Origin of the sequence: Streptomyces sp. NPDC048636, assembly GCF_040650655.1 — a bacterium.
Taxonomy (GTDB): Bacteria; Actinomycetota; Actinomycetes; order Streptomycetales; family Streptomycetaceae; genus Streptomyces.
This window is the reverse complement of the sequence record NZ_JBEZHR010000011.1, coordinates 1-54,109: the sequence shown is the minus strand read 5'-3', so window position 1 is coordinate 54,109 and position 54,109 is coordinate 1. Positions and strand designations below refer to the sequence as shown.

At 71.6% G+C, this 54,109-nt stretch carries 58 protein-coding genes (1 of these 58 cut by a window edge); 22 read left to right on the top strand and 36 right to left on the bottom strand.

Annotated elements, in window-relative coordinates:
- A protein-coding gene (gene purB, locus AB0C66_RS26480; protein ID WP_362443514.1) for an adenylosuccinate lyase crosses the window boundary here: on the bottom strand, positions 1-1,071 show its 5' portion. It extends 372 nt beyond the left edge of the window; 1,071 of the gene's 1,443 nt are visible here — the first part of the coding sequence; it begins with the start codon at positions 1,069-1,071; its stop codon lies off the left edge, out of view.
- Between the two features lie 60 nt (positions 1,072-1,131).
- The gene (locus tag AB0C66_RS26475) at positions 1,132-1,914 is read right to left on the bottom strand and encodes an SGNH/GDSL hydrolase family protein (protein ID WP_362443511.1); all 783 of its coding nucleotides are present in this window, start codon (positions 1,912-1,914) and stop codon (positions 1,132-1,134) included.
- Positions 1,915-2,027: 113 nt separating this feature from the next.
- On the opposite strand from AB0C66_RS26475, the gene AB0C66_RS26470 reads away from it, so the two are divergent.
- Positions 2,028-2,246 (top strand): hypothetical protein, encoded by a 219-nt coding sequence (locus tag AB0C66_RS26470; protein ID WP_362443508.1) that lies wholly within the window; start codon positions 2,028-2,030, stop codon positions 2,244-2,246.
- A 15-nt stretch (positions 2,247-2,261) separates the two neighbouring features.
- On the top strand, positions 2,262-2,558 hold the full coding sequence (locus AB0C66_RS26465) for a hypothetical protein (RefSeq protein ID WP_362443505.1): 297 nt from the start codon (positions 2,262-2,264) through the stop codon (positions 2,556-2,558).
- A gap of 56 nt (positions 2,559-2,614) precedes the next feature.
- Here AB0C66_RS26465 and AB0C66_RS26460 read toward each other — a convergent pair whose 3' ends face one another.
- The 4 genes from AB0C66_RS26460 to AB0C66_RS26445 all read right to left on the bottom strand — a co-directional run bounded on the left by AB0C66_RS26460 (position 2,615) and on the right by AB0C66_RS26445 (position 6,531).
- Positions 2,615-3,619, bottom strand: coding sequence for a hemolysin family protein (locus tag AB0C66_RS26460; protein ID WP_362443502.1), 1,005 nt, complete (start codon positions 3,617-3,619; stop codon positions 2,615-2,617).
- Positions 3,616-5,061 (bottom strand): hemolysin family protein, encoded by a 1,446-nt coding sequence (locus AB0C66_RS26455; RefSeq protein ID WP_362443499.1) that lies wholly within the window; start codon positions 5,059-5,061, stop codon positions 3,616-3,618. Before AB0C66_RS26455 ends, AB0C66_RS26460 begins: the two co-directional genes overlap by 4 nt.
- A 200-nt stretch (positions 5,062-5,261) precedes the next feature.
- Positions 5,262-5,687 (bottom strand): GNAT family N-acetyltransferase, encoded by a 426-nt coding sequence (locus AB0C66_RS26450; RefSeq protein ID WP_362443496.1) that lies wholly within the window; start codon positions 5,685-5,687, stop codon positions 5,262-5,264.
- A 58-nt stretch (positions 5,688-5,745) separates the two neighbouring features.
- Positions 5,746-6,531 carry an ABC transporter ATP-binding protein gene (locus AB0C66_RS26445; RefSeq protein WP_362443494.1) on the bottom strand — a complete coding sequence of 262 codons (786 nt, stop codon included), beginning with the start codon at positions 6,529-6,531 and terminating at the stop codon, positions 5,746-5,748.
- A gap of 101 nt (positions 6,532-6,632) precedes the next feature.
- Between AB0C66_RS26445 and AB0C66_RS26440 the strand changes: the two genes are divergently transcribed.
- Both AB0C66_RS26440 and AB0C66_RS26435 read left to right on the top strand, forming a co-directional pair.
- Entirely contained in the window at positions 6,633-6,860 is a 228-nt protein-coding gene (locus AB0C66_RS26440) for a toxin-antitoxin system HicB family antitoxin (RefSeq protein ID WP_362443491.1), read from the top strand.
- Positions 6,857-7,228 carry a fic family toxin-antitoxin system, toxin component gene (locus AB0C66_RS26435; protein ID WP_362443488.1) on the top strand — a complete coding sequence of 124 codons (372 nt, stop codon included), beginning with the start codon at positions 6,857-6,859 and terminating at the stop codon, positions 7,226-7,228. Before AB0C66_RS26440 ends, AB0C66_RS26435 begins: the two co-directional genes overlap by 4 nt.
- A gap of 3 nt (positions 7,229-7,231) precedes the next feature.
- Here AB0C66_RS26435 and AB0C66_RS26430 read toward each other — a convergent pair whose 3' ends face one another.
- The 4 genes from AB0C66_RS26430 to bioB form a co-directional block, all read right to left on the bottom strand.
- The gene (locus AB0C66_RS26430) at positions 7,232-7,921 is read right to left on the bottom strand and encodes a class I SAM-dependent methyltransferase (protein ID WP_362443485.1); all 690 of its coding nucleotides are present in this window, start codon (positions 7,919-7,921) and stop codon (positions 7,232-7,234) included.
- Between the two features lie 80 nt (positions 7,922-8,001).
- Positions 8,002-8,706, bottom strand: coding sequence for a dethiobiotin synthase (gene bioD, locus AB0C66_RS26425; RefSeq protein ID WP_362443482.1), 705 nt, complete (start codon positions 8,704-8,706; stop codon positions 8,002-8,004).
- 81 nt (positions 8,707-8,787) lie between these two features.
- Entirely contained in the window at positions 8,788-10,110 is a 1,323-nt protein-coding gene (locus tag AB0C66_RS26420) for an adenosylmethionine--8-amino-7-oxononanoate transaminase (RefSeq protein WP_362443479.1), read from the bottom strand.
- Positions 10,103-11,359 carry a biotin synthase BioB gene (gene bioB, locus AB0C66_RS26415; protein ID WP_362443476.1) on the bottom strand — a complete coding sequence of 419 codons (1,257 nt, stop codon included), beginning with the start codon at positions 11,357-11,359 and terminating at the stop codon, positions 10,103-10,105. Before bioB ends, AB0C66_RS26420 begins: the two co-directional genes overlap by 8 nt.
- A gap of 160 nt (positions 11,360-11,519) precedes the next feature.
- On the opposite strand from bioB, the gene AB0C66_RS26410 reads away from it, so the two are divergent.
- Positions 11,520-12,698, top strand: coding sequence for an 8-amino-7-oxononanoate synthase (locus AB0C66_RS26410; protein ID WP_362443473.1), 1,179 nt, complete (start codon positions 11,520-11,522; stop codon positions 12,696-12,698).
- Between the two features lie 4 nt (positions 12,699-12,702).
- Here the strand turns inward: AB0C66_RS26410 and AB0C66_RS26405 are convergent, their stop codons facing one another.
- A complete protein-coding gene (locus AB0C66_RS26405; RefSeq protein WP_362443470.1) occupies positions 12,703-12,942 on the bottom strand; it encodes a DUF397 domain-containing protein in 240 nt (79 codons plus the stop codon).
- A gap of 9 nt (positions 12,943-12,951) precedes the next feature.
- Positions 12,952-13,821, bottom strand: coding sequence for a helix-turn-helix transcriptional regulator (locus AB0C66_RS26400; protein ID WP_362443467.1), 870 nt, complete (start codon positions 13,819-13,821; stop codon positions 12,952-12,954).
- A 263-nt stretch (positions 13,822-14,084) separates the two neighbouring features.
- Here AB0C66_RS26400 and AB0C66_RS26395 point away from each other — a divergent pair, with 263 nt between their 5' ends.
- Positions 14,085-14,513: an ATP-binding protein gene (locus AB0C66_RS26395; RefSeq protein ID WP_362443464.1), complete on the top strand. Its 429-nt coding sequence runs from the start codon at positions 14,085-14,087 to the stop codon at positions 14,511-14,513.
- Between the two features lie 10 nt (positions 14,514-14,523).
- Here the strand turns inward: AB0C66_RS26395 and AB0C66_RS26390 are convergent, their stop codons facing one another.
- The 4 genes from AB0C66_RS26390 to AB0C66_RS26375 all read right to left on the bottom strand — a co-directional run bounded on the left by AB0C66_RS26390 (position 14,524) and on the right by AB0C66_RS26375 (position 18,196).
- Positions 14,524-15,729 carry a hypothetical protein gene (locus tag AB0C66_RS26390; RefSeq protein ID WP_362443461.1) on the bottom strand — a complete coding sequence of 402 codons (1,206 nt, stop codon included), beginning with the start codon at positions 15,727-15,729 and terminating at the stop codon, positions 14,524-14,526.
- A gap of 115 nt (positions 15,730-15,844) precedes the next feature.
- Complete coding sequence (locus AB0C66_RS26385; RefSeq protein WP_362443458.1) at positions 15,845-16,240, bottom strand: VOC family protein; 396 nt, start codon at positions 16,238-16,240, stop codon at positions 15,845-15,847.
- A 90-nt stretch (positions 16,241-16,330) separates the two neighbouring features.
- On the bottom strand, positions 16,331-16,804 hold the full coding sequence (locus AB0C66_RS26380; RefSeq protein ID WP_362443455.1) for a C40 family peptidase: 474 nt from the start codon (positions 16,802-16,804) through the stop codon (positions 16,331-16,333).
- A gap of 432 nt (positions 16,805-17,236) precedes the next feature.
- Positions 17,237-18,196, bottom strand: a complete 960-nt coding sequence (locus AB0C66_RS26375; protein ID WP_362443452.1) for a M28 family metallopeptidase — start codon at positions 18,194-18,196, stop codon at positions 17,237-17,239.
- Positions 18,197-18,580: 384 nt separating this feature from the next.
- Between AB0C66_RS26375 and AB0C66_RS26370 the strand changes: the two genes are divergently transcribed.
- Complete coding sequence (locus AB0C66_RS26370) at positions 18,581-20,188, top strand: alpha/beta hydrolase (RefSeq protein ID WP_362443858.1); 1,608 nt, start codon at positions 18,581-18,583, stop codon at positions 20,186-20,188.
- A gap of 78 nt (positions 20,189-20,266) precedes the next feature.
- Here the strand turns inward: AB0C66_RS26370 and AB0C66_RS26365 are convergent, their stop codons facing one another.
- Complete coding sequence (locus tag AB0C66_RS26365) at positions 20,267-20,968, bottom strand: lysophospholipid acyltransferase family protein (RefSeq protein WP_362443855.1); 702 nt, start codon at positions 20,966-20,968, stop codon at positions 20,267-20,269.
- 302 nt (positions 20,969-21,270) lie between these two features.
- On the opposite strand from AB0C66_RS26365, the gene AB0C66_RS26360 reads away from it, so the two are divergent.
- The 5 genes from AB0C66_RS26360 to AB0C66_RS26340 are packed head-to-tail and all read left to right on the top strand — an operon-like array spanning position 21,271 to position 25,707.
- Positions 21,271-22,776, top strand: a complete 1,506-nt coding sequence (locus tag AB0C66_RS26360) for an ATP-binding protein (RefSeq protein ID WP_362443449.1) — start codon at positions 21,271-21,273, stop codon at positions 22,774-22,776.
- Positions 22,769-23,185 carry a roadblock/LC7 domain-containing protein gene (locus AB0C66_RS26355; RefSeq protein ID WP_362443446.1) on the top strand — a complete coding sequence of 139 codons (417 nt, stop codon included), beginning with the start codon at positions 22,769-22,771 and terminating at the stop codon, positions 23,183-23,185. Before AB0C66_RS26360 ends, AB0C66_RS26355 begins: the two co-directional genes overlap by 8 nt.
- Complete coding sequence (locus AB0C66_RS26350) at positions 23,182-23,556, top strand: DUF742 domain-containing protein (protein ID WP_362443443.1); 375 nt, start codon at positions 23,182-23,184, stop codon at positions 23,554-23,556. The genes AB0C66_RS26355 and AB0C66_RS26350 overlap by 4 nt, the downstream gene beginning before the upstream one ends.
- Positions 23,537-24,214 (top strand): ATP/GTP-binding protein, encoded by a 678-nt coding sequence (locus AB0C66_RS26345; protein WP_362443440.1) that lies wholly within the window; start codon positions 23,537-23,539, stop codon positions 24,212-24,214. The genes AB0C66_RS26350 and AB0C66_RS26345 overlap by 20 nt, the downstream gene beginning before the upstream one ends.
- The gene (locus AB0C66_RS26340; protein WP_362443437.1) at positions 24,211-25,707 is read left to right on the top strand and encodes a cytochrome P450; all 1,497 of its coding nucleotides are present in this window, start codon (positions 24,211-24,213) and stop codon (positions 25,705-25,707) included. Before AB0C66_RS26345 ends, AB0C66_RS26340 begins: the two co-directional genes overlap by 4 nt.
- A 21-nt stretch (positions 25,708-25,728) precedes the next feature.
- Here AB0C66_RS26340 and AB0C66_RS26335 read toward each other — a convergent pair whose 3' ends face one another.
- The 5 genes from AB0C66_RS26335 to AB0C66_RS26315 form a co-directional block, all read right to left on the bottom strand.
- Positions 25,729-25,884, bottom strand: coding sequence for a hypothetical protein (locus tag AB0C66_RS26335; protein ID WP_362443434.1), 156 nt, complete (start codon positions 25,882-25,884; stop codon positions 25,729-25,731).
- Positions 25,885-25,993: 109 nt separating this feature from the next.
- Positions 25,994-26,944, bottom strand: coding sequence for a cytochrome c oxidase assembly protein (locus AB0C66_RS26330; RefSeq protein ID WP_362443431.1), 951 nt, complete (start codon positions 26,942-26,944; stop codon positions 25,994-25,996).
- 71 nt (positions 26,945-27,015) lie between these two features.
- Positions 27,016-28,041, bottom strand: a complete 1,026-nt coding sequence (locus AB0C66_RS26325) for a 6-phosphofructokinase (RefSeq protein ID WP_362443428.1) — start codon at positions 28,039-28,041, stop codon at positions 27,016-27,018.
- Between the two features lie 167 nt (positions 28,042-28,208).
- Positions 28,209-28,946, bottom strand: a complete 738-nt coding sequence (locus AB0C66_RS26320; RefSeq protein WP_362443425.1) for a glutamine amidotransferase — start codon at positions 28,944-28,946, stop codon at positions 28,209-28,211.
- Positions 28,947-28,968: 22 nt separating this feature from the next.
- Positions 28,969-30,207, bottom strand: coding sequence for a MurT ligase domain-containing protein (locus AB0C66_RS26315; RefSeq protein ID WP_362443422.1), 1,239 nt, complete (start codon positions 30,205-30,207; stop codon positions 28,969-28,971).
- A gap of 185 nt (positions 30,208-30,392) precedes the next feature.
- Here AB0C66_RS26315 and def point away from each other — a divergent pair, with 185 nt between their 5' ends.
- Complete coding sequence (gene def, locus AB0C66_RS26310) at positions 30,393-30,941, top strand: peptide deformylase (RefSeq protein ID WP_362443419.1); 549 nt, start codon at positions 30,393-30,395, stop codon at positions 30,939-30,941.
- Positions 30,942-31,005: 64 nt separating this feature from the next.
- Here the strand turns inward: def and AB0C66_RS26305 are convergent, their stop codons facing one another.
- Positions 31,006-31,659: a TetR family transcriptional regulator gene (locus tag AB0C66_RS26305; RefSeq protein WP_362443416.1), complete on the bottom strand. Its 654-nt coding sequence runs from the start codon at positions 31,657-31,659 to the stop codon at positions 31,006-31,008.
- A gap of 167 nt (positions 31,660-31,826) precedes the next feature.
- Here AB0C66_RS26305 and AB0C66_RS26300 point away from each other — a divergent pair, with 167 nt between their 5' ends.
- A complete protein-coding gene (locus AB0C66_RS26300; RefSeq protein ID WP_362443413.1) occupies positions 31,827-33,053 on the top strand; it encodes an acyl-CoA dehydrogenase family protein in 1,227 nt (408 codons plus the stop codon).
- Positions 33,054-33,099: 46 nt separating this feature from the next.
- Here AB0C66_RS26300 and uppS read toward each other — a convergent pair whose 3' ends face one another.
- From uppS to AB0C66_RS26275, 5 genes are all read right to left on the bottom strand, one after another.
- Positions 33,100-33,903, bottom strand: a complete 804-nt coding sequence (uppS, locus tag AB0C66_RS26295) for a polyprenyl diphosphate synthase (protein WP_362443410.1) — start codon at positions 33,901-33,903, stop codon at positions 33,100-33,102.
- A 162-nt stretch (positions 33,904-34,065) separates the two neighbouring features.
- A complete protein-coding gene (locus tag AB0C66_RS26290; RefSeq protein ID WP_362443407.1) occupies positions 34,066-34,878 on the bottom strand; it encodes an SAM-dependent methyltransferase in 813 nt (270 codons plus the stop codon).
- A gap of 63 nt (positions 34,879-34,941) precedes the next feature.
- Positions 34,942-35,535 carry a hypothetical protein gene (locus tag AB0C66_RS26285; RefSeq protein ID WP_362443404.1) on the bottom strand — a complete coding sequence of 198 codons (594 nt, stop codon included), beginning with the start codon at positions 35,533-35,535 and terminating at the stop codon, positions 34,942-34,944.
- A gap of 195 nt (positions 35,536-35,730) precedes the next feature.
- Complete coding sequence (locus tag AB0C66_RS26280) at positions 35,731-35,970, bottom strand: DUF397 domain-containing protein (RefSeq protein WP_362443402.1); 240 nt, start codon at positions 35,968-35,970, stop codon at positions 35,731-35,733.
- A gap of 1 nt (position 35,971) precedes the next feature.
- Complete coding sequence (locus AB0C66_RS26275) at positions 35,972-36,838, bottom strand: helix-turn-helix transcriptional regulator (protein WP_362443399.1); 867 nt, start codon at positions 36,836-36,838, stop codon at positions 35,972-35,974.
- 274 nt (positions 36,839-37,112) lie between these two features.
- Between AB0C66_RS26275 and AB0C66_RS26270 the strand changes: the two genes are divergently transcribed.
- A complete protein-coding gene (locus AB0C66_RS26270) occupies positions 37,113-38,516 on the top strand; it encodes a hypothetical protein (RefSeq protein WP_362443396.1) in 1,404 nt (467 codons plus the stop codon).
- 46 nt (positions 38,517-38,562) lie between these two features.
- Here the strand turns inward: AB0C66_RS26270 and AB0C66_RS26265 are convergent, their stop codons facing one another.
- Positions 38,563-39,378 (bottom strand): SDR family oxidoreductase, encoded by an 816-nt coding sequence (locus AB0C66_RS26265; RefSeq protein WP_362443852.1) that lies wholly within the window; start codon positions 39,376-39,378, stop codon positions 38,563-38,565.
- A 430-nt stretch (positions 39,379-39,808) separates the two neighbouring features.
- On the opposite strand from AB0C66_RS26265, the gene AB0C66_RS26260 reads away from it, so the two are divergent.
- Entirely contained in the window at positions 39,809-40,357 is a 549-nt protein-coding gene (locus AB0C66_RS26260; protein ID WP_362443393.1) for an ATP-binding protein, read from the top strand.
- Positions 40,354-40,866 carry a hypothetical protein gene (locus tag AB0C66_RS26255; RefSeq protein ID WP_362443390.1) on the top strand — a complete coding sequence of 171 codons (513 nt, stop codon included), beginning with the start codon at positions 40,354-40,356 and terminating at the stop codon, positions 40,864-40,866. The genes AB0C66_RS26260 and AB0C66_RS26255 overlap by 4 nt, the downstream gene beginning before the upstream one ends.
- A gap of 266 nt (positions 40,867-41,132) precedes the next feature.
- Here the strand turns inward: AB0C66_RS26255 and AB0C66_RS26250 are convergent, their stop codons facing one another.
- Positions 41,133-41,954, bottom strand: a complete 822-nt coding sequence (locus tag AB0C66_RS26250) for a uracil-DNA glycosylase family protein (RefSeq protein ID WP_362443387.1) — start codon at positions 41,952-41,954, stop codon at positions 41,133-41,135.
- A 150-nt stretch (positions 41,955-42,104) separates the two neighbouring features.
- On the opposite strand from AB0C66_RS26250, the gene AB0C66_RS26245 reads away from it, so the two are divergent.
- From AB0C66_RS26245 to AB0C66_RS26235, 3 genes are all read left to right on the top strand, one after another.
- Positions 42,105-43,748 (top strand): amidohydrolase family protein, encoded by a 1,644-nt coding sequence (locus AB0C66_RS26245; protein ID WP_362443384.1) that lies wholly within the window; start codon positions 42,105-42,107, stop codon positions 43,746-43,748.
- 29 nt (positions 43,749-43,777) lie between these two features.
- Entirely contained in the window at positions 43,778-44,632 is an 855-nt protein-coding gene (locus tag AB0C66_RS26240) for a caspase family protein (RefSeq protein ID WP_362443381.1), read from the top strand.
- An 86-nt stretch (positions 44,633-44,718) separates the two neighbouring features.
- Positions 44,719-46,839, top strand: coding sequence for a SpoIIE family protein phosphatase (locus AB0C66_RS26235; protein ID WP_362443379.1), 2,121 nt, complete (start codon positions 44,719-44,721; stop codon positions 46,837-46,839).
- Here the strand turns inward: AB0C66_RS26235 and AB0C66_RS26230 are convergent.
- Together AB0C66_RS26230 and ligD are read right to left on the bottom strand one after the other, a co-directional pair.
- On the bottom strand, positions 46,803-47,795 hold the full coding sequence (locus AB0C66_RS26230; protein WP_362443377.1) for a helix-turn-helix domain-containing protein: 993 nt from the start codon (positions 47,793-47,795) through the stop codon (positions 46,803-46,805). The genes AB0C66_RS26235 and AB0C66_RS26230 overlap by 37 nt on opposite strands.
- Positions 47,796-47,842: 47 nt before the next feature.
- Positions 47,843-48,853, bottom strand: a complete 1,011-nt coding sequence (gene ligD, locus AB0C66_RS26225; protein ID WP_362443374.1) for a non-homologous end-joining DNA ligase — start codon at positions 48,851-48,853, stop codon at positions 47,843-47,845.
- 78 nt (positions 48,854-48,931) lie between these two features.
- Here ligD and AB0C66_RS26220 point away from each other — a divergent pair, with 78 nt between their 5' ends.
- Positions 48,932-49,999: an ATP-dependent DNA ligase gene (locus tag AB0C66_RS26220; RefSeq protein WP_362443372.1), complete on the top strand. Its 1,068-nt coding sequence runs from the start codon at positions 48,932-48,934 to the stop codon at positions 49,997-49,999.
- Between the two features lie 36 nt (positions 50,000-50,035).
- On the opposite strand, the gene AB0C66_RS26215 is transcribed toward AB0C66_RS26220, so the two are convergent.
- Together AB0C66_RS26215 and AB0C66_RS26210 are read right to left on the bottom strand one after the other, a co-directional pair.
- Complete coding sequence (locus AB0C66_RS26215) at positions 50,036-50,704, bottom strand: dienelactone hydrolase family protein (RefSeq protein ID WP_362443369.1); 669 nt, start codon at positions 50,702-50,704, stop codon at positions 50,036-50,038.
- A gap of 98 nt (positions 50,705-50,802) precedes the next feature.
- Positions 50,803-51,588, bottom strand: coding sequence for a SigB/SigF/SigG family RNA polymerase sigma factor (locus tag AB0C66_RS26210; protein ID WP_362443367.1), 786 nt, complete (start codon positions 51,586-51,588; stop codon positions 50,803-50,805).
- A 160-nt stretch (positions 51,589-51,748) separates the two neighbouring features.
- Here AB0C66_RS26210 and AB0C66_RS26205 point away from each other — a divergent pair, with 160 nt between their 5' ends.
- Complete coding sequence (locus tag AB0C66_RS26205) at positions 51,749-52,336, top strand: HhH-GPD-type base excision DNA repair protein (protein ID WP_362443364.1); 588 nt, start codon at positions 51,749-51,751, stop codon at positions 52,334-52,336.
- A gap of 15 nt (positions 52,337-52,351) precedes the next feature.
- Here the strand turns inward: AB0C66_RS26205 and AB0C66_RS26200 are convergent, their stop codons facing one another.
- Positions 52,352-53,335, bottom strand: coding sequence for an alpha/beta hydrolase (locus AB0C66_RS26200; protein ID WP_362443361.1), 984 nt, complete (start codon positions 53,333-53,335; stop codon positions 52,352-52,354).
- A 50-nt stretch (positions 53,336-53,385) separates the two neighbouring features.
- On the bottom strand, positions 53,386-53,805 hold the full coding sequence (locus tag AB0C66_RS26195) for a nuclear transport factor 2 family protein (protein WP_362443358.1): 420 nt from the start codon (positions 53,803-53,805) through the stop codon (positions 53,386-53,388).
- Positions 53,806-54,109 lie beyond the last annotated feature (304 nt).

The following is a 54,109-nucleotide window of genomic DNA, read 5'->3' as shown; positions in this document are numbered from 1 at the left end:
GAACTCGTCGAGCACCGTCAGGAAGGTCTCCAGCAGCCCGTCGAAGGCGAAGAACGCGTCCGGCAGCGCGACCCGGCGCACCACCGAGCAGGACACATCGCCCTCGTTCCACTGGTCGCCCGCCAGCTCCCCGGCCATCGAGGCATAGCCGCGAAGGATCACCGCCAGACCGTTCACACGCTCGCAGGAGCGGGTGTTCATCTTGTGCGGCATCGCGGAGGAGCCGACCTGGCCGGGCTTGAAGCCCTCGGTCACCAGCTCATGCCCGGCCATCAGCCGGACCGTCTTGGCCAGCGAGGACGGGGCGGCGGCCAGCTGCACCAGGGTGGTCACCACGTCGTAGTCCAGGGAGCGCGGATAGACCTGGCCGACCGAGGTGAACGCCTGCCCGAAGCCCAGGTGACCGGCGACCCGCCGCTCCAGCTCGGCCAGCTTCGCGGCCCCCTCCCGACCGCCGCCCATCAGGTCGAGCATGTCCTGCGCGGTGCCCACCGGGCCCTTGATACCGCGCAGCGGATAGCGGCCGAGCAGCTCCTCCAGCCGTGCGTAGGCCACCTGCAGCTCGTCCGCCGCGGTCGCGAACCGCTTGCCGAGCGTCGTGGCCTGCGCGGCGACATTGTGCGAACGGCCCGCCATCACCAGTTCGGCGTGGTCGGCGGCCAGCTTCGCCAGCCGGACCAGCACGGCCACCGTACGGTCCCGCGCCAGCTCCAGGGAGAGCCGGATCTGGAGCTGCTCCACGTTCTCGGTGAGGTCGCGGGAGGTCATGCCCTTGTGCACGTGCTCATGACCGGCGAGGGCGTTGAACTCCTCGATCCGGGCCTTCACATCGTGCCGGGTGACCTTCTCCCGCTCGGCGATGGAGGCCAGGTCCACATCCTCCAGGACCCGCTCGTAGTCGGCGATGGCGGCGTCCGGCACCTCGATCCCGAGGTCCTTCTGGGCGCGGAGCACGGCGAGCCACAGCCGCCGCTCCAGCGTCACCTTGTACTCGGGGGACCACAGGACGGCCAGCTCCGTGGAGGCGTAGCGGCCGGCCAGGACGTTCGGGATGCGCGGCTTAGCAGTCACGTGCACAGAGTCTACTGGCCGAACGCGCAGGCCAGACCGGGCCCCGTGGCGGGCCGGGGCTCAGCCCTCGTCCGGGGCCGGGTACGGCAGCAGCTCGGCCCGCTTGGGAGCGCGCCCGTCGCCCGAGGAACGGCCCGTCAGCCGCCGCACGACCCAGGGCCCGAGGTGCTCCCGGGCGAAGCGGGCGTCGGAGGTGCGCCGGGCGACCCAGCCGGGCCGGACCGGCGGCGGCAGCGGGGCGTTCCAGTCGGCCTCCGGTGGGTGCCCCAGCGCCTGCCACACCGCTTCGGCGACCCGGCGGTGCCCCTCCGCGTTCAGATGCAGCCGGTCGTCGGCCCACAGCCGGGGGTCGCCCAGCGGCTCGGAGGCGTACAGGTCGACCACGGTCGCGTCATGGCGGACGGCCAGCTCGTCGATGAAGGAGAACAGCTGCTCCATCCGCGGCTGGAACCGCATCAGCACCGGTCCGCGCCGCCCCGGGCTGCGCATCAGCACCAGCCGCTCGCAGTTCGGCGCCAGCCGTCCCGCCGCCTCCTCCAGCAGCGCGCACACCCGGTCCACATCGCATGTGGGCCGCAGTACGTCGTTGAGCCCGCCGACCAGCGTGACCAGGTCGGCGCCCATCGCGGCCGCCGGACCGGTCTGCTCGTCGACTATCTGGCCGATCAGCTTGCCGCGCACCGCGAGATTGGCGTAGCGGAAGCCGGGGGTGCGGGCGGCGAGCCGCCCGGCGAGGAGGTCCGCCCAGCCGCGGTAGGCGCCGCCAGGGAGCTCGTCGGACATGCCTTCGGTGAAGGAGTCGCCCAGCGCGGCGAAGCTGGTGTAGGTGATGTTCGTCTGCATGGCGCCGACGATCCTATCCGGAGCTCCAGACCGCCCGGTCGGTACCCACCCCGCACGGGGGTTCCGGCGCCGGTGTGCTGCGCGGGGGCGCGGGCGCGAGCATGATGAGCCGCATGGCGATGACCCACATCTATTTCGAGGGCGGCGCGCGGAACGGGACGACCGTCAGCTGGAATGTGGAGCCCGGCGCGGACATCTTCGACGACAACATCTTCCGGCCGCCCGAGCTGTACCGGCGCACGCCCAGGGTCAAGATGATCGGCCGGGTCGAGTACGTCGTCTTCCGCTACGACCCCTCCGCCACCCGCCCGGGGCCGCGTCCCCAGGGGTGATACCCCGGTTGGACCGTGCCGGGTTCCGCACGGGTCCCGGCGGGCAGTGTGCTCGGCGTGGATGCCTTTGAATGCGACCGTACGACCATGGCCATCGTCGCCGCCGCGCTCGCCGACGACGGAGAGGGCGCGGCGGCCCTCCTGGAGCCGCTCGGGAGACGCGATGTGAGCCGGGTCGCGGTGCGGCTCGCCGCGATGGCGGCCGACGCGCTCCTCGCGGTGGCCGAGGAGACCGGTGGCGGCCGGGAGGAGGCACTGGCGCACTGGCAGGCGTGCATCATCGCCCATGAATCCAGACGCACCGAGGAGTGAGGGCCGCGGTGCCGTGCGCCCCGGCCCCGCGGCAACCGGGCCGGGCCGGGACCGGCTCAGGCGACCAGCTCGCGCAGTACGTCCTCCATGGTCACCAGCCCTTCCAGCCGTCCCTCGGCGCCGCTCACCGCCGCGAGGTGGGTACCGCTGTCACGCATCGCGGTGAGCACATCGTCCAGCGGCGTCCGGGACCGCACCCGGGGGATGGGCCGCAGCTGTTCGGGGCGGAAGGGGACATCCCGCGGCCGGGCGTCCAGCGCGTCCTTCACATGGAGGTAGCCCAGGATCCGCCCGGAGTCGTCGACCACCGGGAACCGGGAGAAGCCCGAACTGGCCGACAGCTCCTCCAGCTCCTCGGGGGTCACCCCGAGCCGGGCGGAGACCACCTGGTCCATGGGCAGCACCACGTCCCGCACCCGGCGGCGGCCCAGCTCCAGGGCCTCCCGCAGCCGCTCGGTCGCCCGGTCGTCCAGCAGCCCGGCCTCACTGGAGTCCGCGACCATACGGGCCAGTTCGTCATCCGAGAAGGTGGCCGTCACCTCGCCCTTGGGCTCCACCCGCAACAGCTTCAGCAGCCCGTTGGCGAAGGCGTTGATCGTGAAGATCACCGGACGCAGCGCCCGGGCCAGCCCGACCAGCGGCGGCCCGAGCATCAGCGCGGTGCGCACCGGCTCGGCCAGCGCCACGTTCTTCGGGACCATCTCGCCGAACAGCATGTGCAGATAGGTCGCCAGGCTCAGCGCGATCACGAACGACACCGGGTGGACCAGCCCCAGGGGCAGCCCCACCGCGTGGAAGACCGGCTCCAGCAGATGCGCCATGGCCGGTTCCGCCACGGCACCCAGCACCAGCGTGCACAGTGTGATGCCGAGCTGCGCCGCGGCCAGCAGCGCGGAGACATGCTCCAGACCCCACAGCACCGCGCGCGCCCGGCGGTCGCCCTGCTCGGCGTGGGGCTCGATCTGACTGCGCCGGACCGAGATCAGGGCGAACTCGGCGCCCACGAAGAACGCGTTGACGACCAGCGTCAGCAGACCGATCAGCAACTGGACCATGGTCATCGGTCCGCCCCCTTCTCACCCCTGGCCTTCGCGCGCCCCTTGCTCTTCTCACCCTTGGCATGACCGGCGCCCTTGCGGCCCCGGCCGCAGGTACTGCCGTCGCCGCTCTCGGCTGTCCCGTCGTCCTCCTCCGCACCGGGCAGCGGTGCCCGCAGCCGGACCCGGGCGGCCCGGTGGCCCGCCGCGTTCACCACCTCCGACCGCCAGCCCGCCAGCTCGACGGTGTCGCCGGCGGCCGGGATACGGCCCAGCTCGGTCGCGATCAGCCCGGCCAGCGTCTCGTACGGGCCCGGGGCCACCCGCATCCCGACCTGCTCCAGCTGGTCGACGCGGACCGAGCCGTCCGCGTCGTAGAGCGCGCGCCCCTCCGTGTCCTCGCCCGCCGGGGCCAGATCGGGGGTCTCCTGCGGATCGTGCTCGTCGCGGACGTCGCCGACCACCTCCTCGACGATGTCCTCGAGGGTGACCACACCGGCCGTGCCGCCGTACTCGTCGATGACCACGGCCATGCTGCGCTTGGCGGACAGCCGGTCCAGCAGCCGGTCCACGGTGAGCGACTCGGGAACGAACAGCGGCTCGCGCACCAGCGCGGAGACCGGGTGGCGCATCCGCTCGTCGGCGGTGATCGCCAGGACGTCCTTGATGTGGACGACACCGGCGACGGTGTCCAGGCTGCCCCGGTAGACGGGGAAGCGGGACAGCCCGGTGGCCCGGGTCGCGTTCGCCACGTCCTCGGCGGTGGCCCGCTCGTCCAGCGCGATGACCTGCACCCGCGGGGTCATCACATTCTGCGCGGTGAGCCCCGCCAGACTGAGGGTGCGTACGAACAGCTCGGCGGTGTCCTCCTCCAGCGCCCCCTCCTTCGCGGAGTGCCGGGCGAGCGCCACCAGCTCCTGCGGTCCGCGCGCGGAGGCCAGCTCCTCGGCGGGTTCCAGCCCCATCCGGCGCACGGTGCGGTTGGCGGTGTTGTTGAGATGGGTGATCAGCGGACGGAAGAGCGCGCTGAAGATCCGCTGCGGGGTGGCGACGGCCTTGGCGACCGGCAGCGGCCGGGAGATCGCCCAGTTCTTCGGGACCAGCTCGCCGACCACCATCAGCACCACCGTGGACAGCGCGGTGCCGGTCACCAGGGCGACCGAGGACACGGCGGAGTCCGGGACGCCGAGCGCGGTGAGCGGTCCGGCGAGCAGGGCGGCCACCGACGGTTCGGCGAGCATGCCGACGATCAGGTTGGTGACGGTGATGCCGAGCTGGGCGCCGGAGAGCTGGTAGGTCAGGCTCTTCACGGCCTTCAGGGCGCTCGCCGCGCCCCGCTCCCCGCGCTCCGTCGCCCGCTCGAGCTCGCTGCGCTCGACCGTGGTCAACGAGAACTCCGCCGCGACGAAGGCGCCACAGGCGAGCGCCAGCAGGACCGCCACGACCAGGAGGAGGACTTCGGTCATCGGTTCACCTCCGTCCCATGATCCGGCAGGGAGGGAAGGAACGCGCGATGTCGGCTGTGGGGACTGCGGGGAGGCTCGCCCATGGGCGGACGCTCACACCTTTCGGCTGAAGGATCGGAAGAGCACGGTCCACCGGGGCACCGCGTCCTGCCGTCCATGGTAAAGGATCGGCAAAGTGCCGAGGCGGCGCGGGCGAGGCGTCAGGAGCGGAGGGGCTTGACCCAACGGCTCCACTGCGGCTCGGGGGCGTAGCCCGCCGCGCTCCACGCGTGCTGGGCGAGCGCGTTCTCCTTGAGCACCATGGCGTCCCCGCGGCGCCCGCCGAGCGCGACGAACCGCTCCTCGGCCGCCGTGAGCAGCGCGGTCGCCACTCCCCGGCGCCGCTCTCCGGGATGGACGGCCAGCCGGTACAGATGGCAGCGCCAGCCGTCGAACCCCGCGATCACGGTTCCGGCGAGAGCGCCGTCCCGCTCGGCCAGCAGCAGCGACTCCGGGTCCCGGGCGAGCAGTCGGGCCACCCCGTCCCGGTCGTCGCTGATGCTCGTGCCCTCGGCCGCCCGCTTCCAGAAGGCGAGCACGGTATCGAGGTCGTCGGGGGCCGCGGCGCGTATGCGAAGGTCGTTCACAGCGGACATCCCATCATCGGGCGGGCCGCCGCGTCGACGGGCTTTCGCCCGCCGGTGATCAACCTGCCGGGGTCTGGCTGAAGATCTGCATCCGCTCCAGCACCGCTTCGGCCGTGGGCCGCTCCATCCGGTCCACGATCCGGCCGTCGCTGAGGAAGATCACCACGTCGGAGTGGGCCGCGGCGCTCGGGTCATGGGTCACCATCACCACCGTCTGGCCGAGCGCGTCGACCGACTCCCGCAGGAAGCCCAGCACATCGAGACCCGACCGCGAGTCCAGGTTGCCGGTCGGCTCGTCGGCGAAGATCAGATCCGGGCGGGAGGCCAGCGCCCGGGCGCAGGCCACCCGCTGCTGCTGGCCGCCGGACAGCTGGGCGGGCCGGTGCTTCAGCCGGTCCCGCAGCCCGAGGGTGTCGATGACCCGGTCCACCCACGCGGGATCGGGTTTCTGGCCCGCGATGTCCATCGGGAGCGTGATGTTCTCGGCCGCGTTCAGCGTGGGCAGCAGATTGAACGACTGGAACACGAAGCCCACCCGGTCCCGGCGCAGCTGGGTCAGCTGCCGGTCGTCGAGGCCCGTGATCTCGGTGTCGCCCAGCCACACCTGGCCGGAGGAGACCGTGTCGAGCCCCGCGAGACAGTGCATCAGCGTGGACTTGCCGGAGCCGGACGGGCCCATCACCGCGGTGAATCTGCCCCGTTCGATCTCCACGTCCACCGCGTCCAGGGCGATCACGGCCGTCTCGCCGATGCCGTACGCCTTGGTGAGGGAGCGTGCGCGGGCCGCCGCGCCCGCTCCGCCCTCCGCGAATCCGTCCGTCTTCGTCGCCGCCGGTGTGGACACACTGCCTCCCGTGTCGGAACGGTTCAGGCCCTCGATGGTAGGGATCCGGGCGCCTCGGCGCGCCCTTGAAGACGCTAGCAAATATGCGCTAGCGTGATGCTGTGGCGAAGACGCAGCTGAATGTGCGGGTCGACGAGACCACCGCGGAGAAGGCCCGGGAGCGTGCCCTCCAGCGGGGGATCAGCATGAACCGCTATATCGAGGAGCTGGTCCGCGAGGACGCGGGCGAGGCGGGCCACACCTTCGTGGCGGCCGCCGCCGATTTCATGAAGCAGTACCGCGCCGTATTCGACGAGGAGTTCGGCAAGGAGGGCGAGACCCGCCCTTGACCGTGCGCATCGATCTCGCCTGGCTGCTGATGATCGCCGAGCATCACACCCCCGGGGATCCGCGCGTCACCGACTACGGTGCGCTGGTGGCCGCCGTGAGCCGCCACGAGGCGGAGATATTCGGCACCCCCGTCTACGGCGATCCGCAGGAGCGGGCCGCCGCCCTGCTGCAACTGCTGCTCCTGGTCCCGGCGCTGGAGCGGGGGAACGCGCTGTTCGCCTCCGCCGTCGCCTACGCCTATCTCGTGGCGAGCGGGCTCAGCGTCACCACCTCACCGGAGCGGGTGCGGGACCTGGCCCGGCTGGTCAAGGAGGGCAGCGCTGATGTCCACGCCATCGCCGACGAACTGCGCGGCTGGAGCGTGTAGCCGCTACTCGCCCGGGGCGGTGAGCGGCAGCGCCGGGCGGCGGACCGTGCCCAGCACACAGGCCGACGACGGTGTCGGCAGACCCCGCTCCGGGACCCGCAGCCGCCGGTGCCCGACCGGTTCGAAACCCGCCGCGGCCAGCTCCGCCCGCACCTCCCGCGCGGTGTGACAGCCGCCGAAGACCAGTGGCCACACCGTACGGTCCAGCACCCGCTGGGTGGTGGCCATCACCCGGCCGTCCGACCGGCCGTGCTCCAGGAAGCGCAGCTCACCGCCGGGCTTGAGCACCCGCATCAGCTCGGCCAGGGCCCGCCGCATATCGCGCACCGAACACAGCACCAGACACGCCACCGCCGCGTCGAACGCCTCGCTCTTGACCGGCAGCGCCTCCGCCACCCCCGGCACCACATCCACCGGGACCGCCGCCCGCAGCCCCGCCCGCGCGGCCAGCCGCCGCAGATGGTGCTCCGGTTCGATGGCGACCACCTCGGAGACGGTCTCCGGATAGTGCGAGAAATTCCGGCCGTTGCCCGCCCCGATCTCGATGACCCGGCCGGACAGCCCGGACAGCAGTTCGCTCCGCAGCTCGGCCACCCCGGCCCGTTCGTCGGCCACGGTGCTGGCCCGGTCCCAGTAGCGGGCGAAGAGCGGATGGTGCACGGCGTCGGGTGCTGTGCGTCGGCGGACGGGCATGGTGATCCCCCTTTTTCAGCAGATTTCCAGTGGAACGGCCGAGGACCGGTACCGGGATTCTGCCCAGGACGGGGGGGAGACTACGCCGGGAACTGCGCCGGGTTCCAGGTGCCGGCGAGCTCCGGAGCCAGCCAGCCGGGCGCCGCGGCGCGGAAGTCGGCGGGATCGAGCGCCGCGGCCCGCTCCGGGAGGACCCCCAGCAGCGGTACGCCCGCCGACGCGGGCAGGTCGGTCACATTGCAGCGGGAGGCGAGATCGGCCTCGGCGGGCCAGCTGCCGATGACGATCCCCGGACAGCGCAGCCCCCGGGCTGCCAGCGCCTCCGTGGTCAGCGTGGCCACATTGAGCGTGCCGAGCCGCGGATGCGCGACGACCAGGACGGGCGCGGCCAGCAGCCGGGCCGCGTCGGCGAGCGTCGAGCCCTCCTCGTCGAACCGAACGAGCAGCCCGCCCGCGCCCTCGACGAGCACCAGATCGTGCTCGGCGGCCAGCTTCTCGGCCGCCTCGGCCACCTCCTGCGGGCGGACCGTCGCGAGCCCGGAGCGACGGGCCGCGGTGTCCGGGGCCAACGGCTCGGGGTAGCGGGCGAGTTCGAGGGTGGTGACCTGTCCGGCGAGCCGGGCCACCTCGGCGGCGTCGCCCCGCTCCTCCGCGCCGACCCCGGTCTGCGCGGGCTTGAGCACCGCCACCGACCGGCCGCGGGCCAGGGCGGTGGCGGCGACGGCCGCCGTGGTGACGGTCTTGCCGATCTCGGTGCCGGTGCCCGACACGACCAGTACTGACATCTGTCTTCCGTGCCTTTCGCTGGGTTACGCGCGCCGCCCGGAGGAGGTCCGCCGGGCGGCGGTCGCGCGGCCGTCCGTTCGTCAGCCCGCCGCGGCCGCGACCGCGGCCGCCCGCAGCGCCGCGCAGATCCGGGCCAGATCGTCGTCACCGGTGATGTACGGCGGCATGGTGTACAGCAGATCGCGGAACGGGCGCAGCCAGACGCCCTCACGGACCGCGGCCCGGGACGCCGCGGCCATGCCCGCCGCGTCGAGCGGACGGTCGAGCTGGACCACACCGATCGCGCCGAGCACCCGTACGCCCCGGACGCCCGGCAGTTCGAGCGCCTCCGTGAGCCCGTCGCGCAGCCCCGTCTCGATCCGCTTGACCTCCTGCCGCCAGTCGTGGCCGAGCAGCAGGTCGATCGAGGCGTTGGCGACGGCCGCGGCCAGCGGATTGCCCATGAAGGTCGGGCCGTGGGCCAGTACCGGCACCTCGCCGCGCGAGATGCCGTCGGCCACCCGCGCGGTGCACAGCGTGGCGGCCAGGGTGAGATAGCCGCCGGTCAGCGCCTTGCCCAGACACATCACATCGGGGCTCACCCCCGCGTGGTCGGCCGCGAAGAGCGCGCCCGACCGGCCGAAGCCGGTGGCGATCTCGTCGAACACCAGCAGCACGTCATGCTCGTCGCACACCTCGCGCAGCAGCCGCAGCAGCGCGGGGGAGTGGAAGCGCATCCCGCCCGCGCCCTGGACCACCGGCTCCACGATCACCCCGGCCAGCTCATGGGCGTGCCGGGCGACCAGGTCGCGCAGATGGGCCTCGTAGTCCGGGTCCGGGTCGGCGTCGAAACCGGCCGGCGGGGCGTCCGCGAAGACCTGCTCGGGCAGCACCCCCGACCAGAGCTGGTGCATCCCGCCCTGCGGGTCGCACACCGCCATCGGCTGCCAGGTGTCGCCGTGGTAGCCGCCGCGCCAGGTCAGCATCCGGTGCTTCTCCGGACGGCCGAGCGACCGCCAGTACTGGAGACACATCTTGACCGCGACCTCGACCGACACCGAACCGGAGTCGGCGAGGAAGACATGGCGCAGCGGTTCGGGAGTGATCTCGACCAGCCGGGTGGCCAGCCGGACGGCGGGCTCATGGGTGAGCCCGCCGAACATCACATGGCTCATCCGTCCGAGCTGGCCGCGCGCGGCCTCGTTGAGCACCGGGTGGTTGTAGCCGTGGATGGCGGACCACCACGACGACATCCCGTCCACCAGCTCCCGGGTGCCCTCGACCGGTTCGGCCAGCCGCAGCCGGACCCCGGAGGCGGACTCCACCACGAGCGGGTCCTCGCGGCCGGGCATCGGGCCGTAGGGGTGCCAGACATGCTGCCGGTCCAGCTCCCGCAGCTCTCCGGCGGACAGTGGCTCAGGCATTGGGCGGCAGATCCGTCCCGACGCCCCGGCGGCGCACCGCGACCAGATCGGCGTGGGAGTCCTCACGCGCCGATGCCGATGCCGACGCGGTCGCCGCTGCCGCCGCGGGCTCGGACTCGGGCTCCGGCGCGGACGCGGTGTCGCCGCAGGGACCGCAGCCGCCGCCCTCCGCGCCGTGCGAACCGCAGCCCCCGGCCGTCCCCGCGTGCGAGCCGCAGCCCCCGGCGGCCGCCGCGAGCGCGTCGGCGCGGTGCTCGGGCAGCGTGGTGGTGTCGGCGCCCTCCACCTCGAAGCCCGCGTCGGCGATCATCGCGAGGTCTTCCTTGCCCGCCTGGCCCTCGGTGGTCAGATAGTCGCCGAGGAAGATCGAGTTGGCGAGGTTCAGGGCCAGCGGCTGGAGGGTGCGCAGATGGATCTCCCGTCCGCCCGCGAGCCGCACCTCCACGTCCGGGCAGACGAACCGCACCATGGCCAGGATCCGCAGACAGCGCTGCGGGGTGAGGTTCCAGTCCCCGGCCAGCGGGGTGCCCTCGATCGGGATCAGGAAGTTGACCGGCACCGAGTCCGGGTCCAGCTCACGCAGCGAGAAGACCACGTCGACCAGGTCCTCGTCCGACTCGCCCATCCCCGCGATCAGCCCGGAGCAGGCGGACATGCCCGCCGCCTGGGCCTGCTGCACGGTCGAGACGCGGTCGGCGTAGGTGTGGGTGGTGGTGATCTCGCCGTAGGTGGCCTCGGAGGTGTTCAGGTTGTGGTTGTAGGCGTGGGCACCGGCATCCCGCAGCCGCTCCGCCTGGCCGTCGGAGAGCAGCCCGAGACAGGCGCAGATCTCCACCTCCTGGTGCTGCTCCTTGATGGCCGCGATGGTCTTCGAGACCCGGTCCACATCCCGGTCGGTCGGCCCGCGTCCGCTGGCGACCAGGCACACCCGCTTGGCGCCGCCCGCGACTCCCGCGGTGGCGGCGGCCGCCGCCTGGTCCGGCTTCAGCCAGGTGTACTTGAGGATCTCCGAGGTCGAGCCGAGCCGCTGCGAACAGTACGAGCAGTCCTCGGGGCACAGCCCCGACTTGAGGTTGACCAGATAGTTCAGCTTCACCCGCCGTCCGAACCAGTGGCGGCGCACCTTGCCCGCGGCGGCCACCACATCGAGCACATCGTCATCGGAGGTCGCCAGCACGGCGAGCGCCTCTTCGCGGGTCGGCGATTCGCGCCGCAGCCCCTTGTCCACCAGCGTGTTCAGCAGGTCCATGGCGCCGATCCTTACCTACGCCACCGCTCCCGGCAAAGGAGGAACCGTACAAGACCGCGCGTTGGGGGTGTGGGTATCGCCACACCCTGACCACGCATGGAGAGGACTACGTTCTATCCGGACCCCACAGTTGGTGCCCCGTGGAAGGCGAGGACAGCGTATGGCCGAGGACCGGCAGGACGACCCCTTCGAGTGGATCGACGCCCAGCGTGAGCGGCGCGCCCGGGCCGGACTGGTCCGCCGGCTGAGCCCCCGCCCCGCCGACTCCGCGCTGCTGGACCTGGCGAGCAACGACTATCTGGGGCTGGCCAGGCATCCGCGGGTCACGGCCGCCGCGGCGGAGGCGGCGCGGCACTGGGGCGCGGGGGCCACCGGATCCCGGCTGGTCACCGGCACCACCGAACTGCATACGGCGCTGGAGGAGGAACTCGCGGCGTTCTGCGGCTTCGAGGCGGCTTTGGTCTTCTCGTCCGGCTATGCCGCGAATCTGGCCGCCGTCTCCGCGCTCAGCGACCGTGACGCGCTGGTGGTCTCCGACGCGGGCAACCACGCCTCGCTCATCGACGGCTGCCGGCTCTCCCGGGCCGAGGTCGAGGTGGTGCCGCACGCCGACCCCGGAGCCGTGCGCAAGGTGCTGGACGCCGAGGGCCAGGAGGCCGCCGGGGGGCGGGACCGCCGGGCGCTGGTGGTCACCGACTCGGTCTTCTCGGTCGACGGTGACGCCGCGCCGCTGCCCGCGCTCGCCGCGGCCTGCCGGTCGCACGGCGCGGCGCTGGTGGTGGACGACGCCCATGGGCTGGGGGTGCTCGGCGAGGGCGGGCGCGGCGCGGTGCACGCGGCCGGACTCGCGGGCGCGCCACAGGTGGTGGTCACCGTCACCCTGTCGAAGTCGCTGGGCAGCCAGGGCGGGGCGGTGCTCGGCCCGGCCCGGGTGATCGAGCATCTGGTCAACGCCGCCCGCACCTTCATCTTCGACACCGGTCTGAATCCGGCGGCGGTGGGCGCGGCGCTGGCGAGTCTGCGGCTGCTGGCCGGGGAGCCGGAGCGGGCGGCCCGTGCCCGTATCGTCGCGACCGCGCTGCACGGGCGGTTGACCGCGGCGGGGCTGTCCGCGGTGCGGCCGGACGCGTCGGTGGTGTCGGTGCGGGCCCCGTCGCCCGAGCAGGCGGTGCGCTGGGCCGCGGACTGCCGTGCGGCCGGGCTGCTGGTGGGCTGTTTCCGTCCGCCGTCCGTCCCCGACGGCATCTCCCGGCTGAGGCTGACGGCACGCGCGGATCTGACGGACGAGCAGATCGAGCAGGCGGTCGGCGTGATCGTGGGGACCGCGCCGACCGCCTGACGGATCAGCTCCCGGCGGCGCGGGTGGTGCCGGGGCCGAAACCGCCGCCGGACAGGCCCTCGAGGAACGAGGCCCAGCTCGACGGGGTGAACAGCAGCGCAGGGCCTGCCGTGTTCTTCGAGTCGCGCACGGCGAGCAGACCGGAACCGGTCCGGGCCGTCTCGACGCAGTTGTTCATCCCGACGCTGTAGCTGCTGCGCAGCCAGCCGTCCGGATCGACGGATGTGGCGGACAGTGCGGACATGGAGCCCCCTCAGGCGCCGCCCCCGATTTTGCTGATGAAGGTGAGTGAGTCCTCAGGTGCCAGGGCGTGGCTGCGCAGCACATCGAACGCCGCGCTGTACGCCCGGAGGTCTTCTTTCCGCTCCAGATAGAGGCTACTCGTCAGGTGGTCGAGAACTACCACGTCGAGGTCAGTAATGTGCGGAAAAGAGAAGATAATGAAAGGACTGGTAATGCCGATGGGCATTCCAGCGGAATATGGCAGCACCTGCACACATACCTGTGGCATTTCCCCCAGCGTGACCAGATGCCGGAGCTGGGCCGCCATCACCTCCGGCCCGCCGACCGCCCGGCGCAGCACCGCCTCGTCCAGCACCGCGTGCAGCCGCAGCGGTTCGCCGCCGTACAGCACCGACTGACGGGCGATGCGCACCTCCACCAGCGCGTCCACCTGTGGCTGCGGCAGGTCCGACAGCGCCGCCCGGGTGACCGTCCGGGCGTAGTCCGGGGTCTGGAGCAGCCCGGGTACCACCGTGGTCTCCAGGGTGTACGCGTGTGACGCCTCGGCCTCCAGACTGATGAAGTCCCGGTAGGCGGGCGGCAGAAGATCGCGATAGGCGTGCCACCAGCCGCGCCGGGACCCCTCGGGATCCGAGGCGCCCCCGCCGCACAGCGCCTCCAGCAGTGCGCGCAGCTCCGGGTCGGCGACCTCGTACAGATCCAGCAGCCGTGTCACATCCGCGGGTTTGGCGCCGCTGCGGCCGGTCTCGATCCGGCTCACCTTCGACTGGTGCCAGCCCAGCCGCCGCGCCGCCTCACCACTGGTGAGCCCGGCCAGATCGCGCTGTCGGCGGAGCTCCGCGCCCAGCTTGCGGCGGCGCACCGCCGGGCCGTACCGCATGACTTCTCCTCCCGCCCGCGCCCCATTCGCGCCCTGTACCGCGCTTCGCTCCCCAGTCTGCCGCCCAAATCCGGTCTTCCGTAGCAGAGTTCACCGCTTCGAGCGACAGATATATGCATAACCCGGTGGATCGGCCCCGTTACGGAGGGCATCGATGGCACTCTGACGCGTAAGCCCGCAGCAGCCGCCCAGGACCGCCCTGGCTTCGCGGCACCACCCGACGCGTCCGCAACCGCGCCCCCGGCGAAAAGGGACAGGCCGCCATGGCAGACCATCAGGAAGCATCCGTCACACTGCCGAGCGCCCCCGCCTCGGTCCCCGCGGCCCGTGCCTATGTGACGGACGTGCTGGCCGAATGGGGGCTCGGCGCGGGCGCGGAGGCCGCCGACACCGTCCGGCTCATCGTCTCCGAACTGGCCACCAACGCCGTCCAGCACACCGTGGGACAGTCACCCACCTTCACCATCGACCTCCGGCTCGACCACACCCGGCGGCTGGAGATCGGCGTCACCGACAGTCACCCGCGTCTGCCGAGACGGCTGCCGGCCGGCACCCAGCAGGACCACGGCCGCGGCCTGGTCATCATCCGTTTCCTGGCCGCCGAATCGGGCGGCGACGTGGTCATCACACCCACCGCCGACGGCGGCAAGACCGTTCTGGTGGCGCTGGACTGGACCGCGGCGGTCAACTGACGGCGCCCGGCTACAGCACCCGCTCGACCCGCCCGGTCCCGGACCGCGCCTCGGCCAGCTCCCGGATACGGGTGAACACCCGCCCGGCGGCCGGGCCGATCAGATAGTGCGGCATGTCCCCGCGCTCGATCACCCCGTACGGACTCGCGCCCATCAGGTACGAGGAGTACAGGATCAGCCCGTCCGGACGGCCCATGTCGATCCCCAGCGCCGAGAACCCCGGGAAGCCGTCCGTCTGGTAGACCCGCAGCCCGTCCGCCTCCGCGCCGTAGCGCTCCTTGAACGTGCCGAACCGCTCCAGTGAATCCTTGATCTTCCGCGCCATGTCCTCCTCGTACTGGCGCGCCAGCGTGTCCGCCGCCTCCGAGGACGGGTCCAGCAGATAGCAGCGGTAGGTGCCGCCGCGGCGTAAGAGCCCCAGCACCGCGTCCCGGTAGCGGGCCGGGCGCTCGGTGGTCACCAGGCGGCCGGAGGAGGTGCGCAGCGCCGTCCCCATGTCGACGACCTCCTCGGCCGCCGCGTCCAGCAGCCGTGCCTTCTCCTGCGAACTCGGCCGCTCGGCGTACGCGTGCACCGGTGTGCCGCCGGCCAGCCCCCGGCCCGCGAGCCACGCCCTGGCCGCCGCGTCCGGCCCGCCGTCGCCCGCCATCAGATAGACGTCCTTGCCCTCATGGCTCCCCACGGGCGCGAACAGCTCCGCGAACGGACCGGCGGTGCGGTAGACATCCTCCGAGACCGCCAGACAGTCCGGCGGGGTCACCTTCTCCAGATGCGCGGCGAGATTGATGTCGGGGGAGTGGATCGCGCCCGTCCGGCCCTCGGCGCTCTGCCGGATCGCCCCCTTGTGCACCGCCAGCCGTACATGCAGCTCACCGTCCACCCCGGCCTGGGCGAACTCATCCCGCAGATGGCGAAGATCGAGGGTGAGAAAGGTGCGCGCCGCCTCCAGCGCCACATCGCGGGCCACACTCTCGCTCTCGTCATGGACCGCGAAGAACCCGCCGTCACCGCGCCAGCTCCACACATCGCTGCGCGCGCAGCGGTATTGCGCGGAGAGCTGGGCGATCCGTCCCCGCATCCGCTCCCGCAGCAGATCGAAGGCGTGGGCGGCCCGGTCCCTGGGGTTGGAGCGGACGATCGACGAATACCCGGAGGTGTCGACGAAGACGAGATACACCTGGTCGTAGGTCCGGTCCGGCTGGAACTGCTCGGTCACCACGCGCCCCCTCCCGGTGCCGGTCCGCACCCGGCCGGCACCGGTTCACGCTAGCGCCTCGCCCGAACCCGCTCCAGGTGGCGGAAACCCCGGTCCGGACGCCCGGGGAGAACGCCTAGGAGCCCACCAGGCCGCGCTCGACGGCGCTCCGCTCCACACAGAATTCATTGCCCTCCGGATCGGACATCACCACCCAGCCCATCCCGTCGTCCGTGCGCCGGTCGTCGACGACCTTCGCGCCGAGCCCGAGAAGCCGGTCCACCTCGGCGTCCCGCGTGCCCGAAGGCGGCTGGATGTCGAGGTGGACCCGGTTCTTGACGGTCTTGGCGTCCGGCACCCGCAGGAACAGCAGACCGGGGACCCCGGGCTGGTCCGGCGCGATCAGCACCTCGTCATCGCCCGGGTCCGAGTCCTCCAGCGGGTACCCGGTCAGCCGCGACCAGAACTGCGCCAGCCGGTACGGATCATGGGCGTCGAAGGTGAGGTGCCGGACCGGGTTGAGGTAGGACATAGGGGTCTCCGAAGGTCGAGGGGTGGTGCCCCAGCCCCGTCAACCTACCCCCGGCCACCGGCGGCGCCGCCACCGGCAACTCGCCCCGGATCAGCGGACCTTGCCGTACGAGACCTGCCGGGTCCAGATCCGCTCCAGCCGCACCACGGTGCCGGTTTTGGGCGCATGCCAGATCCGGCCGCTGCCCGCGTACAGACCGACGTGGTAGACGCCGCCGCCGCCATGGAAGAACACCAGGTCACCGCGGGTGCGTGCGGAGGTCCCTATCCGGCGCGTCCCGTTGTACTGCGCCGCCGCGGTACGCGGCAGCCGCTTTCCGGCCCGCTTGTACGCGTACTGCGTCAGACCCGAGCAGTCGAAGCGGTGCGGCCCCGCCGCGCCGTACACATAGGGCGCGCCCTTCTTCGACGCGGCGATCCGCAGCGCCTTGACCGCGACCGTCGCCGCCTCCGCCTCCGATGGCGACCCCGGCACCGCGACGGTGGAGCCGACGGCGGCGACGGTGAGAGCGGAGACGGCACTCGCTCGGGAGACCATCCTGGGGATCCGAATGTGCGCAGTCATCGCGCACCCCCTTCATGAGCCGACCCCGCCCCGGAAGCCGCGGCGGGTCTGTCGTCCCAGTGATCGTCACGCATCCCGGCCGCCGGTTCCGCGTGGGCACGGCTCGATGTGACGGTGCTCACGCGTAGTCCGTTCGGGTGACCGACCCTCCCTGACGCCGCGGCTCTGACCAGGGATGATCTCTGCCGCCCTGAGCTGCGGCGGTATGGGGCGCAAGCGGAGGGCGATATCCGGTGCGGATTCCGGCTACGCCGATCGAGCGACCGCCTCAGCTCCGGCGACCGGGTGCGGGGTGATCCGCCCGGTCCGCCGTGGCGCTCGGTGACCCGGGCCACCGGCCCGTGAGCCACCGCGGCCCGGCCGCCGGGAATCGGCGACCGGGCCACGAGAAGGTCAGCCACGGGGCCGGCCCTCGGCCGGCCCCGCCAGGGCCTAGGAGCTGAGCGTCCAGATCGCGTTGGCGATCGCGTCGGTGTTCATGTCCAGGGCCTTGTCGTCGATGTTCGACGACTTGTCACACGCGGAGTGGTAGCACGGGTCGAACGGCTCGCCCGCCTTGCCGCCCCACTTCTCCGCCTGCTCTTCGCTCTTTGTGGCCTCGGCGCCGGTGAACAGACCGCCGACCCGCACGCCCGCGTCCTTGAACGGCGCGTGGTCCGAGCGGCCGTCGCCCTCGGTCTCCGGGTCGGTCTTGATGTCCTTGGCCGCGAACCAGTCGGTGAAGACCTTCTCCAGCTCGGTGTCGTCGTCGTAGACGAAGTAGCCCGGGTTGGGGGAGCCGAGCATGTCGAAGTTCAGATACGAGTCGATCTTCGACTTGTCGTCGGAGGCCAGCTTGTCCACGTAGTGGGTGGAACCGACCATGCCGAGCTCCTCGGCGCCCCACCAGGCGAACCGCAGGTGCTTGCTGGGCTTGAGGTCGGCCTTGGCGACGGCGAGCGCGACCTCCAGGATCGCGGCCGAGCCCGATCCGTTGTCGTTGATGCCCGGGCCCTCGCCGACCGAGTCCAGGTGCGAGCCGGCCATGACGACCTTGTCCTCGCTGCCGCCCGGCCAGTCGGCGATCAGGTTGTAGCCCTTCTTCCCCTCGGAGTCGAACTCCTGGAGGGAGGTCTTGAACCCGGCCTCGTCCAGCTTCTTCTTGATGAGGTCCACCGACGCCTTGTAGCCGGGCTGGCCGTGGGCGCGGTTGCCGCCGTTGCTGTCGGCGATGGACTGAAGTTCCTTGAGGTCGCCCTTGACGGCCTCGACGTCGATGTCGGGCGCCGCCGCGGTGGCGTGGTCCGAGATGGTGGCCTGGGCCATCGACGCGCCGGACAGCAGGGCGGCGGCCAGGGCAGCACTGACTCCGGCCGCGAGAACGCCACGGCGGACAGGCAATATTCGCTTCACAGTTGGGCTCCGTGTGATGTGGGGGGTTGTTGCGGAGCATGGATCATTTGTGCGCACATGAGAATCGACGGTCAACGGTGCCTGCGTCAAGGGCACATACCGGACGGTGTGCTCCGCCGAGCGGAGAGACCCGGCCCCACCTGCGACAATGCCTGGCCACCCGGGTGTTGACGCCGAACGGACGGCATGCGGCGGAAGACGCGGTGCCACCGGCCTGATGTTCACGTGTTGATAAAGAAACGGTGGTTTGCCCTGTACTCGGCGGTAAGCCAGACACAAGAATCCTCCTGACACTCTGTGATCATCGCCGCCACAAGCGGCGCAACCATGCAGGGGGATAATTACGTGAGACGCACAGCACTCTTCGGCGTCGCCGGTGGTGTGATGACCGGTGCGCTGATAACTGCGGCGCTGGCCGTCCCGAGCGCGGGAGCCTCGGAGCGGAAGCCTGGTGGCGCCGCCGAGGCCCGCGGTGTCGCCATCGCCGCGGCCAAGGCCGCGAAGAAGGGCATCGACTGGAAGGACTGCCCGGCCGACTGGGGTCTGGCCAAGCCCATCCAGTGCGGCTATGTCACCGTGCCGCTGGACTACGCCAAGCCCCAGGGCCGCAAGATCAAGATCGCGGTGGACCGGATCGGCAACACCGGGTCCGCCTCCGAGCGCCAGGGTTCACTGGTCTACAACCCGGGTGGTCCGGGCGGTTCGGGCATGCGCTTCCCGACCCGGGTCACCAACAAGAACCCGCTGTGGGAGAAGACCGCGAAGGCATACGACTTCGTCGGTTTCGACCCCCGCGGCGTCGGCCACTCCGCCCCCATCTCCTGTGTGGACCCGCAGGAGTTCGTCAAGGCGCCCAAGCTGGACCCGGTGCCCGACAGCGAGGCGGACAAGCGCGTCCAGCGCAAGCTGGCCAAGGAGTACGCGCAGGGCTGCAAGGAGCGCAGCGGCCGGATGCTGCCCCATATGACGACGCCGAACACCGCGCGTGACATCGACGTCATCCGGGCCGCTCTCGGTGACAAGAAGCTCAACTACCTCGGCGTGTCCTACGGAACGTACATCGGCGGTGTCTACGCGACGCTGTTCCCGAACCATGTGCGCCGTCTGATCGTCGACAGCGTGGTCAACCCCTCGCGGGAGAAGATCTGGTACCAGGCCAACCTGGACCAGGACGTCGCCTTCGAGATGCGCTGGAACGACTGGAAGGCGTGGGTCGCCAAGAACGACGCCGCCTACCACATCGGCAACACCTCCGCCAAGGTCCAGAAGGCGTGGGACACGCTGCGCGCGACCGCCAAGAAGAGTCCGATCGGCGGGGTCGTGGGCCCGGCCGAGCTGCTCGGCTTCTTCCAGGGCGCTCCGTACTACGACTCCTCGTGGACCCAGGTCGCCGAGGTGTGGAGCGCCTACCTCGCCGGTGACAACAAGCCGCTGATCGAGGCCGCGAGCCCGGACATGTCCGACACCGCGGGCAACATCGCGTCGGAGAACAGCAACGCTGTCTACACCGCCGTCGAGTGCGCCGACACCAAGTGGCCGACCAGCTGGGCCAAGTGGGACCGGGACAACACCCGGCTGCACCGGGACAACCCGTTCCTGACCTGGTCCAACGCCTGGATGAACCTGCCCTGCGCCACCTGGGGTGCCAAGCAGCACACCCCGCTGGAGGTCGGCGCCGCCAAGGGCCTGCCCAAGACCCTCATCGTGCAGAGCACCCGCGACGCCGCGACCCCGTACGACGGCGCCGTGGAAATGCACAAGCGACTCAAGGGTTCCCGTCTGATCACCGAGAAGGACGCCGGTTCGCACGGTGTGACCGGCCTGGTCAACGCCTGCATCAACGAGCGGGTGGACGCCTACCTGCTCAAGGGCACGGTGGACGCCAAGGACGTGACGTGCGGTCCGCACGCCACTCCGGTGCCCGCGAAGTCCGACTCGGCCGCCAAGGCGGCCAAGGCGGCGAAGGTCGCGAAGGCCACCGCCGTCAAGTGACGGCCACCGGGCCCGGTTCCGTACGTGTCGGCGCGTACGGAACCGGGCCCGGTCCCGTTCCGGCGGTGCGATCCGCCGTCAGCGCAGTGACCGGGGGAGTCGCCGGGACTGCTCGGCCTTGACCTCCGAGGCGTAGCGGTCGACGTACTCCTGTCCGGACAGCCGCAGGATCTCGTACATGATCTCGTCCGTGACGGCCCGCAGTACGGTGCGCTCCTCCTCCAGCCCGGCGTAGCGCGAGAAGTCCAGCGGAGCACCGAACCGGATGGTCACCCGGCGGATCCGGGGCAGCCGCCGCCCGGGCGGCTGGATCTCGAAGGTGCCCACCATGGCGCAGGGGATCACCGGGACTCCGGCCGTGAGCGCCATCGCCGCCACCCCGGTCCGCCCCTTGTAGAGCCGCCCGTCATGCGAGCGGGTGCCCTCGGGGTAGATGCCCAGCAGCCGCCCCTTGCGCAGCACCGCCAGCCCCGAACGCAGCGCCGCCTCGGCCGCCTTGCCGCCCGCGCGGTCCACCGGGATCTGTCCGGCGCCGCGGAAGAACGCCGCGGTCAGCCGCCCCTTCAGACCCCGGCCGGTGAAGTACTCCGCCTTGGCCAGGAAGGTGATGCGGCGCGGCACGATCGCGGGCATCAGGAAATGATCAGAGAACGACAGATGATTTCCGGCGACGATGGCGGCCCCTTCGGCCGGGATGTGCTCGAGCCCCTCGACCCGGGGCCGGAAGAGAAGTCTCAGCAACGGCCCCAGCAGTACGTATTTGAGCACCTGGTAGAACACGACGACCGCCCTCCACGCCCTTGTGGTCAACCGACAGACTCTACAACCCGGCTACCCCCGCTGGGAGTCACCGCACAATGTCCGCAATCACCGGGAATGAACCGGCTTTTACGGGTGTGGGCTTTCGGAGTACAGGGGGAATTGAACGAATCTGATCGGTTCTCTGCACTGAATGAATTCGCTCGCCAGTGCAATTCCGAGAAAAAAGCATATTCGTCTTGGTGTCCGGTGAAACGGCTATGCTCCAGGGCCCATAGCGAGCTCCTCGCACGCATTTTCTTCCGCTCTTATTAAGGAAGCCAATGGTTTTCGCTGGCGCCTCACCCGGAGGCCGACGGCCCGCCTCCGCGCTCGTATGGGTCCTTCCTCCCGCCGCCACGGCGGTCTGCGTGGCCCTCGCCGTGACCGCGGTCCCGGCCGGGGCACGGACGGCGGTCGCCTGGTGCGGGGTGGTGGCGACGCTGGTGGTGGCCGTGGCGTCGGCCGAGTCGAAGCGCCGGGGCCGGTTGATCGCCACTCTGCGTGAACGGTTCGCCGCCCAGGAGGCCACCCTCCGCCGCCGGTTGGTGGACCAGGAGCAGGAGATCCGGCGGCTGGCCCGCGATCTGCTCCCCGCCGCGGTGGCCCGGTTGCAGCGCGGCAGCATGGTCGACGAGGTCATGAGGGACATCGACCACGCGCCCGCCCTCGACCCCGACTTCGAATCCGCGCAGCGGGCCCTGCTGCGCGCGGTGCTGGAGACCGTGCGGGCCGAGGAGGATCTGCGGGACGCCGCGCAGCGCGCGTTCGTCAACATCGCCCGCCGGGTGCAGGCCATCGTCCACCAGCAGGCCCAGGACCTCCGGGAGTTGGAGGACAAGCACGGCGCGGACCCCGAGGTCTTCGAGGACCTGCTCCATATCGACCACGGCAACGCCCTGGTGGGCAGGCTGGCGGACAGCATCGCGGTACTGGGCGGCTCCCGCCCGGGGCGCCAGTGGCAGAAGGAGGTGCCGCTGTTCAACGTCCTCCGCGGCGCCATGTCGCGCATCCTCGAGTACCAGCGGGTGGATCTGCACTCGGTGGCCGACGTCGCCATCGTCGGACCCTCGGTGGAGCCGCTGATCCACGCCTTGGCCGAACTGCTCGACAACGCCACCCGCTACTCACCGCCCAAGACCCGGGTGCACCTCACCGCGATCGAGGTCCAGTCCGGGATCGCGATCGAGATCGAGGACGCCGGCGTCGGACTGTCCGCGGAAGCGCGCCGCCGCACCGAACTGGTGCTGGCCCAGGCGTCCACCGGCCTCGACCTCAACGATCTGGGCGAGACGCCCCGGCTGGGGCTCGCCGTGGTGGGACGGCTCGCGCTGAAGTACCGGTTCCAGATCTCCCTGCGGCCCTCGGCGTACGGCGGGGTGCGCGCCGTGCTGGTGGTACCGCAGGACATCACCTGCCCCACCCCCGCGCCCGGCGGAGCCATCGCCCGCGCCGCCAAACTGCCGCCGCCCAAGCCGGTCAGGCGCGCGACGCCGACCCCGATGCCCGCGCGGGCCGCCAAACCCGCCCCGGACCACCCCGGGTTCCGGCAGAACAACGCCGGACTGCCGCAGCGCCGTCGCCGGATGCCGGTGGTGACCCCGCCCATCCGGGTCGAGTCCCGGCCCCCTGCCGCCGAGCGGCCCGCCGCACCGGCCACGCCGCCGGTGCAGCCCGGGATGTGGCTGGCCGCGTTCCACAAGGGCATCTCCGGCGATCCCTCGGACTCGGACGCCGCCGCCACGGACACCACGTCAGCCCCCTCGAACTACTCGAACAAGGATGAATAGCCAAGTGAGGCAAGCGCGGTTCAACATGGACTGGATGCTCAGGGACCTGGCGTCCAGCGTTCCCCAGACCCGCCACGTGGTCCTGCTCTCCTCGGACGGACTGTGCATGGCACAGGTCGGCACCGACGAGGACACCGCCGACCGGCTGGCCGCCGCCTGCGCCGGATTACAGAGCCTCTCGACGGCGATCGCCGCCGAATTCCCCGAAGGCGACGGGCGGATGCGCCTGGTGGTCATCGAGGTCGACGGCGGGTTCTTCTATCTGATGGCGGCCGGAGTCAGCTCGTATCTGGCGGTGCTCGCCGAGGAGAGCGTGGACGCGGGGCTGATGGGCCAGTGCATGAGAGGTCTGGTGGCCCGGCTCGGAGAACATCTGAGCAGTCCGCCCCGTGCCGACGGACTGACATGAGCGGGCTGGACAGAGGCGGATCGGGCAAGGTCTGGGACGAGGGTGGCCCCGAGCGGCTGTACACCGTCAGCCGTGGCCGTGCGGACCGGCCCGACCGGAGCTCCGTCGAACTGGTCAGCCTCATCGTGGCGCGGGTCGAACCGCAGCCGGGGATGCAGCCCGAGATCGCCGCTGTGCTGAGGATGTGTCAGTTCCCGCTCTCGGTGGCCGAGATCTCCGCGTATCTGGTGCTGCCCGTCTCCACCGTCTCCGTGATCCTCGCGGGACTGCTCAAGGACCGCCGGGTGGAGGCGCGGGCGCCGGTCCCCGCCGCCGTGCTGCCCGATCCCGAACTGCTCCAGGCGGTGATGCATGGACTACAGAATCTCTGACGCCAACGGCTCGAACGTCTTCCACGCCGGGAACCGCGCCGACGCCGGGAGCGGCGGGATCGTCGGACCGCGCACCGAGGACGCCCTCCCTGCCTCCGCCGCGGCGGCCGTCAAGGTGGTGATCGTCGGAGGGTTCGGCGTCGGCAAGACCACCATGGTCGGCTCGGTGAGCGAGATCCGCCCGCTGACCACCGAGGAGACCATGACGCAGGCCGGGGTCGGCGTCGACGACCTCGCGGGGGTGGAGCGCAAGAACGAGACCACCGTGGCGATGGACTTCGGCCGGATCAGCCTCAACGAACGGCTGGTGCTCTACCTCTTCGGCACCCCGGGCCAGGAGCGATTCTGGTTCCTGTGGAACGGCCTCTTCGAGGGCGCGCTCGGCGCCGTGGTACTGCTCGACACCCGCAGGCTCGAGGTCAGCTTCGACGTGGTCGGACGGCTCGAGGAGCGCGGTGTGCCCTTCGTGGTGGCGGTCAACGCCTTCCCCGGGGCGCCCGTGTACCCCACGGCGGAGCTGCGCGCCGCCCTGGACCTGCCCGACGCCGTGCCGATGATCGACTGCGATGCCCGCGACCGGGGCTCCAGCCGCGACACCCTCATCACCCTCGTGCGCTATCTGCAAGAGCTGACCACCATGACCCCGGAGACACCGTGACCCCTCCCTCCGACCACCGCGGCACCGGGCACCCGGCCGCGCCACCCGTCGAATGTCCTGCCCACGCCCTGATGTCCGAGGGCGCCACGACGGATCTCTTCGGGCCGGAGAACGCCAAGGACCCCATGGCGCTGTACGAGCGGCTGCGCGCCGAGCACGGGGCGGTGGCCCCGGTCCGGCTCGACGGCGACGTACCGGCCTGGCTGCTGCTCGGCTACCGGGAGAACCTGGAGGTGACCCGCACCCCCTCCCGCTTCTCCCGTGACTCCCGGCACTGGTACGTCTGGAAGGAGGGGACGCTGCCGCCCGACTCCCCGCTGCTGCCCGTGGTCGGCTGGCAGCCCATGTGCACCTTCGCCGACGGCGATGAGCACGAACGGCTGCGCGCGGCGCTCACCGAGTCCATGGGCCGTCTCGACCGGCGCGGGATCCGCCGCCACATCACCCGCCTCACCCACCAGTTGGTCAACGACTTCTGCGCGGACGGCGAGGCCGATCTGGTGGCGGGCCTGGCCCAGCAACTGCCCATGCTGGTCCTCACCCATCTGCTCGGTATGCCCGACGAGTACGGTCCTCGGCTGGTCGCCGCCACCCGGGACCTGATGCAGGGCACCGACACCGCGCTGCGCAGCGACGCGTACGTCACCGAGGCCATCCAGAGCCTGGTGGACCGCAGTCGGTCGGCGCCCGCCGACGATCTGGCGTCCTGGCTGCTGGCCCATCCCTCGGACCTCACCGAGGAGGAGGTGGTCCAGCATCTGCGGCTGGTGCTGCTCACCGGGAACGAGACCACCACCAACCTGATGGCCAACACCCTGCGCATGGTCCTCACCGACCCGCGCTTCCGCGCCTCGCTCGCCGGTGGCCATATGACCCTGCCGGACGCCATCGAACATGTGCTGTGGAACGAACCGCCCCTGACGGTCATCCCCGGCCGCTGGGCCACCGGGGACACCGAACTGGGCGGTCAGCGGATCAAGGCGGGCGACATGCTGCTGCTGGGGCTGGCCGCCGGAAACGTCGACCCGGCCATCCGCCCCGATATCGGCGCCCCGATGTACGGCAACCGCTCCCATCTGTCCTTCAGCGGCGGGCCCCATGAGTGCCCCGGACAGGACATCGGCCGTGCCATCACCGACACCGCCATCGACACCCTGCTGCTGCGGCTGCCCGATCTCCGGCTGGCCGTGCCGGAGTCCGAGCTGAGCTGGCACGCCACCTGGATCTCCCGGCGGCTGGAGGCGCTGCCCGCCGAGTTCACCCCGCGCGCCGCCCGGCCCGACCTCATGGAGGACACCTCGGGCACCACGCTCTCGCCCGAGATCCGGGCGCGCTGGCTGCGCGAGGAGGAACCGCCCGCGGCCCCGCGGCCGCCGGTGACCGAACCGGAGAGCCCGCCGTCCGTGCCATGGTGGCGCGCGCTGTGGCGGCGCCTGCTGGGCCACCCTGCGGATCCGGTCCGGTCCTCGGACTCTGACGGCGGCCGGGGCTGACGCCCGGCGGACCCCGTCCGCTCAGGTCCGCGCCAGCACCACCCCCACGGTCAGCAGGCCCAGCACCACCCAGCCGAACCAGAGCCAGCCATTGCTGCCCAGGGCCACGGTGTAGGCCGTCACCATCACCAGGCCCCCCACCGTGCACACCGTCATCGCCTTCGCGGATCCGGGCATCCCCGACCTCCTCACGGCGGTTCTGACGACCCATCGTCAGGACCACGGCCGACCACGGGCCTGCCGGTCCATATCGTCTCGCGGCCGGGGCCCGGCCGCCAGCATCCCGCTAGCGGCTGCGGCCCTGGAGCGAGGCGAGATAGGCGTTGTACGCCGCGAGCTCCTGGTCGCCGTCCCGGTCCGCGGCGCGGTCCGCCCGCCGGGCCTGGCGCTGCTCGGACTTGTACCACTGGTAGACGAGCGCCACCAGCACGATCACCGAGGGGATCTCGCTGAACGCCCAGGCGATACCGCCCGCCGCGTTCTGGTCCGACAGCGCGTCGATGCCCAGCGAGGCGGGCGGGTGCTGATAGGTGCCGATCATGGGCTCGCTCGCCATCATCAGGGCGATCCCGAAGAACGCGTGGAACGGCATGCCCGCGAACAGCTCCAGCATCCGCATCACATAACCCGGCCGGTGCGGGCCCGGGTCCACGCCCATGATCGGCCAGAAGAACACCAGGCCCACCGCGAGGAAGTGGACCATCATCGCCAGATGGCCGGTCCTGCTCTCCATGAGGAAGTCGAAGAGCGGGGTGAAGTAGAGCGCGTACAGGCTCGCGATGAACAGCGGGATCGTGAACGCCGGGTGGGTGATGATCCGCATATAGCGGCTGTGCAACAGCGCCACCAGCAGCTCCCGCGGCCCCTTGCGGCCACGTCCGGCCGCGGGCAGGGCGCGCAGGGCCAGTGTCACCGGCGCGCCCAGCAGCAGCAGGATCGGGGAGACCATGCTGATGATCATGTGCTGCACCATATGGACACTGAACATGACCATGCCGTAGTCGTTCAGCCCGGTGCACATCGCGAGCACGATGGTCAGCACCCCGAGGGTGAACGAGACCAGCCGCCCCACCGGCCAGGAGTCACCGCGCCGCCACAGCCGCGCCGCTCCCCAGCCGTACAGGCCGAGCGCCACCACACAGCCGACCAGGAAGAACGGATCGCCGCCGAACTCCAGCCCACGCGACAAGGTGAACGGCGGCAGATCCATGTTCATGCCGTGTCCGCCGTGATCCATTGATGCTCCCCGGCCTTCCCTGTTCTCCCGCTGTGCACCGATGTGCCCGGACCAGCGTAGAACCGGTCAGTTCAGAGCACGCACTCGGCCTCGGCGTAGCGCTCGTCCGGGACGGTCTTGAGCCGCTCCACCGCCTCCGCCAGCGGCACCAGCGTGATCTCGGTGCCGCGCAGCGCCGTCATACGGCCGAAGTCGCCGCGGTGCGCCGCCTCGACCGCGTGCCAGCCGAAGCGGGTGGCCAGCACCCGGTCGTACGCCGTCGGCGTACCGCCGCGCTGTACATGGCCCAGGATCACCGGGCGCGCCTCCTTGCCGAGCCGCTCCTCCAGCTCGACGGAGAGCTGACGGGCGATACCGGCGAACCGCTCATGGCCGTAGACGTCCTTGCCGCCCGACTCGTACTCCATCGTGCCCTCGACCGGCTTGGCGCCCTCCGCGGCTACCACGATGGCGAACTTCTTGCCCGCCTCGAACCGCTGCCCGACGGTCCGGGTCAGCTCGTCGATATGGAACGGACGCTCCGGCACCACGATGGCGTGGGCGCCCGCGGCCATCCCCGAGTGCAGGGCGATCCAGCCGGTGTGGCGGCCCATGACCTCGACGATCAGCACCCGCTGATGCGATTCGGCGGTGGTCTTCAGCCGGTCCAGGGCCTCGGTGGCGACCCCGACCGCGGTGTCGAAGCCGAAGGTCACATCGGTCGAGGCGATGTCGTTGTCGATGGTCTTCGGCACCCCGACGATCGGCAGCCCGGAGTCCGAGAGCATCCGCGCCGCCTTGAGGGTGCCCTCCCCGCCGATCGGGATGACCGCGTCCAGGCCCAGATCGGCGACATGGCCCTTGGCCCGCTCCACACCGTCGCGCAGATGGGCGGGCTGCACCCGGGTGGAGCCGAGGATGGTGCCGCCACGGGCCAGGATGCCGCCGACGGCGTCCAGGTCCAGCTTGCGGTAGTCGCCCTCCAGCAGCCCCTTCCAGCCGTCGTGGAAGCCGATCACTTCATCGCCGTGGTCGACGACGGCGCGGTGGACGACGGACCTGATGACGGCGTTCAGACCGGGGCAGTCGCCGCCGGACGTGAGCACACCAATGCGCATGGCACGGATTCCTCTGTTTGCGAGGGGGCCGAGGACCGGACCGCGCTGTCCGGCGGGAGACCCCGCCACCCTACAAGCGGCGGGGTGGCGGGGTCGCGGCCGTCCGCCATGTGTCCAGCATTCGGGCGGGAGCCGTACCGGGGCGGCTCACCTGGGCCGCAGGCCGCTCAGGCGGGCTGGCTGGCCGCCGCGATCCGCTCGTTGCGCAGCGCCTCGTACCACTGGTCGTCGACCGGCGGCAGCGCGTTGACGTCCAGCGCCAGCTTCAGCAGCAGATCCGCGATATGCGGGTTGCGGGCCATCACCGGGCCGTGCATATAGGTGCCGAAGACGGTCTCGTGGTACGCGCCCTCGAAGCCGTCGCCCGTGCCGTTGCCGTTGCCGTAGCGGACCCGGGCGAAGGGGCGCGCGGTCGGGCCGAGGTGGGTGACGCCCTGGTGGTTCTCGAAACCGGTCAGCGGCGGCAGCCCCAGCCGCTCGTCGATATCGGCCAGCACATCGCCGACACAGCGCGCGCCCTCGCCACGGGTGCTGATCACATCCAGCAGCCCCAGACCGGGCTGGCGCTGGCCGAGGTCGTTGATGAACTCATGGCCGAGGATCTGGTAGCCCGCGCAGACCGAGAAGACGATCGCCCCGTTGGAGACCGCGCGGTTCAGCCCGCCGTCCCGGATCAGCCGCTCGGCGGCGAGCCGCTGCGGGCGGTCCTCACCGCCGCCGATCAGGTAGATGTCCCCGGAGGTGGGGATCTGCTGGTCGGAGCGGACGTCCAGCCGGGACACATCCAGCCCGCGCTGGCGCGCCCGGCGCTCCACCACCAGCGCATTGCCCTGGTCCCCGTACGTGCTCAGCAGGTCGGGGTAGACCCACACCAGGCGCAGGCCGTTCTGGCTCGTGCTACGCATGTCTTGTGCCTCTCGTACGGGGTCAGTTGCCGACGCGGCGGCGCAGGTCCTGGAAGGCGGTGTAGTTGGCGATCGTCTCGATCCGGCCCGGGGGCGCGATCCGCACCGCCTCGTCCACATCGGCGCAGACCCGGAAGTCCAGCCCGGCGACCTCCAGCCGGACCGCCAGGTCCAGCTTGCGGTCACCGATCACACAGATCGGGTGCCCGGCGAGACGGGTGTAGTCGACGTCCCACAGCCAGGAGGTGTCGGTGCCGTCCGCGCCGCGCGCGTTCACCGAGAGGATCACCGGGGTCGGCGGCGGGTCGATCAGGGAGAAGGTCTCCAGCCAGCCGGCCGGGTTCTTCGCCAGCAGCAGCCGCATCTGGCGCTCCTGGAAGGTGACCACGTCATACCGTCCGGCGACCGCCTGGACCTGGTACATCCGCTCCAGCGCGACCTGCGGCGGCACCCCGAACGTGGCCGCGACCGCCGCGGAGGTGGCGGCGTTGGCCTTGTTGGCGCGGCCGGGCAGCTGGAGGTGGATCGGCCAGGCGGCGCCGTGCGGGTCGAGGACGTAGTCGCCGTTCAGCGCCCAGCTGGGCGTCGGACGGCGGAAACCGCACTCGGCGCAGACCCACTCGTCGCCGGGGCGCTGGAGCACCCCACCGCAGGACGGGCAGGACCAGGCGTCGTCCTTCCACTCCTGGCCCGCCGCGACCCACACCACATTGGCGCTGGAGGAGGCGGCCCAGACGATCAGCGGATCGTCGGCGTTGGCGATCACCACGGCCTTGGTGCCCGCCAGCCCCTCCCGCCACTTCTCCGCGAGCATCCGCGTCTCGGCGGCGCGGTCGAGCTGGTCACGCGAGAGGTTGAGCAGGGCGATGGCCTTCGGCTCGGTGTCCCGGGCCACCCCGGCGAGGTACTTCTCGTCGACCTCGATGACCCCGTAGCGGGCGTCCGAGCCGCCCGCCAGGGCTGAGGTGATACCGGCCGGCATATTGGCGCCCAGCGCGTTCGAGACGACCGGTCCGGCCGCCCGCAGCGCCTCGGCGATCAGCCGGGTGGTCGTGGTCTTGCCGTTGGTCGCCGACACCAGGATCACGTCCAGGTGCTGTGCCAGCCTGCCCAGCAGGTCGGGGTCGAGCCGCAGGGCCACCTTGCCGCCGATCACCGATCCGCTGCCGCGGCCCGCAGCCCGCGACACCGCCGCCGCGGCCTTGCCCGCTGTCACGGCCAGTTTGGCCCGCGGCGACAGCGGATCCGAGTTGCCTGCCATCGTCCTAGATCCTCCTCGCATACCGGCGCCGCTTCTGCCCCCCGAGCACCGGTGGTACGCCCCCTCCGAGCCGAATCTCCAGCCGGGAGGCCACGGTCGGGGATCAGCCTATCGAGATCCGGCCGCTGGCCCGAATTCCGTGACCTCCACAAGCGCCAACCGGGTGGCCCGTACGCTTGGCTCCCATGCGAAACGGCGTGATCCCCGGCAGCGGTGGAGCGGTACGGCCGATGCGACTGTTCGGCGATCCGGTGCTCGGCGCGCCCTGCGCGGAGGTCACCGAGTTCGGCGCGGAGCTCGCCCGGCTGGTGGAGGACATGTACGCCACCATGTACGCGGCGCACGGGGTCGGTCTCGCCGCCAACCAGATCGGGGTCGCCCGCCGGGTCTTCGTCTACGACTGCCCGGACGACGAGGACCGCCGCCATCTGGGCCATGTGGTCAATCCCCGGCTGGTGGAGTCCGACGGGGTGGTGGTGCGCGGCCCGGAGGGCTGTCTGTCGCTGCCGGGCATCGAGGCCGGTACCCCGCGCCATGACCGCGCGGTGGTGGAGGGGGTGAGCGTGACCGGGCGGCCGGTGCGGATCGAGGGCACCGGCTTCTTCGCGCGCTGTCTCCAGCACGAGTGTGACCACCTGGAGGGACAGCTCTTCACCGACCGGCTGGCGGGGCTGCGGCGGCGCCGGGCGCTGCGCGCGGCCCGGCGGGCGCCCTGGGCCCGCGACGAGGTATGACGCGGCGCACCTCTCCGACGGTCCGCGGCCGTCGCCGTCCCGGGCGGCGTAGGGGCTGCGGCGCTCAGAACGTGGGGCCGCCGACGCGGTCGTCCGCCACCGCCAGCCGTCCCCACATCAGCTCGGCGAGATGGCTCACCAACTGCTCGCGCGTGCACGGGCGTTCGCGCAGCCACCAGTCACCGGCGGCGTGCATCATGCCGACGATCCCATGACCCCAGACCCGCGCCTGCTCCTCGCCACCGGGGCCCAGCTCGACCCGCTCGGCGATCACCTGCGCCAGCTCCTCGCCGAGGCGGCGCAGCAGCGGTGCGGAGTGGTGGCCGACGTCGAAGCCCTGCTCCTGCTGCTGGCCGTGGTCGGCGGGGTGCATCAGGAAGCGGTACACCTGCGGACGGGTCTCGATCGCGGCCAGATAGGTGTCGAGGGTGGCCTCCACCCGCTGCCGCCGGTCGGGGGCGGGGGCGTCCAGCGCGGCCCGCAGTGAGGACAGCAGCGCGTCGGTGTGGCGCTTGGCGAGCGCCCGGTAGAGCCCACCCTTGTCGCCGAAGTGGCGGTAGAGGATGGGCTTGGTGATGCCCGCCTCGGCGGCGATGGCGTTCATCGACGCTTCGGGGCCGTCACGGAGCACCACGCGGTCGGCGGCCTCGAGGAGTTCCCTGCGCCGCCGCTCGGCCGCTTGCCGCTGGTCTTCCCGCTGACTGGTCCCGGTCTCCATCGCGCTTCCTCCCCGCCCCCTGCGTCCGCACAGGTCCAGACCGTCTGTGCTCTGCGCAACGTAACACCCGTGTGGTGTGCGCGGCGCGGGCGGTCAGGGGAGTTGACATCGTCTACTCGTGAGTAACACACTCTTGTTACCGCAGGTAATAAGCAGGTGGAGGGGCCATGGCGGAGTTCTCGTTCGAACTCGACGACGAGCAGAAGGCAGTACGGGACTGGATTCACGGGTTCGCCGCGGAGGTGATGCGCCCGGCCGCGGCGGAGTGGGACGAGCGCGAGGAGACTCCCTGGCCGATTATCCAGGAGGCCGCCAAGATAGGGCTGTACTCGCTGGATTTCTACTCCCAGCAGTACTTCGACCCCACCGGTCTCGGTATCCCCATGGCCACGGAGGAGCTGTTCTGGGGCGACGCGGGCATCGCGCTGTCCATCGTCGGCACCGGTCTGGCCGCCGTCGGTGTCCTCGCCAACGGCACCGATGAGCAGATCGGTACCTGGGTCCCGCAGATGTACGGCGACGCGAACGACGTCAAGGTCGCCGCCTTCTGCTCCTCCGAGCCCGACGCGGGCTCCGATGTGGCGTCCATGCGCACCCGTGCCGTCTACGACGGGGCCAAGGACGAGTGGGTCATCAACGGCACCAAGACCTGGGCCACCAACGGCGGTATCGCCAACGTCCATGTGGTGGTCGCGGTGGTCGACCCCGAACTCGGCTCCAAGGGCCATGCGTCGTTCATCATCCCGCCGGGCACCCCCGGACTCTCCCAGGGCCAGAAGTTCAAGAAGCACGGCATCCGCGCCTCGCACACCGCCGAGGTGGTCCTGGACGGCGTCCGCGTCCCCGGCCACTGTCTGCTCGGCGGCAAGGAGAAGCTGGACGAACGCCTCGCGCGTGCCCGGGAGAGCGTCAAGGAGGGCGGTGAGCGGCTGAAGAACGCCGCGATGGCCACCTTCGAGGCGTCCCGCCCGGCCGTCGGCGCGATGGCGGTGGGCACCGCCCGCGCCGCGTACGAGGTGGCCCTCGACTACGCCAAGACCCGGCAGCAGTTCGGCCGCCCCATCATCGACAACCAGGGCGTGGCCTTCCAGCTCTCCGATATGCGCACACGGATCGACGCCGCACGGCTGCTGGTGTGGCGCGCGTCCTGGATGGCGGTGGCCGGCAAGCCCTTCGAATCGGCCGAGGGCTCGATGTCCAAGCTGTTCGCCAGTGAGACCGCCAAGAAGGTCACCGCCCAGGCGGTGCAGATCCTCGGGGGCAACGGCTACACCCGCGAGTACCCGGTCGAGCGGATGCACCGCGACGCCGCGATCTACACGATCTTCGAAGGCACCAGTGAGATCCAGCGGTTGGTGATCGCGCGCACCCTGTCGGGGATGCCGATTCGCTGAGTCCGCCCCGCTGGAACGGTGGCCCGTCCCGAGCCCCAGGGGCGGGTCACCCCGCGCCCGCGCCGAACCGCCGCTTGCGGGTCGCGAACGCGTCCAGCAGCGTGCGCAGTTCCTCGGCGGTGAAGTCGGGCCACAGCGTGTCCACGAAGAACAGCTCGGCGTAAGCCGCCCGCCAGAGCATGAAGTTGGAGATGCGCTGTTCCCCCGAGGTACGCACCAGCATGTCCAGGTCCGGCAGATCGGCGTGCGGCAGATGACGGGTGAACAGGGCCTCGTCGATCAGCCCGGGGTCCAGCGCACCGTCCGCCGAGGCGCGGGCCAGCGCGGTCGCGGTCCGGGCGATCTCCTCCCGGCCACCGTGGTTGAAGCAGAACGCCAGCGTCATGGCGCGGTTGTCACGGGTCTCGGCCTCCGCGCGGCGCAGGGCGGCGAGGGTGGACGGGGGCAGCCGCGCCTCCGAGCCGAGCCAGCGCAGCCGTACCCCGCGCTCGCCGTAACCGCGGAAGACATCGGCGAGCTGGGCGGTCAGCCGCATCAGGGCGGCCACCTCGCCGCGCGGCCGGTTCCAGTTCTCGGTGGAGAAGAAGAACAGCGACAGATGCTCGACGCCCTCCTCCAGCGCGGTGTCCACCACGCGGGGGAGGGCCCGGATCCCGGCCTCGTGACCGCGGGTGCGGGACAGCCCGCGGGCGGCCGCCCAGCGCCCGTTGCCGTCCATGATGATCCCCACGTGCCGGGGCCGGTCCCGGTCGTCCTCCTCGTCCCGCGGGCCGCGGCGCTGCCGTACCACGGCGGGCGCCGCACCGGACGGCAGCTCCGCCCCGCGCAGCAAGCGCTTGACGGAGGGCACTCTCCAGACTCCGACCCCGAACACCCCGTGTCCTCCGCCCCTCGCCCTCGGCCATTCCGGCGCTGTGTCTGACGAGGCGGCGGGGGCGGGGGTTACCTGCCCACCGGCCGAACCATTCGTAATGGCTACCGCCAGTCGGGGCAGTGGGCGCCGGTTCAGGCGTCAGGGCTTGCGCGCCACACCGCCGTGGACGTCGGTGGTCTCGATGGCGGTCTCGGTGGGACCGGGCCGCCACAGCGGACAGGACACGATACCCGGTTCGATCACCTCCAGCCCTTCGTAGAGACGGGTGATCTGGTCATAGCTGCGCAGCACATAGGGGACCGCGCCGGTGTCGTCGTAGCCCTGCTGGGCCTCTTTGAGCGCCTGGTCGGTGTCGGTGCTGTCGTAGTGCACGAAGTAGCTGCCGGAGGGCAGGGCGTCCTGGAGCCGCCGGGTGATCGACACCGCCTCCTCGAAGTCCTGGATGTGGCCCAGGATGCCCATCAGCATCAGGGCGATGGGCTTCTCGAAGTCCAGGGTCTTGGCCGCGGCCTCGAGGATCCGGTCCGGGTCGTGCAGATCGGCGTCGATGTAGTCGGTCACCCCCTCGGGGGTGCTGGTCAGCAGGGCCTGGGCATGGCGGAGCACCAGCGGGTCGTTGTCCACGTAGACGATGCGGGCCTCGGGCGCCACCCGCTGGGCGACCTGGTGGGTGTTGTCGTAGGTGGGCAGCCCGGTGCCGATGTCCAGGAACTGGCGGACCCCGCACTCACCCGCCACATGGTTGACGGTGCGGATCAGATAGGCGCGTGAGGCGCGCGCCATGACCTCGATATTCGGGGCGAGCTCGCGGTACTGGTCCCCGGCCTCCCGGTCGACCTCGTAGTTGTCCTTGCCGCCCATCCAGTAGTTCCAGATCCGGGCCGAATGCGGCACGGAGGTGTCAATCTTCGTTAAGGCCTGCCGGTCTGGGGTGGACGAGGTGTCTGCCATGAAGGGTTCTCCTGCCGTACGACTGCCTGTGCGGGCACCAACGTAACGCCGTGGTGCGGAAGTTCAGCGGGGTTGCGCGAAGAGGGAGACGGGGGAGCGGATCCGCGGCAGCCGCCGGGCCAGTGAGCTCACCGGCAGCGCGACGGCGAGATCGGACGGTCCGCCGCCGGGGCCGGTCAGCGGATTCTCGTCGACCGTGACCACCGGGGCGTGCTGGGCGAGAGTGCGGAAAGCGCTTTCGAAGGCGGTCACCGCGGCGGCGATCTCCGGGAGGTCCGCCGCCGGGCCGCCACGGGCGGCCATCCGGTCCTCGAGCACCGCGACCGGCGCCCGGACATGGACGAAGGCGCCATGGCGCTCGGCCAGCGCGTCGGCGAAGTCGAACGCCTGGATCCAGCTGACCCGGGAATGGCCGCGCCGTAGCGGTCCGTAGACCAGCTCGCCGACCAGATGGGCGTCGACCACGAGCGCCCCGCCCTGCTGGAGGATCTCGCGGTAGGGCCGGACCGGGTCGAGGTGCGGCAGCTCGCGGGGCGCACGGCCGACGGTGTATCCGTGGTGCTCGGCGAGCGAGCTCAGCAGCCGGTCTCTGACGACCCCGTCGCAGCACTCGACGACAAGCGTGCGGCGCTCCGCGGCCAGCTGGTGAAGGTTCATCCTGTCGTCCCGTCGTCCCGTACGTCCCGCACTCGGTTCAGGGGGACGACACTGCCGCCCGCCACGGCCCCTCCAGTGTGCGTGGCGTAACGCCAGGGGTGGGAGTGAGCTGCGGGGTTGTTCGGTTGTGCGGGCGTAGTGGTTTCCCGGGAGCGGCCGTGGCGAACGCGTGCCGATATGGCGGCAGGACGGGACCTAGGCGACGAGGAAGTCGGCTTCGCCCGCCTTCGCCGCCTCCAGGAAGGAGATGACCTCGGAGCGGCTGTATACCAGCGCGGGCCCGGTGGGATCGGCGGACTGGCGCAGCGCGACCCGGCCGTCGGGGAGCCGCTTGGCCTCGATGCACGTGCCGCCGTTGGTTCCGCTCCAGGGCTTCTGCCAGCCCTCCGTACCCAGCTCGGTGGCCGGCATACCGCTGTAGACGGGGTCGGTCATCTCAGAACTCCTTAAGCAGTTCGGCCAGGACGGCACTGGTGTCGGCGATGGGTTCGGCCTGGACGGCCATCCGGTCCAGGACCTCCAGATGGGCGACCACCTCGGCCGGCTGGTCCAGGTACACCGCGCCGGTGAGGCTCTCGGTGTAGACCACGTCCGGGAGTTCGGAGAAGCCGAAGCGGAAGTAGTGGAAGGGGCCGAAGGCCCCGGGGTGCGGTCCCGCCGCGAACCGCATGACCTGGAGCCGGACCCTGGGCCGGTCCAGTGTGTCGATCAGATGGCCGATCTGCTCGCGCATCACCTGGTGGCCGCCGACCGGGCGCCGCAGCACCGTCTCGTCGAGGATGGCCCATATGGTCGGCGCGTCCGGTTTGGTGAGCAGGCTCTGCCGCTGCACCCGCAGGGCGATCCGGCGGTCCAGCTCCTCCTCCGTGTCGTTGGGGAAGCCGGTGCGCAATACCGCTCGAGCGTAGTCCTCGGTCTGGAGCAGCCCCGGGACGTAGTGCGGCTCATATGCGCGGATGACGGTCGCCTCGCTCTCGAGGCTGACATACGCACTGAACCAGTCGGGCAGGACATCCCGGAACTGATGCCACCAGCCGGGCCGGTTGGCCTCCCGGGCGAGGGCGAGGAAGTCCTCGATCTCCGGACCCCGGACACCGTAGTTGCGCAGCAGTTCCTTGACGTACGGGATCTTGAGGCCGACCTCCGCCTTCTCCATCCGGCGCACCGTCAGCGGGGTGACCTCGATGGCCTTGGCGGCCTCCTCGAACGACACCTTGGCCCGTTCGCGTAGTTGACGCAGGCGCTTGCCCAGCACTCTGCGCAATACGGTGGGAGCGGCTCCGGTCGGCCGTGCCTCGCTCACGTCCCGCCTCCCGAAGTGGCCGTCATATGCCCGCACAGTGTGCCACGCGAGCGTGGCGACATATACAGCACGAGCGCTTCGTTTTGAAATTATCAGAACGATGGTTGCGGGGTGAGTGTGCCACCACCCATAGTGAGCACGTGACCGATCTCACCCTCCATGGCGAGGGCTCTCAACCACCCCTGCCCGAAACGCCGTTGAGGTGCCCGGCCGTCCGGTCGGCGCCCCGCGGGAATCCCGCAGATCGCCGTGGCCCGAGCTCGGGACGGTCACGGTGACGCACGACGCCCAGCCCACGGGTGGTCGCCAGAGCGCCGCCGCGAACGGCGCGTTGGCCGCCGCCCTCAAGGAATCCGGCTGCTCCTACGCCTCGTTGGCCCACCGGGTCAATGAACTGGGCCGTAAGCAGGGACGCGAGTCGAACTACGACAAGGCGTCCGTCACCCGCTGGCTCCAGGGCGGACAGCCCCGCGGCAGCACCCCTGACCTGATCGCCGCCGTGCTCTCCCACCGGCTCGGCAGGCCCGTGGGCCCCGCCGAGCTCGGCTTCATCGCCGACCGACAGCGCCCGGTGGTCGCCAGGGCGCTGGCCTACCGGGAGGACGTAGCAGAGACCTTGCACACGCTCGCCGAACTCGGCTCCACCGATATCTCCCGCCGCAGCCTGCTGGGCGCGGTGCCCTTCGTCGCCGGCGCGCTGGTGACCCCACAGCGCGAATGGCTGCTGTGGCTGGTCGAGAACCAGGACTCCGCCCGTCTGGCCGCAGTGGCCGACGGCGGACGCGTCGAGCAGGTCCACGCGGCCATCAGCATGTTCGACGAGATGGACAACCGCTTCGGCGGCGGCCAGGTCCGCGCCAGCATCGTGCTCTATCTGTCGACCGAGGTCGTGCCCATGCTCCAGCAGCGCGGCGCGCCCCCGCACGAACGGCGCCAGCTGTTCACGGCGGCCGCCAAACTGGCCGCCATGGCCGGCTGGAGCAGCTATGACAACGCCGAATACGGCCTGGCCCAGCGCTATATGACACAGGCGCTGAGGTTGTGCGCCGAAGGCGGTGACCGGGTGCTCGGCGGTCAGATCCTCGCCGGGCTCTCGCATCTGTCCACCAATCTGGGCCAGCCCGAGGCGGGGGTCGAGCTGGCCCGGGTGGGGGTGGCCACCGCGAAGCACGCGGGCAGTCCGCTGGGGCTGATGCGGCTGCACGCGATGGCCGCCCGTGGCCATGCCGCCCTCGACCAGCCGCGGGAGGCGTCCAAGTCGCTGCGCGCGGCCGACGCCCAGCTCGAGGCGAGCCGCGGCGCCGAGCAGGAGTCGCCGTGGGTGCGCTTCCTCGACCACCACTATCTGGCGGCCGAGGCGGCGCTGTGCTTCCGCGATCTGGGCAACTCCGCGGAGGCCGAGCACGCGGCGTCCGAGTCGGTGCGCGCCAACGCCGACCGCCGCCGCCGCCAGGCCATCAGCCGGTCCGTCCTGGCGACCGCCTACCTCCAGCAGAACCGGCTGGACGAGGCGATCGGGACCGCGAACGAGGCGCTGGACACCCTCGGCGGGGTGCACAGCGAGCGCTCGATCCAGGCGCTTCGCGACTTCCGGGCGCGGCTGCGGCCGCGCCAGAAGGAGCCTCTGGTCAGGGAGTTCGAGCGGCGGTCGCGGACCGTACTCGGCGCCGCCGCCTGACCGGTGGCGCCCAGTAACGCCCCTTCGGGGGAGCGCCGGGTGGCCGCTAGTAGCCCCCCGGCGTAGGGGCGTTCTGGGCGCGGTCGACGGGCAGGTGCGCGCCGGAGATACCGCTCGAGGCATCCGAGAGCAGGAATGCGACGACTCGGGCGACCTCTTGCGGCGCCACCAGCTCGCCGTGCGGGAACTCCGCCGCGAACCGGGCGAACGCCTCGGGGTCCTCGGCGCGCATCCGGTCCCAGCGCTTCCCGGGGATGAGCATCGACCCCGGTGAGACCGCGTTGACCCGGATCCCGTCCGGCCCCAGTTCGCGGGCGAGCGAGCCCGCCAGATGGATCTGGGCCGCCTTGGCGGCTCCGTACTGGGCCTGCGGCCCCGGCTTCCATCCGGAGATGGAGGCGATCACCACCACCGAGCCGCCGCCCGCCCGCCGCAGATGCGGTACCGCGGCCTTCACCAGCCGCGCGGTGTGACCGACGTTCATCTCCCAGGTCAGGGTCCAGTCCCGGGCGTCGGCCTCCTCCAGCCCGCGGCCCCGTGCGCCGCCCGCGCAGGCCACCACGCCGTCCAATCCGCTGAAACGTTCCGCCGCAGCGAGGACGAACTCCTCCAGCCGGTCCGGCTCGGTGATGTCCAGGGCGCGGGTGAACAGCGGACCGTATCCTCCCGCGGCCAGTGACACGGCGAGTCCCCGCAGGTCATCCGCGGTCCGCGCACAGGTGGCCACCCTCGCGCCGTCCGCGGCCAGCAGCCGTACGATCTGTTCGCCCAGCCCCCGGGTGCCGCCGGTGACCAGCACCCGCTTGCCCTCCATACCGGACCGGCCCGCTGGGCGGAAGTGCCCGCTCCGGTTCCCACTCATACGTGCCACGTCGGGACCGTACAGCCCGAACCACTACGCCCGTACAACCGGACAACCCCCATGCCCTCTCGCCCACCGGTCGGTCCAACCGTTTGTCTACATGAACGGCGGCCGTCGACGCTGTGCGCTGCCTTCGAAGGAGGAACCATGCCGGTATCCGGCACTCACCGCGACCGGGCCCTCTCCGTCTCTGGCAGCCGGTCCAGGCGGGTCGGGCTGGGCGCGTCCCCCACCCGTCACCAGCACGGATGCGGCGTGGTCGGTCGCCAGAATGCGCTTACCCGCTCGCCAGTTCGTCAACCACGTCATGTGCACGTATGCCATCAGAGCCGACAGACCGAAGAGGACCGTGAGGGCCGACACCGTGAGCCGATCCTTTCCAGGGCCGCCGAAGCGGCCGGCGCCGGCCGATGAGGGAGGTGAATGGATCATGTCCACACCGTCCACGACCACCGCGCTCGCACCGCCCGCGAGCCGCCCCCGCGCCGAGTCGAGCGGCGGGCCCGGACAGCACGGCGTCCCCTGCCGACGAGGCGGGAGCCCCATGATCTCCGTGGACACCTGCCGCCTCTTCCGCGCCGAATTCCCCGCGTTGGCGGACCGCGCCTCCGCGGTACGCCGTATGGTCACCGGGCATCTGCGTGAATGGCGGCTCGACGCGCTGGTGGACTGTGCCGTCCTCGCCACCAACGAGCTGTTCGCCAACGCCGTGGAGCACGGCAGCTCCGGCCCCGCCGACACCGTCTCCATCACCGTCTCCCTCGAGGGCCGCGGCCATGAGCTACGGGTCGAGGTGGCCGACGGCTCACCCGTCGTCCCCCGGTTCCATGAGGCGGCGCCGACCGCCGAGTCCGGCCGGGGGCTGGCCATCGTGGACGGACTGGCCAGCGACTGGGGCACCGAGCCGCCCGACCCCGGGAGTGTGGGCAAGCGGGTGTGGTTCACGCTGCCGGTCGAGCCCGTCGAGAGCCTGTCATGAGGGCGGAGGCGCGGCGGACCTGGCTGCCCGTGGAGGGCGACGCCGCCGACTGGCTGCTGTCCGCCAGTGAGGATCCGGGACGGGTGCGGCTCGAGTGGGCCAGCGGCAGCGGTCTCGCCGACCTCCCGGTGGGCTCGCTCTTCGACCTGGTCAGGATGGCCGACGACATCGGCACCGCGGTGGTCCAGGCCCTCCAGCGGCGGGACGCGGCCACCGGTCCGGTGATGCTGGCCACCGCCAGCCATGTGCTGTCGTTCCTCGTACCGCCGGGCTCCGCGGCCGAGTGGAAGGCATGGCTGACCGGTACGCCGTACGCCCGCCGCCGCTCGGTGGCCGCGGCCGGACCCGGCCGGACCCTGCGCTGCCCCCGGCCCGGCTGCGTACGGCAGGGCCATGTGTGGCTGATCCGCCCCGGCGGCGGACTGACCGACAGTCACACCCTCCGCGCCGCGCTGGAAGAAGCCGGCGACGCGCCCGTCGAGCGTCTCGCGGGCGCGCTGTTCCGCTAGTGCGTACCGCGCGGACCGGTTCGACGGGTGCCACCGATCCCGTCCGGTGCCGCACCCCGACGCCCGGCCATGGCCCGACCGCGCGGTGTGGGTGCGGGTGACCGGTCGCCGGGGGCGGCCTCGTGGGTGGGTTGCGCCGCTGGATCATGTCGTACGGGTCGTTTCCGGACGCGCGCCGAATGACGCCACTGCCGCGTGGCCGGTGCGCGCCCTGACCGGCCCTCCCGCGTCCGGCTGACGAAGACCGGGCCGGGCCCGGGGGCGGCTCAGAAGGGGCGCAGGCCCTCCGGGATCTCCACCACGAGCGTGGCCCGCTTCTCCTCGGGGGTGGCGCCCTCCCGCCGGGCCCAGGGCTCCGCTGAGCGCATCCACGGGGGCAGTCCGGCGGGCAGATCGCCCTCGGGGATGGCCGCGAGATCGGCCGGGGCGAAGCCGGTACCGCCGTACCGGGCCAGCGGCCGTTCGTGGTCGGGGCGGACGATCGCGCCGTGCAGCGCCTCCAGGGCGGTGTTCCAGTCGGCGAGCAGCTTCGCCATCGCGGTGGCCAGGGGAGTGCTGCCGGAGGAGGACGCGCTCTCGGGATACGTGGGATGCAGCATGTGCTGGTAGGCGCCCCGGTAGCGGCGGCCCGTCGGGGTCGCGTGCCAGGTGCGGAACGCGCCGTCGGCCAGGCCGCCGAAGGCGATGACGGCCTCCACCGGGTTGTGCTCCATCAGCGCGTCCAGCCAGGCGTGGCGGTAGTCGGCGATGGCGGGGTCATGGGCGTGGGCGGTGCCACCGCCCTGGCCGTACACGCTGTAGAGGAATGTATTGACCATGACATAGCCGGTGTCGATGCCCAGTTTGGCCAGGAAGCCCTGGACGCGGCGGCCCGCGGTGCCCACCAGGATCCGCCGGGTGACCGCTTCGTGCGCGGCCGGGTCCTGTCCGATGACCAGGATCCGGGCGCTTCCGTCGAGCCGTCCCCGGTGGAAGACCGGCCCCCACTCCACCCGGAAGTCCGCCGGGGGATAGACATCGGGGCCGGGGTGGGAGCGGACCAGGGTGGCGTAGGGCTCATGGGCGTACCCGGGATCGAAGTCATGCACCGCGGACTCCTCCGTGGGGGCTTCCGGTCTCTCCTCCGGATGGGGCCGGAGAACAGGGCATAGCGGGATAAGTCACATCATCATCGCTTAGTGGGGTGGCAGTCGCCCGTGGACGGCCGCCGGTCCGGTAGCGAGGTGAAGGGACCAGCCATGCCGCCTCCGGAGCACGCCGAGGACGAGCCGCGCTTCGCGCTGCGGGGCCGGATCGTCACCATGGACCCGCATGACACCGTGCTCGACGACGGTGTGCTCTACATCGGACGGGGCCTCGTCGACGCGGTGCTGCCCGCCGGGGCGCCCCGGCCCCCGGGCCATGAGGACACCCCGGTCGTCCGCACCGGCGGCACCGTCTACCCCGGTCTGATCGAGCTGCACAACCATCTGCCCTACGACGTGCTCCCGCTGTGGCGGATCCCCGAGCGCTACGGCAACCGCTCCGACTGGGGCGGCCGGGTCAATCCGGCCTACCGCACCCTGGTCACCGGGCCGATGACGGTGCTCGGCGAGGACCCCGCGCTGATGCCCGCCGTGGTGCGCTACGTCGAGGCCAAGGCACTGGTCAACGGCACCACCACCAGCCAGGGCATCGCGCTGTTCAGCAACACCGGCTCCCGCCGGATGTACCGCGGCATCGTCCGCAATGTCGAGGCCACCGACGATCCCGCGCTGCCCGAGGCCGCCTCCCGGATCGCCGATGTCGAGGCGTCCGACGCCAGCCGGTTCCTCACCCGGCTCCAGCAGCCGCACCGGCTGCTGCTGCATCTGGCCGAGGGCGTCGACGACGAGGCGCGCGGCCACTTCCGGGCCCTGGAGTTCGAGCGCGGCCGGTGGGCGATCACCGACAACCTCGTCGGCATCCACTGCACCGCGCTCACCGCCGAGGACTTCACGGTTTTCGCCGGGCACGGCGGCTCCATGGTGTGGTCACCGCTGTCCAATCTGCTGCTCTACGGCCGCACCGCGGACATCGCCGCCGCCCGCCGCACCGGCATGCTCATCGGGCTCGGCTCGGACTGGTCGGTCTCCGGCAGCAAGGGGCTGCTGGGCGAGCTGAAGGCGGCCCGGCTGGCCTCCGCCGCCGCGGGCGGGGTGTTCAGCGACCGCGACCTGGTCGCCATGGCCACCCGCGACGCCGCCGCCATCCTCCGCTGGGAGCGGACCCTGGGCTCGCTGCGGCCCGGTACGCGCGCCGATCTGATCACGGTCGCCGGGGACGACGGCGATCCGTACACCGCGCTGATCGACGCCCGGGACCGGGACATCGTCCTCGTCGCCGTCGACGGCACCCCCCGCTACGGCACCACCGCCCTGATGCGGAAGCTCACCCCCGACCCGGCCGAACTGGAGCCGCTCCCCGACGGGGCGCCCGCCCGGCGCAGCGTCCGGCTCCACCAGAGCGCCGCCGATCCGGTCGTCGGCGGTCTCACCCTCACCGAGGCCGCCGAGCGGCTCAGCCGTGCCCTCACCGATCTGCCCAGCCACGCCGAACGGGCCGCGCGACGGGCCCCGCCCGGGGCGGACGAGGGGCCGCGGTGGCGGCTGGCCCTGGACGAGATCGAACCGAACGGCACCGAGCTGCGCCCCCGGCTGGCACCGCCCGCGGCGGCGCGGCGGGCCCGGCCCGGCCCCAGCGGCCCCGAGATCGCCCCGCTCGACGCCCGTCCGGCCGCCCTCACCGCTCTGGCCCTGGACGGTCTGACGGCCGGAGGCGACCCCGGATTCCTGGCGAGCCTGGCCGCCGAACCCAATCTGCCCCCGGACTACGCCGCCGCACTGTCCGATCTGCTGACCTGACCGCCCCGACACCCACCCAGGAGCCCCCCATGGCACTCGGCCTCTCCCTCCACATCGGACTCAACCAGGTCGATCCCGCGGCCTACGACGGCTGGAGCGGTGAGCTGAACGCGTGTGAGCAGGACGCCGCGGACATGGCCGGGATCGCCGACAGCGCGGGCTTCGACGTCACCCACCCGCTGATGACCTCCGCCGCCACCTCCGAGGCGGTCACCTCCGCCCTGGAGGCCGCGGCCGGCCGGCTGGCCGGCGGTGACGTCCTGTTCCTCACCTACTCGGGCCACGGCGGCCAGGTCCCCGACCTCAACCATGACGAGACCGGGGACCGGCTGGACGAGACCTGGGTGCTGTACGACCGGCAGCTGGTCGACGACGAAATCTTCGAGCTGTTCGGCAAGTTCGCCAGGGGGGTGCGGATCTGGATGCTCTCCGACAGCTGCCACAGCGGCACCGTGGCCCGCAAACTGCCGGAGATCCTCAGCCCCCGCGAACTGGACCGCCGTTTCAACACCGAGGACCCCGACGAGGTCGGCCGCAAGATCAGGGCGATGCCCCAGACGGTGCAGTCCACGGTCTACCGGCGCGACCGCGAGATGTACGACCGGATCCAGAAGGCCCGTACCGCCAAGGACCTCGCCAGGATCGAGGCCAGCGTGCTGGAGATCTCCGGCTGCCAGGACAACCAGACCTCCGCCGACGGCATCGTCAACGGCCTGTTCACCGGCACCCTGCTGGAGGTCTGGCGCGGCGGCGCCTTCGCGGGCAGCTACCGGGGGCTGCACCGGGAGATCGTGAAGCGGATGCCCCCGGACCAGACCCCCCATCTGTTCCTGGCCGGGGCGCCCGATCCGGCCTTCGCCCGGCAGCGTCCGTTCACCATCTGATGACGCGGGCGCGTCCGACTGGTGTGCGGGGGACCGCCCGGCGAGGTATGACAGAAGAAGCGCACACGAGCCGGTGAGGTGCCGGTATGACGCATGACCGTCTTGACCAGGGCGGCGAGGCGGGCATGAGCGGCCTGACCGCCGCCCCGGGAGGGGTGCTCGACCTGTTGCAGGTCGCCGCCGTGGTCCTGGACGGCGACGGCCTCATCGTGCTGTGGAGCCCCGAGGCGGAACAGTTGTTCGGATACCGGGCCGCCGACGCGCTGGGCTGCCGCGCGGACCGGCTGCTGGTCCACCCCGACGACCGCAGTTCGGCCGTGGAGCTCTTCGCGCGGGTACGGGCGGGCGACACCTGGGCGGGCGTCTTCCCGGTGCGCCACCAGGACGGCCGTACCCTCCAGGTCGAGTTCCGCACCATGGGCCTGCGCGATATGGACGGCGATGTCTACGCCCTGGGGCTCGCCGCCGACGAGAAGACCGTACGGCGGCTGGAGACCGATCTCGCCGTCTCCGGTTTCCTCATCAAACAGTCGCCCGTGGGCACCGCGGTCTTCGACACCCAGCTGCGCTGGGTGCGCGCCAATCCGTCCCTCCAGCAGATGAACGGGCTGACCGAGGGCGAGGTGCGCGGCCGCCGGGTCGCCGAGGTGCTCCCGGGGCTGGACGCGGTGGCCATGGAGACCGCGATGCGGCACGTCCTGGAGTCCGGCGAACCGCTGCTGGACCAGCAGAGCGTCGGCCGCACCCCCGCCGACCCCGACCATGACCACGCCTGGTCGCAGTCCTACTACCGACTGGAGGACCCCAGCGGCCGCATCCTGGGCGTCGCCGTATCGGTCATCGACGTCTCCAAGCGCCACCGGGCGGCCAGTGAGGTCGCCGAGGCGCGGGAGCGGCTGGCCGTCATCGCCGACGCCGGGGTCCGTATCGGCACCACCCTGGACCTGCGGCAGACCGCCCAGGAGCTGGCCGATGTCACCGTGCCCCGGCTCGCCGACCTGGCGGCCGTCGATGTGCTGGACGCCGTGGTGCACCGCGAGGCCATGGCCCGGGTGCGCACCGACGGCTCGGCCCGCTTCCGGGCGCTCGCCGTGGCCGCGGGCTATCCCACCGAGGCGGTGCACGCGGCCGACCCGGTCGGGGAGATCGCCCGCTACGACCCCACCCGCCTGATCACCAAATGTGTGCGCGACGCGCAGCCGATCTTCGTACCGCACGTCACCGAGCAGGACGTCCGCCGTATCGCACGGGACGAGGCCGCCGCCGCGGTCCTCCACAAGGAGGGCGTGCACTCCTATCTCGCGGCCCCGCTGATCGCCCGCGGCAGTGTGCTGGGCACCCTCAGCCTGCACCGTACGGTCAACCCCCGGCCGTTCGACGAACAGGACCTCACCCTCGCCTGCGAACTGGCCATCCGCGCCGCGCTCTGCATCGACAACGCCCGGCTCTACGGGCGGGAGCGCGACGCCGCGCTCACCCTCCAGCGCAGTCTGCTGTCCCAGCAGCCCCGGGACCAGGACGGACTGGAGATCGCCTCACGCTATCTGCCCGCCGTGAGCGCCGCGGGCGGCGACTGGTTCGACGTCCTTCCCCTCCGGGGCGGCCGGGTCGGCCTGGTGGTCGGCGACGTCATGGGCAAGGGCATCCACGCCGCGGCCATCATGGGCCAACTCCGCACCGCCACCCGGGCCTTCTCCCAGCTCGACCTGGACCCGGTGGACCTGCTGCGCCATCTCGACGAGATCACCCTCAGCCTTGGCGAGTCCATCGCCACCTGCCTCTACGCGGTCTGCGATCCGCGCACCGGCCGGTGCGAGCTGTCCACCGCGGGCCATCTTCCCCCGGTCCTGGTGCACCCCGGCGGTGACGCCGAGCTGATCGACATCCCGACCGGAGCGCCATTGGGCGTGGGCGGGGTGCCGTTCGCCGCGGTCGACTGCGAACTGGCCGAGGGCGCGCTGCTGGCCCTGTTCACCGACGGCCTGGTGGAGAAGCGCCATCAGTCGCTGGACGTGGGACTGCACACCCTGGTCCAGCTGTTGCGCCGGCACCATGGTTCATTGGAGCGGATCTGCGACCAGGTGCTGGCCGCGCTGCACGGTGCCCCCGACGACGATGTGGCGCTGCTGCTGGCCCGGCTGCGCGCGCCGTCGTGGCCCGAAGTCGGCGGTCAGGGTGGTGTGCTGCCGCGGAACGTGGACCGGTAGGCGCTGGGGGAGACACCGAGCGCGGTGTGCAGATGCTGGCGCAGCGACGCGGCCGTGCCGAACCCCGCCTCCGCCGCGATCCGGTCCACCGGCAGATCGGTCTCCTCCAGAAGCTGCCGGGCACGCTCCAGCCGGGCCCGCGTCAGCCACTGCACCGGGGTCATCCCGACCTCGTCGCGGAACCGCCGGGAGAAGGTCCGTACGCTCATCGACTCCCGCTCGGCCAGCTCCCGCAGGCTCACCGGCCGGTCCAGCCGGGTCAGGGCCCAGGCGCGGGCCGTGCCGGTGGACGAGCCGTGCCGCTCGGGGACCGGCCGCCGGATGAACTGGGCCTGGCCGCCGTCCCGGTGCGGGGCCACCACCGCGCCGCGGGCGACCTCGCCCGCCACCGCCGCTCCGTGGTCGCACCGGATCATATGGAGGATCAGATCGATACCGGAGGCGTCCCCGGCCGAGGTGAGCACCGGGCCCTCGTCGGCGTAGAGGACGTCCGGGTCCAGCGCGACGGCGGGGAACAGCTCGCGGAAGTGCCCGGCCGCCTGCCAGTGGGTGGTCGCCCGGCGGCCGTCGAGCAGTCCGGCGGCCGCCAGCACGAAGGCGCCGGTACAGATCGAGGCGATCCGGGTGCCGGGGCGGATCCGCGCGAAGGCGGCGCCGAGCTCGGCACCGAGCCGCCCCTCGGTCTGCGGTGGGTCCTTCTCGTTGGCGGCCGGGACGATCACGGTGTCGGCCTCGGCCAGCGCGCCGGGCCCATGGCGGACGTTCATCGTGACGTCGGAGTCGGTACGGACCTCGCCGGGGGCCAGGGCGCAGGTCACCACCTCGTACAGCGGCTCGCCCGCTCCGGACACCGCCCGGCCGAACAGCCGGTGCACCATGCCCAGCTCGAACGGCAGCAGCCCGTGCCGGACCAGCACCGCGACCCGGTGGCGATCGGTGTGGGTGAACGCCGGCATGGCGCGATTCTTTCACAGCACCACGATCGGGCCATGGCCTCGGCGGTTCAGTCCTCGCTCCTGGCCCGGCTCGGCTGCACCCGCTTGGGCTCGCCCTTCACCTTGGGATGCTCCGGCGGATAGGGCAGATCGCCCAGCCCGTGCTCCCGTTCGTCCCGGTCGGCCAGGTCCAGCGCGCTCTCCAGGCGGAAGGCGTGCTCGTCCATATCGGCGTGCACATCTCCCAGTTCGCGGAAGCGCACCGGCATGGTCGCCAGATCGAAGTCCTGCGGCCGGGCGTCGGGCACCTCCTCCCAGCGCAGCGGCGCGGAGACCGGGGCGTCCGGCCGGGGGCGCACCGAATAGGCGCTGGCGATGGTGCGGTCGCGGGCGGTCTGGTTGTAGTCCACGAAGATCTTGCGGCCGCGCTCCTCCTTCCACCAGGCGGTGGTGATCCGGTCCGGCGCCCGCCGCTCCAGCTCCCGCGCGACGGCGATCGCGGACCGCCGCACCTGGGCGAAGGTCCAGCGCGGCTCGATCGGCACGAAGACATGCAGCCCGCGTCCGCCCGAGGTCTTGGGCCAGCCGCGCAGCCCCAGCCCGTCCAGCACCTCGCGCAGCTGTTCCGCCGCGCGCACCGCGTCCCGGTAGTCGGTGCCCGGCTGGGGATCGAGGTCGATCCGCAGCTCGTCGGGGTGGTCGGTGTCCTCGCGCCGTACCGGCCACGGATGGAACGTCAGACAGCCGAGGTTCGCCGCCCACACCACCGCCGCCACCTCGGTCGGGCAGATCTCGTCCGCGTGCCGCCCGCTGGGGAAGGAGATCCGGCCGGTGGGGATCCAGTCGGGAAGGTTCTTGGGGGCCCGCTTCTGGAAGAACGACTCCCCGTCTACGCCGTCCGGGTAGCGCTCCATCGTCGTCGGCCGGTTCCGCAGCGCCCGCAGCACCCCGTCGCCGACCGCGAGGTAGTAGCGGGCGAGGTCCAGCTTGGTGTAGCCGCGCCCGGGGAAATACACCTTCCCGGGGTTGGACAGCCGCACCGTACGCTCACCGACCGTGAGCTCCACCGTCTCTCCCATACCGTCACGCTAGGCCCGGCCGCCCAAGGTCACCTCCCGGCGGGCGCGCGGACCGCGGCGGACGCACAATCGGACACCATGGACCTTCCGGTGATGCCCCCCGTCGCGCCGATGCTGGCCAAGTCCGCGGCCGCCATCCCCGCCGGGATGCGCTACGAGGCCAAGTGGGACGGCTTCCGGGCCATCGTCTTCCGTGACGGCGACGAGCTGGAGATCGGCAGCCGTACCGGCAAACCGCTCACCCGCTACTTCCCCGAAGTGGCCGAGGCACTGCTCGCCCAGCTGCCGCCGCGCTGTGTACTGGACGGCGAGATCGTCATCGTGCGCGGGGGACGGCTGGACTTCGACGCCCTGCTGGAGCGCATCCACCCCGCCGACTCCCGGGTCAGGATGCTGGCCGGCACCACTCCGGCGAGCTTCGTCGCCTTCGACCTCCTCGCCCTCGGCGACGCCTCGCTGATGGACACCCCGCTGCGCGAGCGCCGGGACGCGCTGACCGAGGCGCTGCGCGACGCCGGCGATCCGGTCTTCACCGCCCCCTGGACCGACGACCAGCAGCTGGCCCGGCAGTGGTTCGAGCAGTACGAGGGCGCGGGGCTGGACGGAGTTGTCGCCAAACCCTTCGACCTCGGCTACCGGCCGGGCGAACGCGTCATGATCAAGATCAAGCACGAGCGCACCGCCGACTGCGTCGTCGCCGGACTGCGCCACCACAAGTCCGGCCCGGTCGTCGGCTCGCTGCTGCTCGGTCTGCACGACGCCACCGGCCGTCTCCAGCACGTCGGGGTGTGCGCCGCCTTCCCCATGCGCCGCCGTCAGGAGCTGATGACCGAACTGGAGCCGCTGCTCATGCCCACGGTCGAGGGCCACCCCTGGGCGGACTGGGCCCGCGAGGAGGCGCATGCCCAGGCCCGGATGCCGGGCGCGCCCAGCCGCTGGACCGGGGTCAAGGACCTGTCCTGGATGCCGCTGCGCCCCGAGCGGGTCTGCGAGGTGGCCTACGACCATATGCAGGGCGACCGCTTCCGGCACACCGCCCGGTTCCGCCGCTGGCGCCCCGACCGCGACCCGGACGACTGCACCTACGCCCAGTTGGAGGAGCCGGTCTCCTACGATCTGCGGCAGGTGCTGGGCACCCACCCCTGAGCGTGGTGCGGAGCCGCGGTCGGCGCCGGACGCCGGTCAGCGCCGGGCGCCGCGGGCCGGACGGCGGGCCATCCGCGTGAACCAGTCACGCGCCGCCTCGGCCGCCTGCTCCAGGGTTCCGGGCTCCTCGAACAGATGGGTCGCACCGGGCACCACATGGACCTCGTGCGGAGCGGCGAGCATGGCGGCGGCCTGTTCGTTCAGCCGCAGCACCTCATGGTCGTCACCGCCCACCACCAGCAGCACCGGAGCGCTCACCCGGTTCAGCACCCCGCCCGCGAGATCCGGGCGGCCGCCGCGCGAGACGACGGCCCGTACCCGGTCCGGCCGCTCCGCCGCGGCCGTCAGCGCCGCCGCGGCGCCGGTGCTCGCGCCGAACAGACCGACGGGCAGCCCGCTGGTGGCCGGATGCCCGGCGAGCCAGTCCACCGACCCCACCAGCCGCCGCCCCAGCAGCGGGATGTCGAAGCGGTGTTCGGCGGTGATCGCGTCCACCCGCTCCTCGGCCTCGGTGAGCAGATCGAACAGCAGGGTCGCGAGGTCCGCCCGCTGGAGCACCTGGGCCACCGCGCGATTGCGCGGACTGTGCCGGGAGCTGCCGCTGCCGTGTGCGAAGGCCACCACACCGACGGGGTGTTCGGGTACCACCAGATCTCCCACCAGCACGGCGTCGTCCACGGCGATACGGGCGGTCTCGGAGCGCATCGGCACCTCCTGCCGGGGGGTCGGGACTCTCGTCGAGGCTGTCGGGGCGGTCGGGGCTTTCGGGACCGTAAGGTGGCGGCGGTACTCCGCGGTGCCGGTCAGGCGCAGGCCATGAGCCCCTGGCGCAGTTCGCTGTAGAGCCGGGAGAGCCTGCGGGATATGTGCATCTGCGAGAAGCCGAGGATCTCGCCGATCTGGCTCTGCGAGAGCCCGGCGAAGAACCGCAGGTACAGCACATAGCGGTCCTGTTCGGAGAGATGCGAGATCAGTACCCGCAGCGCCTCCCGGTTGACGACGCGTTCGATGGCGGCGTCGTCCGCGCCCACCGTCTCGGCGAGCAGCCGCTCCTCGGCGCCCTGCACCGCGGCGTTCAGGGACAGCGGGGTGCAGGAGGCGCTGGCCTCGAGCCCGGCCTTCACATCCTCCTGCGGCATCCCGGTACGCAGACAGATCTCGGTGACCGTGGGGGTGCGGCCGCCCAACTCCTGTTCCAGCGCGTCGCGTGCGGACCGGGTGCGGGAGCGCACCTCCTGGATGTTGCGCGGGATGTGCAGCGTCCACAGATAGTCGCGGAAGTGCCGCTTCAGCTCCCCGGTGATGACCGGGATCGCATAGGACGGGAACGCGTGCCCGAGGTCCGGGTCGTAGCGGTCGACGGCCTTCACCAGGGCCAGCGAGGCCACCTGGGTGAGGTCCTCCATGTTCTCGCCCTTGTTGCGGAAGCGCAGCGCCAGCCGTTTCGCGACGGGCAGCCAGGCGCAGATGATGGCCTCGCGCACGGCGTCGCGCTCGGGTCCGGGGGGCAGTCGGGACAGACGCTGGAAGGCACCGCCGGTGTCGGGAGTGTCGTCATGGCGCCGTCGGCGAGTCGCGGTTGCTGACATGGTCACTCGCCTCCGTGGTCCGATGTCACGGCGGTCTCCACCACAGTCGCATGATCCTTAAGTCCTCGCAATTCGGCCATATTGGTACATGTTTATGCGCTTTTGGGGGGAATGTGGCCGACCCGGGATTCGGGGCCGTGGCGCCGGGTACACAGCGGGGATGGACGCGACCCTTCGCCTCGCCCAGCAGCCCGAGGCCGACGCCCTCCTCGGGCGCAGCCCGCTGGCCCTGATGACCGGGATGCTGCTCGACCAGCAGGTCCCCATGGAGTGGGCGTTCTCCGGTCCGTACACCATCGCGCGGCGCATGGGCGCGGACGATCTGGACGCACGGGAGATCGCCGCCTGCGACCCCGAGCGGTTCGTGGAGCTGCTCTCGCAGAAGCCCGCCGTGCACCGCTATCCCGGGTCGATGGCCAAGCGCGTCCAGCAGCTGTGCCAGTACCTGGTCGAGCACTACGACGGTGACGCGGAGGCGGTGTGGCGCGATGTGGACAGCGCCGCAGAGCTGCTCCGACGCCTGAACGACCTGCCCGGTTACGGCAAGCAGAAGGCCCAGATCTTCATGGCGCTCCTGGGCAAGCGGGTGGGGGCGGGGCCCGAGGGATGGCAGGAAGCCGCCGGTGCCTATGGCGAGGACGGCTCGTACCGCTCGGTGGCCGACATCACCGGCCCCGAGTCGCTGGACAAGGTCCGCGCCCATAAGCAGGAGCTCAAGCGGCAGGCCAAGCGGGCGGCCGGGAAGTGAGTCCCCGGCGGCGGATCACCCGGTGTGCAGCGCGCCGCGGAGGGTGTCCACGGCCAGCGTGAGGGCGGTGCGCGCGGCCTCGGTGTCGCGGAGCGCGTCGAGCATGAGGAAGTCGTGGATGATGCCCTGCATCCGTACGGCGGCGACCGGGACCCCGGCCTCCCGCAGCTTGGCCGCGTACGCCTCGCCCTCGTCCCGCAGTACGTCCGCCTCGCCGGTGATCACCAGGGCCGGGGGCAGCCCGGCGAGTTGGGAGGTGTCGGCGCGCAGCGGGGAGGCGGTGATCTCGGCGCGCTGGTCCGGGTCGGTCGTGTACTGGTCCCAGAACCACCGCATCGCCTCGCGGGACAGGTAGTAGCCGTCGGCGAACTGCTCGTAGGAGCCGGTGTCGAAGGCGGCGTCGGTGACCGGGTAGAGCAGCACCTGGTGGACCAGGGAGAGATCACCGCGCTCCTTGGCCAGCAGGGTGAGCGCGATGGACATGTTGCCGCCCACCGAGTCCCCGGCCACCGCGATCCGCGAGGGGTCCAGCCCGGCGCCCTCGCCATGGGTCACGATCCACTGCCCGACCGCGTAGTTCTGCTCCAGGGCCACCGGGTAGTGAACCTCGGGGGAGAGGTCGTACTCGGGGAAGACCACGGCGGCACCGACCCGGACGGCCAGCTCCCGGGCCAGCCGGTCATGGGTGTGGGCGTTGCCGAACACCCAGCCCGCGCCATGGATGTAGAGGATCACCGGCAGGGTGCCGCCCACCCCCGGCGGCCGCAGGATCCGGGCCTTGACGTTGCCCTCCGGGATCCCGGTGACGCTGATCCACTCCTCGTCCACCTCCGGTTTGGACACCGGACCGGACTGGAGCTCGTCCACCGCCCTGCGCCCCTCGGCGGGCGACATCTGGTAGAGGAACGGCGGCTTGGCACTGGCTTCGGCGAACTCCGCGGCGGCGGGCTCCAGTACGGGGCGGGCCGGGACGGTGCCATGGGACATCTGCTTCTCCATCGCTTCTCCTCGACAGGCGGTGGCAGCGCCGCAGTCCGCCCCGCCTGACGTCACTCCGCGACGCGGCGTTCCGCGGCGGTGATGGGCAGGTCGTTGATGCTGGCGTAGCGCTTGCGCATCAGGCCGTTCTCGTCGAACTCCCAGTTCTCGTTGCCGTAGGCGCGGAACCACCGGCCCTCGGTGTCGTGGTACTCGTACTCGAAGCGGACGGCGATCCGGTTTCCGGTCCAGGCCCACAGCTCCTTGCGCAGCCGGTAACCGAGTTCGCGCTCCCACTTGGCGGTCAGGAATTCGACGATCTCACTCCGGCCACGCAGGAACACATCGCGGTTACGCCACTCGGAGTCCTCCGTGTACGCCAGGGCGACCCGGGCGGGGTCCTTGGTGTTCCACGCGTCCTCGGCGAGCTGGACCTTCTGACGGGCGGTCTCCTCGGTGAAGGGCGGCAGCGGGGGCCTCTGGTCGGGCATGGCGGACTCTCCTCGACGCGCGGTGCGGGGGTGGGCCAAGCGGGGCGAGAACGTACGTTCTCCATTGGCTCCCCACCGTAGGAGAATGCTGGTTCTCACGCAACCGGATGCCGGTACGCACACCACGCCCCGCCGTGCGGTCGGGGCGCGGCGGGGCGCGGTGGACGTGCGGGGCTAGGCCGTGTCGTTCGGATCTTTCGCGGATCAGGCCGCGACGCCGGCTACGGCACCTCGCGGCGTTGTCGCCAGACCCGAGTACGCCCAGTACGCGGGTCAGGCTCCGCCTTGCGATGCACCGCATCCG

Bases quoted from the DNA above. Each gene is read 5' to 3' on its own strand.
- AB0C66_RS26290 (WP_362443407.1), bottom strand. From the start codon at position 34,878: ATGGCAGACACCTCGTCCACCCCAGACCGGCAGGCCTTAACGAAGATT.
- AB0C66_RS26215 (WP_362443369.1), bottom strand. From the start codon at position 50,704: ATGCGCTCCGAGACCGCCCGTATCGCCGTGGACGACGCCGTGCTGGTG.
- AB0C66_RS26385 (WP_362443458.1), bottom strand. From the start codon at position 16,240: ATGTCCTACCTCAACCCGGTCCGGCACCTCACCTTCGACGCCCATGAT.
- AB0C66_RS26345 (WP_362443440.1), top strand. From the start codon at position 23,537: ATGGACTACAGAATCTCTGACGCCAACGGCTCGAACGTCTTCCACGCC.
- AB0C66_RS26400 (WP_362443467.1), bottom strand. From the start codon at position 13,821: ATGCGGTACGGCCCGGCGGTGCGCCGCCGCAAGCTGGGCGCGGAGCTC.
- AB0C66_RS26355 (WP_362443446.1), top strand. From the start codon at position 22,769: ATGAATAGCCAAGTGAGGCAAGCGCGGTTCAACATGGACTGGATGCTC.
- ligD (WP_362443374.1), bottom strand. From the start codon at position 48,853: ATGGGAGAGACGGTGGAGCTCACGGTCGGTGAGCGTACGGTGCGGCTG.
- AB0C66_RS26240 (WP_362443381.1), top strand. From the start codon at position 43,778: ATGGCACTCGGCCTCTCCCTCCACATCGGACTCAACCAGGTCGATCCC.
- AB0C66_RS26255 (WP_362443390.1), top strand. From the start codon at position 40,354: ATGAGGGCGGAGGCGCGGCGGACCTGGCTGCCCGTGGAGGGCGACGCC.
- AB0C66_RS26280 (WP_362443402.1), bottom strand. From the start codon at position 35,970: ATGACCGACCCCGTCTACAGCGGTATGCCGGCCACCGAGCTGGGTACG.
- AB0C66_RS26360 (WP_362443449.1), top strand. From the start codon at position 21,271: ATGGTTTTCGCTGGCGCCTCACCCGGAGGCCGACGGCCCGCCTCCGCG.
- AB0C66_RS26460 (WP_362443502.1), bottom strand. From the start codon at position 3,619: ATGACCATGGTCCAGTTGCTGATCGGTCTGCTGACGCTGGTCGTCAAC.
- AB0C66_RS26325 (WP_362443428.1), bottom strand. From the start codon at position 28,041: ATGCGCATTGGTGTGCTCACGTCCGGCGGCGACTGCCCCGGTCTGAAC.
- AB0C66_RS26200 (WP_362443361.1), bottom strand. From the start codon at position 53,335: ATGGAGAAGCAGATGTCCCATGGCACCGTCCCGGCCCGCCCCGTACTG.
- AB0C66_RS26420 (WP_362443479.1), bottom strand. From the start codon at position 10,110: ATGCCTGAGCCACTGTCCGCCGGAGAGCTGCGGGAGCTGGACCGGCAG.
- def (WP_362443419.1), top strand. From the start codon at position 30,393: ATGCGAAACGGCGTGATCCCCGGCAGCGGTGGAGCGGTACGGCCGATG.
- AB0C66_RS26205 (WP_362443364.1), top strand. From the start codon at position 51,749: ATGGACGCGACCCTTCGCCTCGCCCAGCAGCCCGAGGCCGACGCCCTC.
- AB0C66_RS26305 (WP_362443416.1), bottom strand. From the start codon at position 31,659: ATGGAGACCGGGACCAGTCAGCGGGAAGACCAGCGGCAAGCGGCCGAG.
- AB0C66_RS26220 (WP_362443372.1), top strand. From the start codon at position 48,932: ATGGACCTTCCGGTGATGCCCCCCGTCGCGCCGATGCTGGCCAAGTCC.
- AB0C66_RS26380 (WP_362443455.1), bottom strand. From the start codon at position 16,804: ATGACTGCGCACATTCGGATCCCCAGGATGGTCTCCCGAGCGAGTGCC.
- AB0C66_RS26300 (WP_362443413.1), top strand. From the start codon at position 31,827: ATGGCGGAGTTCTCGTTCGAACTCGACGACGAGCAGAAGGCAGTACGG.
- AB0C66_RS26245 (WP_362443384.1), top strand. From the start codon at position 42,105: ATGCCGCCTCCGGAGCACGCCGAGGACGAGCCGCGCTTCGCGCTGCGG.
- bioD (WP_362443482.1), bottom strand. From the start codon at position 8,706: ATGTCAGTACTGGTCGTGTCGGGCACCGGCACCGAGATCGGCAAGACC.
- AB0C66_RS26285 (WP_362443404.1), bottom strand. From the start codon at position 35,535: ATGAACCTTCACCAGCTGGCCGCGGAGCGCCGCACGCTTGTCGTCGAG.
- AB0C66_RS26470 (WP_362443508.1), top strand. From the start codon at position 2,028: ATGGCGATGACCCACATCTATTTCGAGGGCGGCGCGCGGAACGGGACG.
- AB0C66_RS26335 (WP_362443434.1), bottom strand. From the start codon at position 25,884: ATGCCCGGATCCGCGAAGGCGATGACGGTGTGCACGGTGGGGGGCCTG.
- bioB (WP_362443476.1), bottom strand. From the start codon at position 11,359: ATGGACCTGCTGAACACGCTGGTGGACAAGGGGCTGCGGCGCGAATCG.
- AB0C66_RS26430 (WP_362443485.1), bottom strand. From the start codon at position 7,921: ATGCCCGTCCGCCGACGCACAGCACCCGACGCCGTGCACCATCCGCTC.
- AB0C66_RS26455 (WP_362443499.1), bottom strand. From the start codon at position 5,061: ATGACCGAAGTCCTCCTCCTGGTCGTGGCGGTCCTGCTGGCGCTCGCC.
- AB0C66_RS26410 (WP_362443473.1), top strand. From the start codon at position 11,520: ATGGCCGAGGACCGGCAGGACGACCCCTTCGAGTGGATCGACGCCCAG.
- AB0C66_RS26315 (WP_362443422.1), bottom strand. From the start codon at position 30,207: ATGGCAGGCAACTCGGATCCGCTGTCGCCGCGGGCCAAACTGGCCGTG.
- AB0C66_RS26265 (WP_362443852.1), bottom strand. From the start codon at position 39,378: ATGAGTGGGAACCGGAGCGGGCACTTCCGCCCAGCGGGCCGGTCCGGT.
- AB0C66_RS26475 (WP_362443511.1), bottom strand. From the start codon at position 1,914: ATGCAGACGAACATCACCTACACCAGCTTCGCCGCGCTGGGCGACTCC.
- AB0C66_RS26235 (WP_362443379.1), top strand. From the start codon at position 44,719: ATGACGCATGACCGTCTTGACCAGGGCGGCGAGGCGGGCATGAGCGGC.
- AB0C66_RS26195 (WP_362443358.1), bottom strand. From the start codon at position 53,805: ATGCCCGACCAGAGGCCCCCGCTGCCGCCCTTCACCGAGGAGACCGCC.
- AB0C66_RS26260 (WP_362443393.1), top strand. From the start codon at position 39,809: ATGTCCACACCGTCCACGACCACCGCGCTCGCACCGCCCGCGAGCCGC.
- AB0C66_RS26210 (WP_362443367.1), bottom strand. From the start codon at position 51,588: ATGTCAGCAACCGCGACTCGCCGACGGCGCCATGACGACACTCCCGAC.
- AB0C66_RS26330 (WP_362443431.1), bottom strand. From the start codon at position 26,944: ATGGATCACGGCGGACACGGCATGAACATGGATCTGCCGCCGTTCACC.
- AB0C66_RS26230 (WP_362443377.1), bottom strand. From the start codon at position 47,795: ATGCCGGCGTTCACCCACACCGATCGCCACCGGGTCGCGGTGCTGGTC.
- AB0C66_RS26350 (WP_362443443.1), top strand. From the start codon at position 23,182: ATGAGCGGGCTGGACAGAGGCGGATCGGGCAAGGTCTGGGACGAGGGT.
- AB0C66_RS26320 (WP_362443425.1), bottom strand. From the start codon at position 28,946: ATGCGTAGCACGAGCCAGAACGGCCTGCGCCTGGTGTGGGTCTACCCC.
- AB0C66_RS26405 (WP_362443470.1), bottom strand. From the start codon at position 12,942: ATGTCCGCACTGTCCGCCACATCCGTCGATCCGGACGGCTGGCTGCGC.
- AB0C66_RS26395 (WP_362443464.1), top strand. From the start codon at position 14,085: ATGGCAGACCATCAGGAAGCATCCGTCACACTGCCGAGCGCCCCCGCC.
- AB0C66_RS26370 (WP_362443858.1), top strand. From the start codon at position 18,581: ATGACCGGTGCGCTGATAACTGCGGCGCTGGCCGTCCCGAGCGCGGGA.